Source organism: Lacicoccus kunmingensis DSM 17847 (assembly GCF_059568765.1).
The window spans coordinates 1-57,671 of the sequence record NZ_JCANUC010000015.1 but is presented as its reverse complement, the minus strand read 5'-3'; the positions used below and the strand labels follow the sequence as shown (position 1 = coordinate 57,671).

Annotated in this window: 56 protein-coding genes; 41 read left to right on the top strand and 15 right to left on the bottom strand. The window is 41.9% G+C overall.

The window, feature by feature from the left end:
- The first annotated feature begins 13 nt into the window (after nucleotides 1–13).
- Nucleotides 14–664: a small-conductance mechanosensitive channel gene (locus BO48_RS12890; RefSeq protein ID WP_496367919.1), complete on the top strand. Its 651-nt coding sequence runs from the start codon at nucleotides 14–16 to the stop codon at nucleotides 662–664.
- Between the two features lie 129 nt (nucleotides 665–793).
- Here the strand turns inward: BO48_RS12890 and BO48_RS12885 are convergent, their stop codons facing one another.
- The 4 genes from BO48_RS12885 to BO48_RS12870 form a co-directional block, all read right to left on the bottom strand.
- Nucleotides 794–1,675: a prenyltransferase gene (locus tag BO48_RS12885; RefSeq protein ID WP_496367917.1), complete on the bottom strand. Its 882-nt coding sequence runs from the start codon at nucleotides 1,673–1,675 to the stop codon at nucleotides 794–796.
- 16 nt (nucleotides 1,676–1,691) lie between these two features.
- Nucleotides 1,692–2,189 carry a hypothetical protein gene (locus BO48_RS12880; protein WP_496367915.1) on the bottom strand — a complete coding sequence of 166 codons (498 nt, stop codon included), beginning with the start codon at nucleotides 2,187–2,189 and terminating at the stop codon, nucleotides 1,692–1,694.
- Nucleotides 2,190–2,317: 128 nt separating this feature from the next.
- Complete coding sequence (locus BO48_RS12875; RefSeq protein WP_496367913.1) at nucleotides 2,318–3,034, bottom strand: aspartate dehydrogenase domain-containing protein; 717 nt, start codon at nucleotides 3,032–3,034, stop codon at nucleotides 2,318–2,320.
- Between the two features lie 90 nt (nucleotides 3,035–3,124).
- Complete coding sequence (locus BO48_RS12870; RefSeq protein ID WP_496367911.1) at nucleotides 3,125–3,802, bottom strand: phosphatase PAP2 family protein; 678 nt, start codon at nucleotides 3,800–3,802, stop codon at nucleotides 3,125–3,127.
- 118 nt (nucleotides 3,803–3,920) lie between these two features.
- On the opposite strand from BO48_RS12870, the gene BO48_RS12865 reads away from it, so the two are divergent.
- The 3 genes from BO48_RS12865 (at nucleotide 3,921) to BO48_RS12855 (ending at nucleotide 8,147) form a co-directional block, all read left to right on the top strand.
- Nucleotides 3,921–4,553 carry a helix-turn-helix domain-containing protein gene (locus BO48_RS12865; protein WP_496367909.1) on the top strand — a complete coding sequence of 211 codons (633 nt, stop codon included), beginning with the start codon at nucleotides 3,921–3,923 and terminating at the stop codon, nucleotides 4,551–4,553.
- Nucleotides 4,554–4,618: 65 nt separating this feature from the next.
- Entirely contained in the window at nucleotides 4,619–5,971 is a 1,353-nt protein-coding gene (gene mgtE / locus BO48_RS12860; RefSeq protein WP_496367907.1) for a magnesium transporter, read from the top strand.
- 487 nt (nucleotides 5,972–6,458) lie between these two features.
- Nucleotides 6,459–8,147: a BCCT family transporter gene (locus BO48_RS12855; RefSeq protein ID WP_496367905.1), complete on the top strand. Its 1,689-nt coding sequence runs from the start codon at nucleotides 6,459–6,461 to the stop codon at nucleotides 8,145–8,147.
- A 43-nt stretch (nucleotides 8,148–8,190) separates the two neighbouring features.
- Here BO48_RS12855 and BO48_RS12850 read toward each other — a convergent pair whose 3' ends face one another.
- Nucleotides 8,191–8,643, bottom strand: coding sequence for a 2-thiouracil desulfurase family protein (locus BO48_RS12850; RefSeq protein WP_496367903.1), 453 nt, complete (start codon nucleotides 8,641–8,643; stop codon nucleotides 8,191–8,193).
- Between the two features lie 93 nt (nucleotides 8,644–8,736).
- Here BO48_RS12850 and BO48_RS12845 point away from each other — a divergent pair, with 93 nt between their 5' ends.
- The gene (locus BO48_RS12845) at nucleotides 8,737–9,462 is read left to right on the top strand and encodes a DUF2087 domain-containing protein (protein WP_496367901.1); all 726 of its coding nucleotides are present in this window, start codon (nucleotides 8,737–8,739) and stop codon (nucleotides 9,460–9,462) included.
- Between the two features lie 121 nt (nucleotides 9,463–9,583).
- Here BO48_RS12845 and BO48_RS12840 read toward each other — a convergent pair whose 3' ends face one another.
- Nucleotides 9,584–10,321, bottom strand: a complete 738-nt coding sequence (locus BO48_RS12840; RefSeq protein ID WP_496367899.1) for a YqjF family protein — start codon at nucleotides 10,319–10,321, stop codon at nucleotides 9,584–9,586.
- A gap of 125 nt (nucleotides 10,322–10,446) precedes the next feature.
- Here BO48_RS12840 and BO48_RS12835 point away from each other — a divergent pair, with 125 nt between their 5' ends.
- The 8 genes from BO48_RS12835 to BO48_RS12800 all read left to right on the top strand — a co-directional run bounded on the left by BO48_RS12835 (nucleotide 10,447) and on the right by BO48_RS12800 (nucleotide 17,635).
- Nucleotides 10,447–10,710: a hypothetical protein gene (locus BO48_RS12835; RefSeq protein WP_496367897.1), complete on the top strand. Its 264-nt coding sequence runs from the start codon at nucleotides 10,447–10,449 to the stop codon at nucleotides 10,708–10,710.
- A 109-nt stretch (nucleotides 10,711–10,819) separates the two neighbouring features.
- A complete protein-coding gene (locus BO48_RS12830) occupies nucleotides 10,820–11,446 on the top strand; it encodes a YkyA family protein (RefSeq protein ID WP_496367895.1) in 627 nt (208 codons plus the stop codon).
- Nucleotides 11,446–12,252 carry a polysaccharide deacetylase family protein gene (locus tag BO48_RS12825; protein WP_496367893.1) on the top strand — a complete coding sequence of 269 codons (807 nt, stop codon included), beginning with the start codon at nucleotides 11,446–11,448 and terminating at the stop codon, nucleotides 12,250–12,252. The genes BO48_RS12830 and BO48_RS12825 overlap by 1 nt, the downstream gene beginning before the upstream one ends.
- Nucleotides 12,249–13,433, top strand: a complete 1,185-nt coding sequence (locus tag BO48_RS12820; RefSeq protein WP_496367891.1) for a putative glycoside hydrolase — start codon at nucleotides 12,249–12,251, stop codon at nucleotides 13,431–13,433. The genes BO48_RS12825 and BO48_RS12820 overlap by 4 nt, the downstream gene beginning before the upstream one ends.
- Nucleotides 13,434–13,523: 90 nt before the next feature.
- Nucleotides 13,524–14,108 (top strand): superoxide dismutase family protein, encoded by a 585-nt coding sequence (locus tag BO48_RS12815; protein WP_496367889.1) that lies wholly within the window; start codon nucleotides 13,524–13,526, stop codon nucleotides 14,106–14,108.
- Nucleotides 14,109–14,300: 192 nt separating this feature from the next.
- Nucleotides 14,301–15,485, top strand: a complete 1,185-nt coding sequence (solA, locus tag BO48_RS12810) for an N-methyl-L-tryptophan oxidase (RefSeq protein WP_496367887.1) — start codon at nucleotides 14,301–14,303, stop codon at nucleotides 15,483–15,485.
- Between the two features lie 4 nt (nucleotides 15,486–15,489).
- Nucleotides 15,490–16,620: a M20 family metallopeptidase gene (locus tag BO48_RS12805; protein ID WP_496367885.1), complete on the top strand. Its 1,131-nt coding sequence runs from the start codon at nucleotides 15,490–15,492 to the stop codon at nucleotides 16,618–16,620.
- A 148-nt stretch (nucleotides 16,621–16,768) separates the two neighbouring features.
- Nucleotides 16,769–17,635, top strand: a complete 867-nt coding sequence (locus tag BO48_RS12800) for a LysR family transcriptional regulator (protein ID WP_496367883.1) — start codon at nucleotides 16,769–16,771, stop codon at nucleotides 17,633–17,635.
- Between the two features lie 83 nt (nucleotides 17,636–17,718).
- Here BO48_RS12800 and BO48_RS12795 read toward each other — a convergent pair whose 3' ends face one another.
- Nucleotides 17,719–19,707 (bottom strand): catalase, encoded by a 1,989-nt coding sequence (locus BO48_RS12795; RefSeq protein WP_496367882.1) that lies wholly within the window; start codon nucleotides 19,705–19,707, stop codon nucleotides 17,719–17,721.
- A 202-nt stretch (nucleotides 19,708–19,909) separates the two neighbouring features.
- Here BO48_RS12795 and BO48_RS12790 point away from each other — a divergent pair, with 202 nt between their 5' ends.
- The 11 genes from BO48_RS12790 to BO48_RS12740 all read left to right on the top strand — a co-directional run bounded on the left by BO48_RS12790 (nucleotide 19,910) and on the right by BO48_RS12740 (nucleotide 37,974).
- On the top strand, nucleotides 19,910–21,280 hold the full coding sequence (locus BO48_RS12790; protein ID WP_496367881.1) for a hypothetical protein: 1,371 nt from the start codon (nucleotides 19,910–19,912) through the stop codon (nucleotides 21,278–21,280).
- A complete protein-coding gene (locus BO48_RS12785; RefSeq protein ID WP_496367953.1) occupies nucleotides 21,280–21,756 on the top strand; it encodes a pyrimidine dimer DNA glycosylase/endonuclease V in 477 nt (158 codons plus the stop codon). The genes BO48_RS12790 and BO48_RS12785 overlap by 1 nt, the downstream gene beginning before the upstream one ends.
- 469 nt (nucleotides 21,757–22,225) lie before the next feature.
- Nucleotides 22,226–31,906 carry a Cna B-type domain-containing protein gene (locus BO48_RS12780; RefSeq protein ID WP_496367879.1) on the top strand — a complete coding sequence of 3,227 codons (9,681 nt, stop codon included), beginning with the start codon at nucleotides 22,226–22,228 and terminating at the stop codon, nucleotides 31,904–31,906.
- A gap of 137 nt (nucleotides 31,907–32,043) precedes the next feature.
- Nucleotides 32,044–32,667: a GNAT family N-acetyltransferase gene (locus tag BO48_RS12775; RefSeq protein WP_496367877.1), complete on the top strand. Its 624-nt coding sequence runs from the start codon at nucleotides 32,044–32,046 to the stop codon at nucleotides 32,665–32,667.
- Between the two features lie 19 nt (nucleotides 32,668–32,686).
- Nucleotides 32,687–33,247, top strand: a complete 561-nt coding sequence (locus tag BO48_RS12770) for a group-specific protein (RefSeq protein WP_496367875.1) — start codon at nucleotides 32,687–32,689, stop codon at nucleotides 33,245–33,247.
- Nucleotides 33,248–33,279: 32 nt separating this feature from the next.
- Entirely contained in the window at nucleotides 33,280–33,645 is a 366-nt protein-coding gene (locus BO48_RS12765; protein WP_496367873.1) for a PH domain-containing protein, read from the top strand.
- A 36-nt stretch (nucleotides 33,646–33,681) separates the two neighbouring features.
- A complete protein-coding gene (locus tag BO48_RS12760) occupies nucleotides 33,682–34,071 on the top strand; it encodes a hypothetical protein (RefSeq protein ID WP_496367871.1) in 390 nt (129 codons plus the stop codon).
- A 543-nt stretch (nucleotides 34,072–34,614) separates the two neighbouring features.
- Complete coding sequence (locus tag BO48_RS12755; protein WP_496367869.1) at nucleotides 34,615–35,307, top strand: response regulator transcription factor; 693 nt, start codon at nucleotides 34,615–34,617, stop codon at nucleotides 35,305–35,307.
- A gap of 80 nt (nucleotides 35,308–35,387) precedes the next feature.
- Entirely contained in the window at nucleotides 35,388–36,311 is a 924-nt protein-coding gene (locus tag BO48_RS12750; RefSeq protein WP_496367867.1) for an ABC transporter ATP-binding protein, read from the top strand.
- The gene (locus tag BO48_RS12745) at nucleotides 36,304–37,053 is read left to right on the top strand and encodes an ABC transporter permease (protein ID WP_496367865.1); all 750 of its coding nucleotides are present in this window, start codon (nucleotides 36,304–36,306) and stop codon (nucleotides 37,051–37,053) included. Before BO48_RS12750 ends, BO48_RS12745 begins: the two co-directional genes overlap by 8 nt.
- 18 nt (nucleotides 37,054–37,071) lie before the next feature.
- Nucleotides 37,072–37,974: a sensor histidine kinase gene (locus tag BO48_RS12740; RefSeq protein WP_496367863.1), complete on the top strand. Its 903-nt coding sequence runs from the start codon at nucleotides 37,072–37,074 to the stop codon at nucleotides 37,972–37,974.
- A gap of 55 nt (nucleotides 37,975–38,029) precedes the next feature.
- Here BO48_RS12740 and BO48_RS12735 read toward each other — a convergent pair whose 3' ends face one another.
- Nucleotides 38,030–38,674 (bottom strand): DsbA family oxidoreductase, encoded by a 645-nt coding sequence (locus tag BO48_RS12735; RefSeq protein ID WP_496367861.1) that lies wholly within the window; start codon nucleotides 38,672–38,674, stop codon nucleotides 38,030–38,032.
- A complete protein-coding gene (locus tag BO48_RS12730) occupies nucleotides 38,671–38,844 on the bottom strand; it encodes a hypothetical protein (protein WP_496367859.1) in 174 nt (57 codons plus the stop codon). The genes BO48_RS12735 and BO48_RS12730 overlap by 4 nt, the downstream gene beginning before the upstream one ends.
- Before the next feature lie 95 nt (nucleotides 38,845–38,939).
- On the opposite strand from BO48_RS12730, the gene BO48_RS12725 reads away from it, so the two are divergent.
- The 3 genes from BO48_RS12725 to BO48_RS12715 all read left to right on the top strand — a co-directional run bounded on the left by BO48_RS12725 (nucleotide 38,940) and on the right by BO48_RS12715 (nucleotide 41,687).
- The gene (locus BO48_RS12725; protein WP_496367857.1) at nucleotides 38,940–39,506 is read left to right on the top strand and encodes a GNAT family N-acetyltransferase; all 567 of its coding nucleotides are present in this window, start codon (nucleotides 38,940–38,942) and stop codon (nucleotides 39,504–39,506) included.
- A gap of 11 nt (nucleotides 39,507–39,517) precedes the next feature.
- Nucleotides 39,518–40,045, top strand: a complete 528-nt coding sequence (locus BO48_RS12720; RefSeq protein WP_496367855.1) for a DinB family protein — start codon at nucleotides 39,518–39,520, stop codon at nucleotides 40,043–40,045.
- A 70-nt stretch (nucleotides 40,046–40,115) separates the two neighbouring features.
- On the top strand, nucleotides 40,116–41,687 hold the full coding sequence (locus BO48_RS12715; protein WP_496367853.1) for a glutathione ABC transporter substrate-binding protein: 1,572 nt from the start codon (nucleotides 40,116–40,118) through the stop codon (nucleotides 41,685–41,687).
- Between the two features lie 47 nt (nucleotides 41,688–41,734).
- Here BO48_RS12715 and BO48_RS12710 read toward each other — a convergent pair whose 3' ends face one another.
- The 4 genes from BO48_RS12710 to BO48_RS12695 form a co-directional block, all read right to left on the bottom strand.
- Nucleotides 41,735–42,844 (bottom strand): M24 family metallopeptidase, encoded by a 1,110-nt coding sequence (locus tag BO48_RS12710; protein WP_496367851.1) that lies wholly within the window; start codon nucleotides 42,842–42,844, stop codon nucleotides 41,735–41,737.
- A gap of 162 nt (nucleotides 42,845–43,006) precedes the next feature.
- Nucleotides 43,007–43,579: a hypothetical protein gene (locus tag BO48_RS12705; RefSeq protein ID WP_496367849.1), complete on the bottom strand. Its 573-nt coding sequence runs from the start codon at nucleotides 43,577–43,579 to the stop codon at nucleotides 43,007–43,009.
- Nucleotides 43,580–43,599: 20 nt separating this feature from the next.
- Complete coding sequence (locus tag BO48_RS12700) at nucleotides 43,600–45,039, bottom strand: sodium:solute symporter family protein (RefSeq protein WP_496367847.1); 1,440 nt, start codon at nucleotides 45,037–45,039, stop codon at nucleotides 43,600–43,602.
- Between the two features lie 29 nt (nucleotides 45,040–45,068).
- The gene (locus tag BO48_RS12695; RefSeq protein ID WP_496367845.1) at nucleotides 45,069–45,278 is read right to left on the bottom strand and encodes a hypothetical protein; all 210 of its coding nucleotides are present in this window, start codon (nucleotides 45,276–45,278) and stop codon (nucleotides 45,069–45,071) included.
- Nucleotides 45,279–45,575: 297 nt separating this feature from the next.
- On the opposite strand from BO48_RS12695, the gene BO48_RS12690 reads away from it, so the two are divergent.
- From BO48_RS12690 to BO48_RS12670, 5 genes are all read left to right on the top strand, one after another.
- Nucleotides 45,576–46,742, top strand: a complete 1,167-nt coding sequence (locus tag BO48_RS12690) for a hypothetical protein (RefSeq protein WP_496367843.1) — start codon at nucleotides 45,576–45,578, stop codon at nucleotides 46,740–46,742.
- Nucleotide 46,743: 1 nt separating this feature from the next.
- On the top strand, nucleotides 46,744–47,829 hold the full coding sequence (locus BO48_RS12685; protein WP_496367842.1) for a 5,10-methylene-tetrahydrofolate dehydrogenase: 1,086 nt from the start codon (nucleotides 46,744–46,746) through the stop codon (nucleotides 47,827–47,829).
- A 114-nt stretch (nucleotides 47,830–47,943) separates the two neighbouring features.
- A complete protein-coding gene (locus BO48_RS12680) occupies nucleotides 47,944–48,357 on the top strand; it encodes a GlcG/HbpS family heme-binding protein (RefSeq protein WP_496367840.1) in 414 nt (137 codons plus the stop codon).
- Between the two features lie 82 nt (nucleotides 48,358–48,439).
- Complete coding sequence (locus BO48_RS12675) at nucleotides 48,440–48,898, top strand: GNAT family N-acetyltransferase (protein ID WP_496367838.1); 459 nt, start codon at nucleotides 48,440–48,442, stop codon at nucleotides 48,896–48,898.
- Nucleotides 48,899–49,012: 114 nt separating this feature from the next.
- Nucleotides 49,013–50,434, top strand: coding sequence for a plasmid pRiA4b ORF-3 family protein (locus BO48_RS12670; protein ID WP_496367836.1), 1,422 nt, complete (start codon nucleotides 49,013–49,015; stop codon nucleotides 50,432–50,434).
- Between the two features lie 29 nt (nucleotides 50,435–50,463).
- Here the strand turns inward: BO48_RS12670 and BO48_RS12665 are convergent, their stop codons facing one another.
- Together BO48_RS12665 and BO48_RS12660 are read right to left on the bottom strand one after the other, a co-directional pair.
- On the bottom strand, nucleotides 50,464–50,877 hold the full coding sequence (locus tag BO48_RS12665; RefSeq protein ID WP_496367834.1) for a hypothetical protein: 414 nt from the start codon (nucleotides 50,875–50,877) through the stop codon (nucleotides 50,464–50,466).
- Between the two features lie 87 nt (nucleotides 50,878–50,964).
- Nucleotides 50,965–51,306: an Abi family protein gene (locus tag BO48_RS12660; RefSeq protein ID WP_496367832.1), complete on the bottom strand. Its 342-nt coding sequence runs from the start codon at nucleotides 51,304–51,306 to the stop codon at nucleotides 50,965–50,967.
- A gap of 65 nt (nucleotides 51,307–51,371) precedes the next feature.
- Here BO48_RS12660 and istA point away from each other — a divergent pair, with 65 nt between their 5' ends.
- The 9 genes from istA to BO48_RS12615 all read left to right on the top strand — a co-directional run.
- On the top strand, nucleotides 51,372–52,178 hold the full coding sequence (gene istA, locus BO48_RS12655; protein WP_496367830.1) for an IS21 family transposase: 807 nt from the start codon (nucleotides 51,372–51,374) through the stop codon (nucleotides 52,176–52,178).
- Nucleotides 52,153–52,215 carry a hypothetical protein gene (locus tag BO48_RS12650; protein ID WP_496367951.1) on the top strand — a complete coding sequence of 21 codons (63 nt, stop codon included), beginning with the start codon at nucleotides 52,153–52,155 and terminating at the stop codon, nucleotides 52,213–52,215. Before istA ends, BO48_RS12650 begins: the two co-directional genes overlap by 26 nt.
- A gap of 188 nt (nucleotides 52,216–52,403) precedes the next feature.
- Nucleotides 52,404–52,679, top strand: a complete 276-nt coding sequence (locus tag BO48_RS12645) for a metal-sensitive transcriptional regulator (RefSeq protein WP_496367949.1) — start codon at nucleotides 52,404–52,406, stop codon at nucleotides 52,677–52,679.
- 117 nt (nucleotides 52,680–52,796) lie between these two features.
- Nucleotides 52,797–53,897 (top strand): DsrE/DsrF/DrsH-like family protein, encoded by a 1,101-nt coding sequence (locus BO48_RS12640; protein ID WP_496367828.1) that lies wholly within the window; start codon nucleotides 52,797–52,799, stop codon nucleotides 53,895–53,897.
- 71 nt (nucleotides 53,898–53,968) lie between these two features.
- The gene (locus tag BO48_RS12635; RefSeq protein ID WP_496367826.1) at nucleotides 53,969–55,330 is read left to right on the top strand and encodes an MBL fold metallo-hydrolase; all 1,362 of its coding nucleotides are present in this window, start codon (nucleotides 53,969–53,971) and stop codon (nucleotides 55,328–55,330) included.
- A complete protein-coding gene (locus BO48_RS12630; RefSeq protein ID WP_496367824.1) occupies nucleotides 55,330–56,109 on the top strand; it encodes a sulfite exporter TauE/SafE family protein in 780 nt (259 codons plus the stop codon). The genes BO48_RS12635 and BO48_RS12630 overlap by 1 nt, the downstream gene beginning before the upstream one ends.
- A gap of 274 nt (nucleotides 56,110–56,383) precedes the next feature.
- Nucleotides 56,384–56,986, top strand: coding sequence for a DMT family transporter (locus BO48_RS12625; protein WP_496367822.1), 603 nt, complete (start codon nucleotides 56,384–56,386; stop codon nucleotides 56,984–56,986).
- Nucleotides 56,947–57,255, top strand: a complete 309-nt coding sequence (locus tag BO48_RS12620) for an EamA family transporter (protein ID WP_496367820.1) — start codon at nucleotides 56,947–56,949, stop codon at nucleotides 57,253–57,255. The genes BO48_RS12625 and BO48_RS12620 overlap by 40 nt, the downstream gene beginning before the upstream one ends.
- Nucleotides 57,256–57,404: 149 nt before the next feature.
- Nucleotides 57,405–57,671: transposase (locus BO48_RS12615; RefSeq protein ID WP_496367818.1), on the top strand; the 267-nt coding region annotated here is incomplete at its 3' end.

The following is a 57,671-nucleotide window of genomic DNA, read 5'->3' as shown; positions in this document are numbered from 1 at the left end:
GAGGGTATTAAAAATGGATAGTTATGCTAAATCAACACATTTTTGGGGAAGATTAACCCTCAGTCTGGGTATCTTGATTTCTTTTGCGCTGCCTCTCTATATTTCATTCGTCATGGGATACCATCCAGGTTTTCCTTTAATATTGAATGCATTCTTTGCCTATGCAGCGGTCATAGGTGTTGTATGGTTTCTGGAGCCGATCATGTATTATCCGGTTTTAGGTTCGGCAGGAACATACATCGCCTTCTTTACCGGTAACATTTCCAACATGTGCCTGCCTGCGGTGGCGGCATGTCAGGAAGCGGTAGGCGTGGAACCAAGTTCAGAAAAAGGGGAAGTCGTTGCGACCCTTGGTATAAGCGCAGCCTCATTAGTGAATAAGCTCATACTGGTACCGGTCATTATCGCAGGACTCTGGCTCTTGACAGTCATTCCGGAAAGCATCCAGGAAGTTTTCCCGTATGTATTGCCGGCGATTTTCGGAGCGGTATTTGTACAGTTCGCGGGTAAATTGCCGTGGTACGGTTTACTGGCATTAGGCGTAGGTTTCCTTGTCAACATTTCTCCTGTGCCATTATTTGCTAAAAATTTGATTTGTATCATATTGGTTGTTTCAATCATGATTTATATTGACAGCCGAAGAAATAAAGACGCAATAACTTGATTATGATATAGAAAGGCAGTCACCCAGTTGGTGGAAGTGACTGCTTTTTTCTATGTTTTGAGTAGATATTAAACATGCAAGTGACAATAAAAACCCGCCGGGCTAAAGATATAGTCCGGCGGGTTTCATCTATATGAGTACTGTGAATATGATGGTCAGGCTGTGCAAGAGGTGGTGCTGTCCGGCTATACCCATTGGGTTGGGGCCTTCTGTCCGATAGAAACGACGGATAAGTGCGATGGCTGCAGGGAGTGAGAGTAATACCCAGAATGATGAGTATATTAATATACTGCTGATATATGTCAACGCCAGAATACCGATCAACAAATAAACAGCTTTTTGTTTGCCGATTCTGATTGCCACTGTTTTACGCGTCGAACTGTCTTTTTTAATGTCCCGTATATTATTTGTCAGCACCATTGTGCCCATCAATAATGCGAACGGCAAAGAATACAGCAGCATGTCCCAGCTGACAGGTGCGCCGTGTACAAGCATGGAAATAATCAGTGGCAGGGGACCGAGACATATTGCGCCTGCAATTTCACCGAGACCGAGACTGGCCAGTGAGTTAATGCCAGCCGAATAGTGATATCCTAAAATAAACCCAATGATTCCAAGTGGAATAATCCAATAGCTGCTTTCAGCAGCAAGCCACAATGTCAGTAACGAAACGACCGCAACAATGGATAGCGATACGATTGGGACCTGACTGTAAAGTGGTGTGAACCAGGAATTGGACGAATTGACATCGTGCCATTTGTCCTCTTCCTGGCCTTTCATAAAATCAAAATAATCGTTCAGCATATTGACTGCTGCTTGTATCAAAACACTAGTGATAAGCAGAATGACATACCGTGTAATGTTGAAATCGCTAATTTGTGCTGCAAGAAGGGTTCCGACAGTAACCGGCATGATTGAAGCGGTTAAAGTCACCGGACGGATGATACGGAACCAGTCTGAATGATAATGATAATCCGAGCTCATATCTTTGTAACCGAATAACTGTGTCATGGTAGACATCTCCTTTTTAAAGCATGATCATAAGTGCCAGGAGAACAACGAAACCGATACCTTCGACACTTTCAACCATGATAAGTTTGAACAATGCCTTTCCCAGAGGGAATCCGTTGCCGGCGACGGCACGGTCCCAAATATGATTATTGGAAAGTACTTTCATCGCATATGGATATCCCACAAAAGTCCCCCATAAAAGTGTGATGATGCCGATGATAAGCGCGGTGAACCACAGGTTGCCGTAGGTAGTGTGCCATAATGCTTCCATATTTTTTACCAGGCCCAGCCAAGTGCCAAGTAAAATTCCGGTCAAAATAACACCGGCCCCTGCTAAAGTGAAAAGGTAATGACTGTGTTTCATAACAGCCTTGACCATCCTGCGGCCATCCTGGATACCGAGTAATCTTATTGCAGGAAACACACCCCAGCCGACGAATAAAAGACCACCGACCCAGTTGATCGCAAGAAATATATGAATCCAGAGCACTGTCTGGTGAATTGTCCAACTCAAGATAAACACCCCTCTTTTTCATTATGTGTTTTATTTTTTATAAATTCCTTGACCCAGGTCAATTTTTAAAAGTTAAAAAGAGACTGCAGAATTTTAATCACAATTCTGCAGTCTCTTATTTTAAAGATTTAGCTTCCATATTTAATATTCGACTGGATTCTCTCAAGTGTACCGAGGATGCTGAGAGTGGCAAGAGCGCTTGTTTTCGGGTTTTCAGGCAATGGTTCATTTTTAATTGTTAATTCCGCTTCGCCAAAATCACCGGAAAGTTTTATCTGATGAATATTCTTATCTGCTTCAGGATCTGCAATCAGTCTGACATTCGTCTGATCAATTCCCAAACCTGCGAGAGATAAAATAATGGATACATTCATATTTTTAGGGAATTTTTCAATGGCCTCGAAAGCCTTTCCTTCAAATACAACCTGTTCTTCCTGAATATCTTCATCCACTAATGATGCTGCGGGTTTACGAGTGGTTAGCTCGACACTGCTTAAATTGCCATGTGACTTTGCATTTTGAACTAAATCCAGTCCGCCGATGGCGCCGGACGGCAGTTCCGCCTGTGTGCTGAGCAGCATCGTATCCTTTTTCTTAAGCACTTCCGGCAATACGGACTTCACTACTTCTACGTTTGCCGCTTCAACGACCATATCGATATCTGTCGATAGAAACGCTTCTAAATCAGTATATAATTCAATACCATATTCAGACTCAAGTGACTGATACTTCTCTCTGTTCCTCACCAGTATATTTTTGATATTCAGTTCCGGATGGTTTTCCTTATTGATCTTTTTCAATAAATACTGTCCGATAGCGCCAGACCCGATCAACCCTATGTTCATAATATCTCCTCCGTATATATCCTCATACATAAGTTTAGACGTTAATAATGGTGTTTACAATAAACAGAATTGGTATGTGAAGTTGTGGATTCATTTAAAAAGAATCGGACTTCGGTCGTTTAATTTCCATTGGAACAGTAACTTCTGTAAACAAGGTAAAGAAAGCTGATATACAGAGAGGGAGATGAAAATATTCGCCAATCCAAAGAAAAAACCGCCCAAGACATCTGTCGGGAAATGTGCGCCTAAATAAATTCTTGAAAGCAGCACGAAGCTGATAATCAGTGAAATAATTGTCACAATAATAATTTTTTGCCAAATTTTTTTAATTAGCATTAACAAAGTGAGTCCAAGCAATCCATAGAAGACAGTGGAGAGGGTGGAATGTCCGCTTGGAAAACTTTGTGATTGTTCCGTGGCAATCACCAGGATATCAGGCCGTTCACGTCCAACAAGAATTTTCATAAATGTAAGTATGACGACACAAAGAAGTACTGTGCCGCCCAGCCATAATCCTGCAATATATCTTCTTCTGATCCAAAGCACTATTGTAACAAGAATAGTGACTACAATGATTTCACGAACGCCGCCAATGTCGGTTAATGTTGACGCAACAGCAGTCAGAGAAGGTGTGATATGAGCCTGAATGAAATTGATCAATGTGATATCAAAGGTGTATACCCATTGTTTTTCTGTAATCACTCCAACGGTAATTCCTAAAAATATCAATAAAAATACGGATCCTGTGATGCCAAATGTTCTTTTCATAGATATACTTCTTCCTAAATAATTTTATGAAACAGATTTATCTAATCTATCACAGTGTTGACATATTGTCACCGATATATTACATTCGTTATGTTATAAGGAAAAGAGTGGTGATGATATGAGTGATCAAGAACGATTACGTAAATATTTGAAGAAAGTGATGACAGACAGAAAAGTATCATTAAGAGAACTGGGGCGACTGTCAGATATTGATCATGCAACATTATCTAAAATTATGAATGGCAAAAGAAAAGTTAATTTAAATCATTTACAACGATTATCAGCGGGTACGGGGATAAGCTTATCAGAGCTATTATCATTAGATGATAATCACAACAAAACAGATGAAGATTTGGCAGAAAATTTAAAAGCAGTTCAGAAACTGGTTGAGACAATACATCCTGAAACAGGCCCACTTACAATGGCCGAAATTGATGATGAAATACAAAAATATATAAAAGAAGGTACAACGGTTGAAGGGAAACAACATATTCTTAAAAAAACGGAAGATAAAATCAATAAATCTTCCAATACCGGCACCTTTATGAAAAACATCCACAAGATGTATGGTTATTTTATAGCTGGGGAAGGGAATGCTAAAGATATTGCCCTGATGGGCGGGGCATTGCTGTACTTTATAGTAACAACGGATTTAATACCGGATTACTTGTTGCCGATCGGTCTGCTCGATGATGCACTGATTGTTCAAGCAATTTCGCAAAGGATTGAAAATAAAAATTTATTGATGTAACCAGAATTTTGTCTGCTGATTTAAAACTGCATGTCTGAATGAAAAGTGCAGGGAGACGGGTATGTATGACAAGAAGTATGCAGCATTTACAGCAGAGTATTATAAATACAATTCAATACAAAGATTTTGAAAGATTTAAAGAAATTACGAACGACATACAGGCCTATGATTTAGCCGGGATGTATATGAATTTATCCGTCAGAGAACAAGATGGCTTCATATGGTTGGCTTCTGTGCAGCAAATGGCTGATATACTTGCTGAGTTGAATAAGGATTGCCAATACGCTATTTTGCGACGGATGGATACAGATAAAACTTCAAAAGTAATTCAACACATGAGCAATGATGACTTGATCAATCTGTTGACCTATATGGATGAGGCTGAAGCGGAGCGTCTGCTGAAAAGTACAGATAAGGACTTCGCCCGGGGCATTCTGAATCTAATGAAATATCCGACAGAAACAGCGGGAAGAATAATGACAGACCAGCTTGTGTGGATCAACCAGAAATCCACTGTCCGGGAAGCAGTGGATAAATTGAAACACTTTGCTGAGATTGCAGAATATTTAAACTACCTGCATGTCATTGATAATGAGAGAAGGCTTGTGGGTATTGTCTCTTACCGTGATTTATTGCTTGCTGGAGATGGCCGGCGGATTAACGAAGTGATGAATTCACGCACTGTCACGGTTGACGCGATGATGGACCAGGAAGATGTCGCGCAGGTCATCCAAAGATATAATTTTGTGACGGTTCCGGTAGTGGATGCAGAGAATAAACTTCTCGGAATTGTCACTGTCGATGACATACTGGATGTTGTGTATCTTGAAGCAAATGAGGACATTGAGAAAATATCTGCATCAGGCAAAGCAATAGATTTTAATACAAAACCGTCGGTCGCCGCATACAGACGGTTAACCTGGCTGGTGTTACTACTGTTTATCGGACTTGTGTCGGGGAGTATCATTGCAAGCTTTGAAGAAACATTGGAACAGGTCGTTGCACTTGCATTCTTCATGCCGATGATTGCAGGAATGACCGGCAACACCGGAACGCAGTCGTTGGCAGTAGTTATCAGAGGTCTGGTGGCAAGTGATATTGATACGAGACAAGTATTCAAATTGCTGATAAGAGAGTTATGGGTGGGCGTTATTATTGGCGCCATCTGCGGACTATTGATATTTGCCATTGCATTTATGTGGCAGGGCAATGCCATTTTTGGTTTTGTAGTAGCTTTTTCGTTGCTTTGTACCTTAATTATCGGCACACTTGCGGGTACAATCATACCGCTCGTGCTTTATCGGTTGAATATTGATCCCGCCATAGCCTCAGGACCATTAATAACCACAATAAATGATATTTTATCGCTATTGATATATTTCGGTATCGCAACAACATTTTTATCGTATTTGATGTAAATGGAAATGATTACATATGATATGAATCGAATGGGAACATTTTATAATACAACACTTCCTTCTATACACAAAGGCGGCGGGTGAATTCATGTAGAAATGCAGAGAGAATTATTGAAAATGGAATAAAGTCGAAGAAGCTGTTAAAACTGCCAATGTGGGATTTTAACAGTTTTTTTAATTTAATGAAAGATGCTATCATTGATAAAAGCGTATTCATTCCTGCAGGGCTGTTTGCTTATTACATCATCCATGTTATTATGACTACGGTCGTATCTGGAAATCAGTATGTTCAGTGCATACATCCACATTGAATCGGGTCTGAAGAATGAGTGATCTAATGGATACTCTCTGGCTATGGGTCTTTTTTTATTGTTTATTTTATTATCCACTGACTGGCCCTGATTCTGAAAAAATAACATTCGAATTTTGCCTGGTTAGTAGGGTATGTGTATATGTACAACACTAAATTTATAAGGAGGATCTATTAATGAAAAATAAGTCACAAGTTACTCCCGTCTTTTACATCTCGCTTGCGATTGCGATTGTTTTCATTCTCTGGGGCGTCATTGCGCCTGGAAATGTAGAGACGGTATTAGGTTTTATCAACAGTTTCATATCGAATAGCTTTGGCTGGGTCTATATGCTGGCAATGACAGGGTTCGTCCTGTTCGCATTATTCCTGGTGCTCAGTCCATACGGTAAGATCAGATTGGGTAAACAGAATGAAAAGCCACAGTACAAGTATTTTACATGGTTCTCATTCCTGTTCACTGCAGGTATGGGTGTCGGTCTCGTCTTCTACGGTGTGACGGAGCCGCTGACACATTATCATAATCCGCCGTCTTTAGAAGGTGCAGCGACCGGAGCCGGAAGAGAAGCGCTGCAATATACATTATTCCACTGGGGCTTCCACCCATGGGCAGTATACGCAGTCGTCGGTCTGGCACTTGCGTATTTCAACTTCAGACATAAAGCACCGTTGCTTATGAGTTCATCACTTGTCCCGCTGATCGGTGACCGCCGTGCAAACGGCTGGATGGGTAAAAGTGTGGATGTTCTTGCGGTATTCGGTACAATTTTCGGTATCGCAACCTCACTTGGTCTCGGTGCGACGCAGATTACTGCGGGTTTAAGCTACAGCTTTGACTTCATCGAAAACAACCTGTTTTCTCAGACGATAGTCATCCTGCTGATCACTGTTGCATTCGTCTTATCAGCATCGACAGGTCTGAACGTGGGTATCCGCTACTTGAGTATGGGTAACGTGGTTATTGCCATTTCATTGATGATCTTCGTATTCATATTCGGGTCTACAGTTACTATGTTCGAGACGTTCCTGACTAACGCGGGTAACTATATACAGAACCTGCCGAGTATGACGCTCGGTATGAACTCATTTGAGGGGGACCGAGGCTTCCTCAATGACTGGACATTGTTCTACTGGGCATGGTGGATCGGCTGGTCTGCATTCGTCGGAAGTTTCATCGCCCGTGTTTCACGCGGCAGAACTATCCGTGAATTCATTCTTGGTGTTACCGGTGTACCGGTACTGTTCAGTGCGTTATGGTTCGCAGTATTCGGCGTTGCAGGTATCGAATCAGATAACCTGGTCGGCGGCGGACTGTACAATCTGATAGCAGAAGAAGGTAACGAAGTTGCATTGTTCGCATTCCTGGAAAACTATCCTGCTGCACCGCTCGTCATGGGTATCGCGATCCTGCTGATCGCATCATTCTTCGTGACTTCTGCAGACAGTGGTACTTTCGTACTGGGTATGCTGACAACAGGCGGCTCATTGAACCCGTCACTCAGAGTCAAGCTGATCTGGGGGGCAATCCTTTCAAGTACTGCACTCGTACTTCTGTTCTCAGGTGGACTGAGTGCAATCGAGATGGCAATGCTGATTGCTGCATTCCCGTTCACTCTGGTTGTCATACTGCTCGGGGTCTCGCTCTTTAAAGCGCTGAGAAACGAATTCAAGATTATAGAGCTTGAAAGAAGACAGCTCATTTATGAGCCGGGCTACCGTGAAGAGACGGAAGAAGAACTTGAAGAAAGAATCGAAGCATTCAGAGCATCACTGCCGGATCAGGTTGCACCTGATATAGAGGAAGCAGACGAAGAAGCTGTTGAGGCAGAAGATGAAACGGATGAAGAGAAAAAAGAAGATAAGTAAACAACATAAAAAGTGAGTGCCCGGGTCCGGGCACTCACTTTTTTTATAATGTTTCAAATTCTTTTTCGGAAATGAGCTGGATGCCGTTCTTTTCAAGCAATGCTGTCGTCACACCGACGCCTTGGATTTTATTGCCGCTGAACGTACCGTCGTATATGAAAGAGCTGCCGCAGGACGGGCTGTTTTCTTTCAGTACAACCATTGAAGGCTGAAATTCTTTGAATACATTCAGTGTCTCATAGGCGCCGTTTAAAAATTCCTCCGTGACATCTTTACCGGATGTATCCACAATTTTCGATTTCCCCTCAAGGACATCGTGACCGTCCCCGTTTTCAATTTCTGCAGGCAGCCGCGGGGTCGACAGACCGCCGAACACTTCCGGACAGACAGCGATCGCTTTTCCTTCATCCATCAACTTGCTGATTTTCTCGTCCAGACTGTTGTTGCCGTCATATCTGACATTTTGACCGACCAGGCATGCACTCACCAATATCATATGATCACCTATATTATAAAAGTTATTGTAAGTATAGTATCATAATTTGAAGAAAAGGAAGTTGTATGACTTATTAATGTGCAGGTGAAATGGATGACGAATATTAAAGACAGGTTTTTCAAAGACGGTAAACTGGTGCAGATTCCAAAGAAGGAAAAGATGAAACTTCAGTTATTTGATGAGCTGATTAAGGCATTTGACCGGAATCATGTATATAAAGAAAAAGAAGTGAATGAAATCTTGAAAGAAACTTATCCGGACTATGCTGTTTTAAGAAGATACCTGGTGGATTATCAATACTTTCAGCGTACAGATGATGGCAGTCAGTATCAGGTGAATACGGAAGTGACTTTAAAATTTTATGACGAGTCCCATTATGGAGATTTGGAGAGATATGTGCTGACTGAAGCACATGAATATTATTCAGCAGCACCGCTTGATGCTCTGAAGAGCTGTGAAAAAATTGATGAGAGACGATTGGTCCTGATCATCCAGAGGCGTCAGGTTGCAGGGGTGTTTATTTTACAGAGCGGTGATATCGTTCAGAAGTATACCAGCAATTCTGACGCGCTTGTGATGTTCAGCTACTCGGTCGACTCCACCAAGCAGGAGCGCGGCGTTGCGACATCCTCTTTCCGTGAGCTGGATGCTTTTGTGAATGAGCATTATGATAATGTTGAAGAAGTTGCTCTCGGAGTCAATGTGAAGAATAAAATTGCGCAGCATGTCTACAAAAAAGGTGGTTTTACCGCAACTGGCGATACGTTTATCGGACCTCTCGGCAGGCAGATAATTATGAGTAAGAAAATCAAGGCGTGAATGGTTTGGAATATAACGAGCTTCTTTGGAATTCCGGCCGTCTTACTCGTTTTTCGAAGCCGAATCGTGATTATATTGCTGATTTCGCCGGACTTACTCGCCAGCCACCATTGTCTCACTATCACTCAGATTTCACCAGCGGCCAGAAGATTACATCCAGCACGGGGGAGTAGTGTGCGACGGCGGGCTCTCCCTCTATATCTCCGGGCAGTAATGAATTGATCGAGTCGGGATTATAATCTATGGAGACGTCAGCGAGCTTCCATTTCAAATGATGGATGCCGATATGAAAAACTGTGCTGCGGATGGTTTGATACAGTCTGTACCGCTCAAACAACCAGTGATCCAACGTCGCTTCTTCTGCCGGCGCAGCACTGGAAAGGATTTTATACCTTGCTTCGAAATATGCTTTATCACTGTGCTGGCGCCTGCTTGAATAGTGCACCCAGCCATGCTTCTCCTCTCTTTTCATCTTCGCTTTATAATAAGGGAGTGTAACAGTTCTAGCCCCGAGCACCGGCATGATTTTTTCGGCATCCAGACTGAAGAAATAAACCCCTGGAATCCCTTTGTGTTTAACGTAGGTCCTCACATTCAATTCCAGAAATTTATGAAAGTATGGAAATCTGGGCATGCTTCTGAGTCCTAGGTTCCGTATAAGAAAAGGAAATATGGATATCCAGGCTTTGCCGCCGTATAAATCGAGATCCAGTTCTCGAGGGATATGGGGCAGGAGTTCTCCGGGATCCACCGGTATATGCATGCACACTAAATCTTCCCATCTTTGATACATCATCCACGGATAATCAGGCAAGGGGGCGGTTCTGTGCTCGGTATAATTCAATAGACGATTCTTCATAATGAGCCTCCAATTCTTATTATTCTGTAGCCTCAAATAATGAAGTGTAAACTTCTCCCGTACATTTCAAGTGAAATATTTTTAAGTGTTCGTTCCTGCTTTCAAATGGGGATATATAAGTTGATATGGTGCTATGGAAGTACGCTGTACCAGTGACAGTCGTCCTGTTCAGTGGAATAATATTCAACTTTATACTTTTTTCGGAAATCGGCCTTGCCAGTCCGGAGGGTATCGTTTCAGCTTGGTTCTGGCCGGTTACGGCAGTAATATATTTTATTGATTTAAAGTCATGGAGTAAAAAATATGAAGGATTGATCAGGGCAAAATTTGAAGAGTTGCTGGAAGAAGAACGATATAAAATTCTTTTAAGGCACATTACTTCCCAGTAGTGTGCCATTTACATTTAAAACCCTTTATTTCTAAAAAATTCTAACGATACATTCATTTTACATATAAAAATGTTATAATGTCTCTAAATCAAATATAAGGAGTTTGTATATGAGAGTGGGATTGTTAATGATATCAGGTATGATTTTTGTACTTGCCGGATGCGGAGATACTTCCAGCCAAGTCCAAAGTAATATCGAGACTCTTGAAGAGTCATCACTTCAACATGAACTTCAATCATTAATCGATTATGAGATAGAACTTCAACAGGATTTTGAAACTGCACTGAGCGGGGAGGACTTATCCAATTTCAGCGATGCCTCTGCCGCAGTATTTTCAAACATTGATTCCAGAAGTGGCACACTGGATGCTTTGACGGAAAAAATGGCTACATATGAAGAGGCACAGGAAGAGTTGCAGAATCTCTCCATTTCTGAAGATGAAGCGGAGATGGAAGATGTTGTGGATTCCATGACTGAATCATTGGAATCGGTCAATGGCACGATGCAGTCATTTCTGCCGCAGTATGAAGAGGTTTTGAATCAGGAGCGTGACTATTTTAATTCACTGGGTGAGTCAGGTGCAGGTTATGAAACTTTTAAAGGCGGAATCGAAGAACTGAATGAACAGCATGAGGAAATCAATGATTTTTATCATACATTGGACGAAGCCATCACTGATTTAAACACGAATAAAAACCAACTCAGAGAAATAATCAACGAAGAAGGTGACTCATAATGAAACATTTACTGTTAATTATGGTCGCCTTTTTATTAGTCGGCTGCAGCAACTCTGAAAGTCAGAGTGAAGAAGTTAATGAAGCAGAAACAGAGACAGAAGAAGCTGCTCAGGAAGAACCTGAAACCAAAGAGGAACCGGCAGAGCCTGAAAAGACATTCTCTTATGAAGTGCATCCGGAAACCTTTCAGATCATTCCATTGGATGACGCGGATCCGCAAGTTGCTTTACTGACAATTGATGATGCACCGGATCAGCATGCTGTAGAAATGGCACACATTCTGAATGACATGGATGCCAATGCGATATTTTTTGTGAACGGCATGTTCATACAGGATGAAGCGGGTCAAAATGATTTAAAAGAAATTTATGATATGGGATTTGAAATTGGCAACCATACGATGACGCATCCTAATTTAGAGCAGATTGATGCCGAACAGACAAGAGAAGAAATTATTCCGGTGAATGATCTGGTCGAGGAAATTACCGGTGAAAGGCCCCGGTTTTTCAGAGCACCGTTTGGCGTGAACACGGATGCTTCCATAGAAGTGGTTGCAGAGGAAAACATGACATTGATGAATTGGACTTACGGTTATGACTGGGAGGCGGAATACCAGCAGCCGGAGGCTCTGGCAGATATCATGGTGAACACGGAATTTTTATCTGATGGTGCGAATCTGTTAATGCATGACCGGGAGTGGACAAAAGAAGCGCTGCCTGAAATTGTTGATGGACTGAGAGGGCGGGGTTTTCAATTGGCTGATCCGAAAGAGATCAGCAACGCTGCAGAGGAGATGACTGAATGAGGATTAAATATTTACTGATTTTTATTGCTGTAGTAACCCTTTCGATGTTCAGTAACGGCAAAGTGGGGGCTGAAATGCTGGATATCGATGATGAACCGATTTTAACTTTGCCGGAAAATATACCCGGTCATTTTCTGTATGACAGCGGTGTGGAAATTTCCTATCCGGATGATGGTGTCAAAGGGATATTTGTTTCCGGGTACACTGCAGGCAGCGAACGCATGAATGAATTGATTGATTACGTAAATACATCCGGACTGAATTCGATGGTCGTCGATGTTAAAGAGGACATGGGCGATATCATGATGGAACTGCCGGTCGAAAATGATATCGCAATGGCGAATTCTTATACTTATACGGATTCCGAGACGCTGATGTCACAGATGGAAGAGAATCAGATCTACCCGATTGCTCGTGTCGTCGTATTTAAAGATTCAAGACTCGCAGAGGCGGAACCGGAACTGTCATTTCTGAATCCTGACGGCTCGATTTGGGAAAACGGACGCGGCGAAAACTTTGTGAATCCGTTCTTACAGGAAGTCTGGGATTATAATCTAGAAATTGCGGTGGAAGCGGCTAAGCTTGGCTTCAAAGAAATCCAGTTTGATTATGTCAGGTTCCCGGAAGGATTTGAATTTTACGGAGAAACTTTGGATTTTGATTTAGGGGACTATGTGGATGAAGAAGATGCCGGGACAAGAAGGGTCAATGCTGTCACCGACTTTGTAGAATACGCCGGAGATGCCCTCGAGCCTTACGATGTGGATGTTTCTGTGGATATATTCGGCTACGCGGCAACACACGGCGTAGCTGAAGGCATCGGACAGGACTTCAGTCAGATTTCAGAAAATGTGGATGTAATATCTTCTATGGTTTATCCGAGTCACTGGGGACCGGGTTCTTTCGGTATTGATGCACCGGACACAGAGCCATATCAGGTCATTGATCAATATATCCAGGCTGAGAATGAAGTGCTTGCTGCACTTGATGATCCGCCCGTCAGCCGTCCATGGCTGCAGGATTTTACAGCATCATATCTGGGCGCAGCAAACTATTTGAATTATGATGTGGAAGAAATTGAAACGCAAATTCAAGCGTTAAAAGATAACGGAGTGGATGAATTTCTGCTGTGGGACGCCTCCAATCAATATACAAGGGATGTTGATTACGAATTGGAGTAAAATTTTGTAAAAAATTCTGAAAGTATATGTAATATGCGTTTATACCACTTTAAACAGGGGAACCGTCCCAGTAAAGGATGGAGGGATATCATGAAGCAATGGGCTTTTATTCCAATGTTCATATTGGTTTTAGTACTTGCTGCATGCGGAACCGGAGAAGAAGCCGGGGAGAGTGCGGATGAAGACAACGACGGCGGCGCAATTCAGGTAGAGTCGGAAGAGATTGAAGTGACGATGTACGGCACTGATGAAGAGGAAATCGGTACAGCGACATTTTCTGAAGCGGATGACGGTTTGACGATTGCTCTTGAAGCGGAAGGTCTCGAGCCAGGGACACATGGTATGCATATTCATAATGCCGGCATGTGTGAAGGACCGGATTTCAGTTCTGCCGGAGATCATTATAATCCGACAGATGCATCCCACGGTTTTGACCATGAAGACGGTCCCCACGCAGGTGACCTCGAGAATATAGAAGTGGATGAAGACGGTACTGTATCGACAGAAGTGCCGGCAGAAAATGTCACGATTCTGGATGAAGAAGTGGAAACTTCACTGCATACAGAAGATGGTACAGCTTTAATCATCCATTCTGGTGAAGATGACTATGAATCACAGCCGTCGGGCGATGCCGGTGACCCGGTCGCATGCGGTGTGATCACAGAAGCACAGTAATTCGTACGGACGGAGCAGAATCCCATGGATTTTGCTCCTTTTATATATTCTGGCATCAAAAGAATTCAATCTATCTCTCATACAGATATCCATCATCATTTATAATCATTTTACATGTAGATATGTAAGCGCTTAAAATGAAGTCAAGTACAAATATTACGGCATTATTTCATGCCTCGGGGAGTGATGGAATTGACAAAGCATTATGAAGTGATCGTAGTGGGCGCAGGATCCATGGGAATGGCGGCAGGCTATTACTTGGCGGAGCAGCGGGTCAACACATTGATGATTGATGCATTCGATCCGCCGCATGAAAACGGCAGTCACGCAGGACAGACGCGTCTGATCCGCCACGCATGCGGTGAAGGTCTTGAATATGTACCGCTTGCACTGCACGCTCAGAAATTATGGGATGATCTCCAGGCGAAAACGAATGAACGAATTTTCATGAAAACCGGCGTCGTGACGTATGGTCCGGCCGAATCACTGTTCGTCCAGACGGCAATCGAAGGCGGTCACAAATATAAGCTTAACTATGAAACATTGTCAGCGGATGAAATCAATGCCAGATGGCCGGGCATCAAGGTGCCTGACGGCCAGATCGGCTGTTATGAACCGGAAGCGGGCATGCTTTTCTCCGAGAACAGTATACTCACGTTCAGACGCCTCGCTCTGGCAAAAGGTGCTGAACTGAAAGTCCATTCACCGGTAATGAACATCGATATCCATGACGATTCCGTCAAAGTCGATACCGCGAAAGAATCATTCACAGCAGATAAACTGATCATTTCCGGCGGTGCATGGAATAAAAAGATCCTCGAAGACCTGGATATGAAAATAAACATCCAGCCATCCAGACAGACCATCGCATGGTTTGATTCCGACGATGAACTGTACAAAGCGGACAGCTTCCCGGGTTTCTTTGCGGACGTTCCGTCCGGCGTCTATTACGGTTTTCCATCCATCGACAGCGGCGGTTTTAAAATCGGCCGTTATGATAACGGGGACGATGTCGACCCGGCTTATTACAACAGGGAATTCGGCACTTATGAAAAAGATGAATCGGATATCCGCGGTTTCATGGGTCAATATATGAAGGCGGCAAACGGCAGCCTCAATGTCGGGAAAACATGCCTGTTTACGAATACGCCGGATGAGAACTTCATCATCGATAAACACCCGGAGCATGATCACGTTGCGATTGCTGCAGGCTTTTCCGGCCACGGCTACAAGTTTTCAAGCGCAGTCGGCGAAGTATTGAGTGAACTTGTCACTGTCGGGGAGACGAAGCAGGACATTTCACTGTTCAGCGCGACGCGTCCGAGTCTCCAGCCTGAAAATAAGGATGAAGTTTATTTCAAAGCGAGAGGGAAGTGATTGTTTGCAGACGAACATTGAATTTCTGCAGTCATTAATCAAGATAGACAGTACAAATCCGCCGGGTAATGAGCACCGGGTAGTTGAAAAATTCATCGACAGAAGTAAATCGGCAGGTCTTCCGTATAAAGTGACCGGCCTTTCAGAGAACAGAAGCAATTTCTCTGTGACACTGAAAGGCAGTGATGAAAATAAAGGACGATTGCTGTTGTCCGGTCATACGGATACAGTGAAAATCGGTTCACAAAAGTGGATACATGGCCCGTTTGATGCAGAAATTGATGACGGCAAAATGTACGGCAGAGGAACGACGGATATGAAAAGCGGTCTTGCTGCATTGTATCTGGCTTTGGAATCACTGCATGAAGAAAGATTCGAACCCGCAAGAGATGTGGAGTTTCTTGCCACTGCAGGTGAGGAAGTCGATTCCGTCGGTGCGGCGCATTATGTGAAGACAGAAGGGATGGATGATGTCGATGCGATTGTAATCGCCGAGCCGACGAGCGGAAAAGTCGTTGCCGGACACAAAGGGGCCCTGTGGATTGAAGTTTCACTGACCGGCAAAACTGCACACGGTGCGATGCCGGAACAGGGCATCAACGCTGTCGAGGCAATGGGCAAAGTGATCAGCCTGATCGAAGAACTGAAGGAAGAATGGCTGGAAGAAAAGGCGCCACTCGGCAAAAGCAGTGTATCCGCCAATATGATTTCCGGCGGTATCCAGACCAATGTCATCCCGGACGAGTGCACGCTGAACATCGATATACGGACAGTCACCCCGAATGTCCATGATGATCTGTACGAGGCATTTAATAAAAGACTGAGCAGTTTATTTTCAGGGGATGCCCAGCCGGAAGTAGAGACGAAAGTGCTGCTTGACCGGGCGACGGTGGTGACCGAAGATGATGCGGCCATCATTCAGGATGCACTCGGAGTTGCCGAACAGGAGACGGTCGGTGGCGTATCCTACTATACAGACGGATCCGTGTTGAATCCGGACAGTAAAATTCCGACATTGATATACGGTCCGGGCCTCGAGACGCTGGCACATCAGCCGAATGAATATGTGGCAGTCGAAGCATTTGAGGCGTCTATAAAATTTTATAAAGACTTGATAAAAAAATACGCAGGTTAAGATGAAAATGAAGACAGACTCCAACATGGATCTGCCTTCATTTTTTTGCCGTAAACTGCTATAAGCACTGTTCTGTACAGCTTTGCACAACAAAACCAAATAAATTTTGTGTATAATACGGTTCAAATAACAGGAACGGGGCGATTTTATGGAATTCAAAGACTTGAGGATTTTCCTGAGTGTCAGTGAACTTGGGAGTATCAGCCGCGCTGCCAAATCATTAAACTACGTCCAGTCACATGTCACTTCCCGCATCAAGTCGCTTGAAGCAGAGCTCAATACACAGCTTTTCCTGCGTCACAGGAAAGGTACCACTCTGACGTCCGAAGGCAGGAAACTGCAGAGTTATGCAGAACAGATACAGAAAACGATGAACGATATAGATAAAGCGTTCCACGATACCGACCATCCGTCGGGCAGACTGGATATCGGCACGGTTGAAACAATCAACAGACTGCCGGCGATCCTTTCGATGTTCGGAAACTTCTATCCGGCCGTATCATTATCCATCGACAGCAGTGTTACTGACACAATCATAAAAAAAGTGGCGGATAAAAAGCTGGACTGCGCGTTTGTTGCAGGTTTCGTGCAGCATCCGTCCCTCAGCAGAGCCGAGCTGTTCAAAGAAAAGCTGGTGCTCGTACATGGTGATAAGAATGCGACACTGGAAGATTTGAAAAACATGCCGATGCTCGTCTTCAAGCCGGGCTGCAACTACAGAAGAAATCTTGAGAGATGGTTGAATGATGAAGAAGTGGAAGATGCAGCGATTGTTGAATTCGGTACACTGGAGACGATTCTCGGCAGTATAAAATCAGGGCTCGGCATCAGTCTTGTACCCGAGTCCACCGTGAAGGAGGCTCTTGATAGAGAAGAGCTGTTCGGCTATGAACTGTCTCCGACATACAGCGAAATCTCCACGGACTTCATCTGGCATAAGGATACGTATATGACGACGGCAATGAACAAGTTCATCCAGACCGTCCAGGAATACAGGGATGCCATCGTTTCGTGACCATATTTACCGGAATTAGGATTTATAAAATTCACGGCAAATAAAAAGCGCTCCTGAAAAGGAGCGCTTTTACTTCATACTGGTTATCTGTCCCATACTCTGTGGTTTTTAACATCTTCCAAGAACTTGTCCAGTTCCGTTTCTATATTTGATACGCCTTTATCTTCTTCTGAAAATGAAAGTTTACTGAAAGATGGATTGCCGCCAAAGCCGATGGCTTTTTTATGCTTGAAAGCAATTTCAAGCTGTTCGATTACCGGCGGCTGAAGGTCTTCTTCGCCGCTGATGACAATCATTGAGTCGAAAAGGACTGAGTGGACTGTATCCAATGTTTCATCAATTGTTGTATCTCCGATCGTGTAAATCTTATCAGAGATGAATTTGACCTGCAGACCCTTTTCTTCAAGCTTGGTTCTTGTCTCGTTTAGTGTATCTTCTGTCACGTCCGGAGTGATGATGACACCGACAGTACGTGTGTTCAGTGAGAAATTGGTATTCATCATACTGAGTGCCGGTGAACTTTTTTCATAAGTCGATTCTTCGTTTTCAGCCGGCAGTTCTGCACCGGTATGGTCTGCGACATATTCCGCAAGATTACGGTCGATCTTATTGATCAATTCTCTCACTACGATATTTCTGATTTCCATATCACATTTTCCAAGTTCGAAGCTGAATGCATCATAGAGATGCTGCTGCTCCGTTTTGGAAAGGGAGTTCAGGAACATTTTAGCCTGACTGAAATGGTCTTTGAAGCTGTCGTGTCTAGCCTGTATCTTTCTGCCTTCGACTTTTTCCTGATAGTGTTCATAGCCACCCTCTTCAGGACTTGCCGGTTCGGGCTGGTTATCATTCATATAGTTTTTATGATGTGCGGTCTTACCTTTATGAATGGACATCTGGCCATAACCGTCACGCTGGTTGTTGGTGAATTCAGCTAATGGCCGGTTGATTGGCAGCTGATGGAAATTCGGTCCGCCGAGACGGATCAGCTGTGTATCGGTGTATGAGAATAATCTGCCCTGCAGAAGCGGGTCATTTGAGAAATCGATGCCCGGCACGACACTGCCCGGGTGGAAAGCGACCTGCTCTGTTTCTGCAAAGTAGTTATCCACGTTTTGGTTCAATGTCATTTTACCGACAATCTGTACAGGTACGTCTTCTTCCGGCCACAATTTCGTCGGATCAAGAATATCGAAATCCATATTGAACTCATCTTCTTCAGGGATAATCTGAAGCCCCAGTTCGAATTCCGCAGGATGGCCGTTTTCTATATTTTCCCAAAGTGTCTGTCGGTTGAAGTCGATATTTTTACCATTGATGATCTGGGCTTCGTCCCATAATACCTGGTGCATGCCGTCTACAGGCTTCCAGTGGAATTTGACGAAGTGGCTCTTGCCTTCTGCGTTAACCAGTCTGAAAGTGTGGACCCCGAAACCTTCCATCATGCTGAAACTTCTCGGAATCGCACGGTCACTCATCAGCCACATGACCATATGCGCGCTTTCGGTGTTCTGAGAGACCCAGTCCCAAAATGTATTGTGCGCTGAAGCAGCCTGAGGTATTTCATTATGAGGTTCAGGCTTCACCGCATGGACCATGTCGGGGAACTTGATTGCATCCTGCATAAAGAACACTGGCATATTGTTGGCTACAAGGTCGTAATTACCTTCATCTGTATAAAATTTCGTAGCAAAACCGCGGACGTCACGCGGAATATCCATGGAGCCCCGGCTTCCCGCTACAGTAGAGAACCGTGTGAAAACAGGTGTTTTCTTTCCGGGTTCGGTCAGGAATTTTGCCTTTGTATATTTTTCCAAAGATTCATAAACTTCAAATTCACCATGTACGCCGAAGCCTCTGGCATGGACGACACGTTCAGGAATTCTTTCGTGGTCAAAATGTGTTATTTTCTCACGTAAATGAAAGTCCTCCATTAGCGTCGGACCTCTTTCTCCAGCTTTCAGAGAAAATTCGTCTTCACTGACAGGAAGTCCCTGGTTCGTAGTGAGCGGTGCTTTCTTCGTATTATCTATCGTATCCCGCTTATTCAGTTCGTCTTTTTTCTTGGACATTAAAAAATCCCTCCTGAAAATTGAGTTATAAATTACTTACCCTTTAATATATGGATTCAACCTGTAATTATATGTAAAAAACATAGAAAATTAATTTATCTGCATAAATTAATTCGTCAGGAAAAATAGTGCGGGAGATTCTGCTTATCTCGGTATGCTGATGTATAATTAAATCAATAAGAATTTAAAAGCAGGTGAGATAATGACGAACCTTAACGAAATAAGAGAGATTGTAGAAAATACTGATCACGACACCCTTCAAAATTTTGTCGTGAATCTGCTCAGTGAAGATGAAAATCTGGTGATGCGTCTGCGTCTCCTCAGTAATAACGAACTGACAAAAGAGGACTTTGAGCAGTATAAAAAAAGATATCAGGAAATCGTCAATCCAAATGTGGAAATAGGCAGTTTTGTACCTTACAGAAAAGCGATGAGAATGGAAAGAGGTTTGAATGATTTCCTGACCGAAGAAGTGACAGGTCTCGTGAATAATAAATATTTCGATGAAGCCTTCGACATCACCAAATTGATTTTCCTCAGACTGAATAAATTAAATATTGATGATTCCGGCGGCGTGGTGCACGATATCATGCGTGAAATTTTCAGGGTCTGGCAGGCCATTTTAAATCAAGCGCCGAAAACAATCGCAGCGACAATGTTCAGATGGATCATTTCAAGACGTGACCATCTGGGGGACACGACAGATCCCGACCAGTATCTGGAATTTCTTTTGGATAATTTCAGAGAACCCAACCAGATGGAAAGAAAACTTCAGATTGCGGGCCAGCAGGTGGAAGAACTGCAAGGGGCAATAAATCCGGGAGCATACCCTGTGGAAGAAGAGAGATGGGCGAAGTTTTATTTGGAATTGTCGGACCAGATGGATGATGACTATAAAATCGAACAGTTTATCGGAAGTCACCTATATCTGTTTGAAGTGAGAAACTTTGCGATAGAGCGGCATATTTCAAAAGGAGAGTATAGCAAGGCGATAGAATTGTTAAAAGAAGGCAGAGCAATTGAATTTAAAGGGCCTGAACTGAACAGGCAGTATACCATTCAGCTGAAAGAACTGTATAAAACAAAGAAAAACCATGAAGCCTATTTGAAGGAACTTTGGCTGCTTACCACCATGTATGATTTCCATAGTCTTGAATCCTTCAATGAATTAAAAGCGCAATACAGTGAGAAGGAATGGCCGGAAATACGAGAAGATGTTTTTCAGGCACTCCCTGAAAATGCACGGCTGGCTGACTATTACAGAAATGAAGGTCTGGAAGAACGCATTCTTGAATATGTACAGAATTCAACATATTCCGGAGATGTACTCACTTATGAAGATGATTTAAAAGACAAATATCCGGATGAAATGCTGGATATATATGAAAAATTCGCAAGAGGTAGGATGAGGATGGCCAATGAGCGCAGACTGTACAAAGAAGTGGTGGAGTTCACCAAAGGTATGCTGAAATATACGGGCGGAAGAGAACGTGTCGATCAATTGATTGAAGAATGGATAGTAGAATATAAACACCGTCCGGCGATGTTTGATGAGCTGGAGAAACTGAAGTGATGCAGATATTCAGAGTGAGCGAAGATCACCAGATCAGCGCACAGTTTCTCGATAACAGAAGACTGTCGAAGCAGGTACTGGAGTTATACCAGATTATCAGAGTGTGTCTGGGAGCACTCGGACTGGCAGAAGTGAACACCCGCTATCTCCACCATCCGGTGGTAAAATCCGTATATAATGAAGGGCGGCCATTCGTGTTTGACACTTTGTCATTGCTGGAGGCCATGGATGCAGAACACTTGAGAAGAGGCGGTAAACGTTCAAAAGAATTTCGGGAAGATTTAGAAGAATTAAGTTTACTGATAAAAGATCATTCGCCTGAAGATAGTTTCAGTAACGAAAAACTGCCGCCGTTTTATATTTATGGTACAGAACGGTGTTTTACAAATGAAGCTTATAAAAAATATGAAGAATTATTATTTCAAAAATGGAGTGCAGATAAAATTCCTGCGCGATGTAATTTGAAAAGCCTTTAACCTATTCGGGATTAAAGGCTATTTTTTATGTCTGTTTCTAACATACATGTAATGCACATAGTAATATTACAAATATTTGCAGAATATACGCACATAACTTTAAAATGTAATAAATAATCTTTAGATTTCTAGATTTTTATATTGCAAAAGTTTTAATTTGAGGTACACTGTTCCATGATACATATTATGTAATGAGATACATATCCAGAAAATCATTACTTAAAAATACAAAAAAAGTGTATCTAAACTCTTTTTGTAACAACTTTATGAAATTTAATATCAGATAAAATTCATTTAATATAAAATTCATATGCTGATGAATAGGATGCCCTCCTTTGGAAACAGTGGAGGCATAAAATTGTATGCATATTTTATACAATGTAATTCTGATATTAAACCTGTCTGTCCCCCTGATGTTCCCCTGCATTTACGCAATTTTTTACAAATGTAAGTAAAGGAGAATGGCTAGATGAAGAAAATAACAATCACGTCTCTCTCTCTTCTGCTTATTCTTACTTCTTTATTTTCAACTCCAATATCAGTATTAGCGAATACTGAAGCTGAGCCGGAAGATGGAAATATAGAAGTAGAGACAACTGAAGAAGCAGAGGCGGAAGACAGTAATACTGAAGAGGCTGAACCTCCTGGTGATGAAGAATCTGGCACAGAGCCGGAAGAAGCAGCAACTGATGAGGAAGTAACGGAGGAAACCTCGGAAGAAACGACAGAAGATGAGGCAGTATCTGAGCAAAATTCTGAAGAAACAACAGAAGAAGCTCCTGAAGAAGAAGAGATTGATGAAGAAAGACACGGTTTTTATTTAGAAATTGCAGAAGCGCTGAATGCAGACGGAAACCACTTCACTGAAGAAGAGGGCTTGGATTCTGAAGAAGCATTTACTTTAAGACTTGAAAGTAAATTGGATGCAGATCAGAACTATCAGACAGATGATGTTGAAACAGTTCAGCTGCCAGCATCTGTAGTTGTTGCTGAAGCAGAACAGGGCACAGTAAATTCAAATGGTAAAGATATTGCTACATATACTATACATACAAACGGGAAAGTGGAATTTACTTTCTTAGAAGCCGTTGAATCAGCTGGTGCAGTAGATGAGCTGGTTGATGTCAGCGTTTATATTAACGAAAATTCTGTAGATGAAGAGTTTGCTTACATAACTCCTATCGAAGCAGAAGAACAAGTTGTTATTCCATTATTTGTTGAGGAAGAAGTAGTTGAAGAAGCTGCAGAGGAATCTGAAGAATCTGTGGAAGAAGATGAAGCGGCAGAAGAGGAATCCGAAGAGTCGACGGAAGAAGACGAAACAACAGAAGAGGAGTCCGAAGAGTCGACAGAGGAAGACGAAACAGCAGAAGAGAAATTTGAAGAGTCGAAAGAAGAAGACGAAGAAAAACAAGGGTTTTCTTTAGCAATAGAAGAAGCACTTAACGAAGATGGCGAAGTGTTTACTGAAGAAGAAGGTCTTGATCCTGAAGAAACTTTAACTTTGAGAGTTCAAAGTAACCTGGAGGAAAATCAGAACTATCAGGCAGATGATGTAGAAGTAGTAGAACTGCCATCATCAGTTGAAGTTGCAGAAGCGACACAAGGTACTTTGGAATCAGATGGTACTGAAATAGCGACTTATAACGTAAGTGAAGATGGCATAACTGAATTTACATTTTTAGAATCGGTAGAATCAGTTGGAGCTGCAAATTCAACGGTTGAGGTAGAAGTTTATGTTAATGAAGATTCTATGGACGAAGAATTTGCATATATTGATCCGATTGATGAAGAAGAACAGTTAGTGGTGCCTCTGGCTGTTGAAGAAGAGATTGCAGAAATTGCACCTTTAGCTGAATTAACACAGAATATCTTTGAGTTCAGAAGTTTAACTCATAATGGTGAAGAGATTGAAGATGGTGCGACCATTGATCTTAGCGACGGTACTCAAGTAGAACTCGTTTTTGACTGGCATACTGAAGGATTGAATGCACAAAGTGGAGACACTGCAACGATTCAATTGCCGGATGCTTTTGATCAAATCACTACACCGGCTACACCTCTTGTTACAAGCGGCATAACTGTAGGAACTTATCAAATTCAAAATGGTGAGCTTCAAATAATCTTCAATGATAATATTGAAGAGGGCGATGTTTCCAATGGAGAAATCGGTTTAAACTTAGACTTCAATTTGCAAAAATTTGAAGAGAATATTGAACAGGTAATTAACTTTAATGATACGACAGGCAAAGAATTAAATGTGATTGCCAGACCGAACAATTTAGCCAGCGGTATTACAAAAGAAGGACATCCTGATCAGGCTCATAACGCAAGTGAGATTACTTGGACAATTGATGTGATGAACAACAGCAGTGAAGCAGTTACTACAGCTACATTGGCAGATATTTTACCAGAAGGATTGGGTGAACCTGAGGATTTTGTCATAACAGAATTATCTACAAATTTAAGTGGTGACAAAGTAACAGGTGAAACAGTTGACGATGTTACACCAATTCCAAATGATAGTGGATTTGAATTAGCTTTCGACAACCTGGAACCTTATCAGGGGTATCGCGTACAGTACACAACGCCTATTACGGATAGAACTCTAACAGAATTCACAAATGATGCGACATTCCATGATGGAGAATCTGATTTACCGGCAGAAGCAACAGTTTCTGGACTTACAGCAAGTAATCCAATTGAAAAGTCTGGTTCATATAATGAAGAAACGGGACAAATTGATTGGACAATTGTAGCAAACGAAAATGGGTCTGCTATAGAAAATACAATTATAGATGATATTTTACCAGAGGGACTATCAGTAGATGAAGAAAAATTTGCAGTAGAAAAATTTGTTGATGGAGTTAGCGACGGGAATGTAACAATTGAAACCAATAATTTCCCAGTTAACTTAGGTCCGACAGCTGCAAACGAACACTACGAAATTAACTTTAGTACAAATATAGATTATGGATCTGATTATCAAACTGAAAATGATTTTGAAAACGTAGCAACTCTAAATAATGGAGAAGAAGAAATTGGCAGAGACGAAGCTGTTGTGGAATTTGACAGACAGCCTCTTTTAGAAAAAGGAGTCACTTCCGGCGGAATTGACTATGACAATAAAAAGATAAGCTGGACTGTTGATTTAAACAGAGCTCAACATGAACTTAATGGTGTAATTGTAACTGACACACTCCCTGAAGGGCTTACTTTAACAGCAGATGATATTATCATTACTAACAGTGACGGTGAAACTGTAGAAGCAAATGTTACTATAGCTCAGGGTGTTACAGACAGTGAAGGCGGCGATATCACATTTGATTTTGGAGATATCAGCACACAGCACATCACTATAAAATACAACACAGAGATTACAAGTTTTGACGTAGACAGTTTTGCTAACACTGTAGGATTAGTAGGTGACGGTATTGGCGAGGAAGAGCACACGACAACTATCCCTGCTAGCCCTCCTGCAAACAGTTTTGAGAAAAACCATACTGCTATTGATTATAATGAAAAAACAATGGATTGGAACTTAACAGTCAACCCAATCAGAGAAGGTATTGAATCACTTGTTATAGAGGATACTTTCCCGAACAAAGGTATGATTTTACTTCCGGATACAGTAACGGTTAAACATTCTGCGAATGATGAATTAACATTGGGTACAGATTATACTTTAGAACCTAGAACAGAAGATGGAGAAACAGGTTATCAAAAAGGTTTTATCATCAATCTGATTGGTGATTATGCGACTCTGGATGGCGGTACTTTAGAAGTTGAATACCAAACGTCTTATGATCCACAGTTGGAAGTTGAAGGCAATACTTTAGATGCTCATCCTGATGAAGATGGCCAGGCCCAGATCTATTTAAACAATGCTCACTTCACAGGTACTACAACAAGCGGTCATGATGTTGATGCGGATAGAGGAGCCAGCACTACTGTCAGAGAAGATTCATGGAACAGCGGTTACAAAGAAGGCCAGCTTGTTCACGAAGACAGCGAAGGTAATATAGTAAATGGCTGGCAAGGCGGTACGGAAAGAAAAATTGCATGGCAGCTGTATACCAACTACCAGCAGCAAGATCTCGGTAGTGATGTAGTCATCACAGATACACTTCAATATGAAGGTTCTATCGAGGAGGACAGTATCAGAGTGTCAACTTATACAGTTGCAGCTAATGGTGATACATCCATTACAGAAGAAGTGTTAGATCCTGGTGCTTATAGTGTCAATGTAGATGGTGATACATTTACACTGACATTTAACCAGGAAGTATCAGAAAGATATGCTGTAGAATTTTTAACAACAGTACCAAATACTTCCGAGGAAAATTATACTAATGAAGCAACAGTTTCAGTAGACGGTAATGACTCTCCATACAGCGGTACTGTGAGCTATGAAAACTATGATAATTTCTTAGATAAGTCATCAGTTGGGCAAGAAGGTTCAGATGTTTATATTGGTGATGAAGTTAATTGGGAAGTTCAAGTGAATGATAGCTTGTCTATTATAGATAATGCAGAAATAACAGATATCTTAAGCGCTGGATTAGAGTATGTACAAGGTACGCTTGAAATAACAACACTGGATGGTAATGCATTAAGTGAGGGTGAAGATTATGTTCTATCTAATACAAAAACTGAAGACGATAGAACAAGACTGAACATTGAACTTAATGAATCATTAAATCAAATATTAGTTTTAAACTACACAACAGTGGTAACAGCAGAAGATGGAGCGACAGTAAACAATGAGGTGACTTTAAGCGGTGACAACATTGAAAATAGAACTGTAACAACTGAAGAATTGACAGCGGAACAATTCAGCTGGGCATCTGGTGATTTTAATCCAAATCGTGGAGCACTGCAGATTGTTAAGTCTGACTCTGCATCAGGAGATGCAATTGCAGACAACCCGGCAATATTCGAATTGTATTATGATTTGAATGGTGAGCGAGTACAATTTGGAGAACAACTTCAAACTGATGACAATGGTGAAATTTTAATTGGGAACTTGCCACTCAGGACATATTACTTAGTAGAAGTTGAAGCACCTACTGGATATGTTATTGATGAAACAGAACAAGTCATTGAAATAACTGAACCATATGGAACTGGGGAAGGAACATATGAGACAGAGTTTACAAATACTAAAGAGAAAACAGATGTTTCAGTAACAAAAGAATGGCTCGATGAAGAGAATCAGGATGGATTACGTCCAGGTTCCATAGAAGTTCAACTGCTTGCCGATGGTGAAGCTTCAGAAAGCATTGTGACATTGTCAGAGAATAATGAATGGACGAATACTTGGACTGATTTAGATGAATACAAATCTAATGGGGAGTTAATTAACTATACAGTTGAGGAAGTTAATGTTCCTGATGGTTATGAATCAGAAACGAATAGTGATGACGATAACAATATTACTATTACAAACACTCATGTTCCTGAAGTAACTGAAGTAACTGTATCCAAGAGTTGGGATGATGCTGATAACCAGGATGGTGTCAGACCAAACAATGTGACAGTTAATCTCTTAAACGGCAGTGAAATTGAAACATCAGCCGTATTAAATGAAGACAATAATTGGCAACATACTTTCGATGATTTACCGAAATTTGCCAACGGTGAAGAGATTCAATACAGTGTGACTGAGAATGTTGTCGCAGATTATTCAACTGAAATAGATACGACAGAAACAGATACAGGTCTTAACAGTGTTGTAACAAACACCTATACTCCTGAAGAAACAACAGCTACTGTTACAAAATTCTGGAATGATGGTGACAACCAAGATGGTAACCGTCCGGAAACAGTTACAGTACAGCTGTTAGCAGACAGAGAGCCTGAAGGTGAACCGGTAACATTAACAGCATCTGATAACTGGACTTATACATGGGAAGGTCTAGATCTGAATGCCTCTGGTTCATCAATTGAATACACAGTTGAAGAAATTGAAGCACCAGAAGGCTATGAAGTAAACATAAATAATGAAGATCATGGAAATCTCATGATTACAAACACTTATGAACCAGAAATGACTGAAATTCCAGTAAATAAAGTATGGGACGATGAAAATGACCAAGATGGTGTTCGTCCTGATAACATCAGAGTTAACTTGCTTGCTGATGGAGAAATTTTAAAACCAGCTGTACTTGATGCTGATGAGAATGGTGACTGGGGCCATACATTTACGGAACTTCCTGTAAATGATGACGGTGAACCGATCAATTATACAGTTACAGAAAATGCAGTTGAAGATTATTCAACTTCCATCCAGGAGACTGGAGAAGGATTTACTGTAACTAATACACATACCCCAGGCCAGACGAGTGCGACAGTTACAAAAGACTGGGATGATGAAAATAACCAGGATGGTAACCGTCCTGCAAGCATCGAAGTTCAGTTAACAGCTAATGGTGAGCCAGAAGGTGAACCGATGACGCTTTCAACAACTAATGATTGGACATACACATGGCTGGAGTTGGATACTCATGCTGATGGAGAAGAAATCAATTATTCAGTTGAAGAATTGAATACTCCGGAAGAATACGAAGTATCTATTAATGATAATGACCATGGTAATATGATTATCACTAACAGCTATACACCAGCAGAAATTGAAGTGCCTGTTTCAAAAGTTTGGGACGATGAAGAAAATCAAGACGATATTCGTCCGAACAATATAACAGTGAACTTGATAGCCGATGACGGCGGTATTGTTACTACAGCAATCTTAGATGAAGAAAATGACTGGCAGTACACTTTCACTGAGCTGCCGCAGTTCGATGATGGTGAAGAAATAAGTTACAGAGTGACAGAGAACTCTGTATCGGAATATTCAACATCTATTAGTCAAAATGAAGAAGAAGAATTTGTTATCACAAACAGTTATACCCCTGAAGAAACGAGCGTAACAGTAACTAAAGGCTGGGATGACGCAAGTGATCAGGATGGTGCACGTCCGGAAAGCATTGAAGTTCAATTGCTTCAAGAAGGTGAACCGGTTGGAGATGTAGTGGAAATTACTGCTGAAGAAAACTGGACATACACTTGGCAAGGGTTGGATGTTAATGCTGATGGTGAAGCAATTGATTATTCAGTTGAAGAGGTAAATGTACCGGAAGGATACAGTGTTGGTGTCAACGATACTGACCACGGCAATATTATTCTTACAAACAGTTACACACCTGCTGAAACTGAAATACCTGTAGAAAAAATATGGGATGATTCAGATGATCAAGATCGTGTTCGCCCAGGCGAAGTGATTGTGAATCTGAATGATCATAAAGGTGAACTCGCAGCGCGTGTTCTATTGAATGAAGATAATGACTGGCAGCATACTTTCACTGACTTGCCTGAATACGCAAATGGTGAAACGATCAATTACACAGTTACTGAAAATGCTGTAAATGATTATTCAACATCTATAGAAGAAAATGAAGATGGGGTGCAAGTCATTACGAACAGCTACACTCCTGAAGAAACAAGTGTAACGGTCACAAAAGGTTGGGATGACGGGAATAACCAGGACGGCAATCGTCCGGAGAGCATCGAAGTTCAGCTGTATGCCAACGGTGAACCCGAAGGAGAAGCAGTAGAGCTTACTTCAGAAGATGACTGGACTTACACATGGCAGGGTCTTGCTTTAAATGAGGAAGGCGAAGCGATTGAATACTCAGTGGAAGAATTGAATGTTCCTGAAGAATATGAAGCGGCTTATAATAATGAAGATCGTGGAAATATTATAATCTCGAATAGCTATTCAACACAGGTTACTGAAATTTCTGGCACGAAAACATGGAATGACGCAGATAACCAGGATGGCAAACGTCCGGAATCCATCACAGTAAATCTCTTGGCAGATGGTGAGGAAGTCGATTCACGTACAGTGACTGAAGCTGAAGACTGGACGTATACTTTCACAGACTTGCCAGTATTTGAAGAGGGTAATGAAATAGAATATACAATTGAAGAAGTTTCAGTTGAAGAGTACGAAACGGAGATAAATGGTTTTGATATAACAAACAGTTATACTCCGGAAACAACTGAAGTGACTGGAACGAAAACTTGGAATGATGAAGAGAATCAGGATGGTAATCGTCCGGCTTCAATTACAGTCAACTTACTCGCTAACGGTAACCAGGCGGATTCAGTTGAAGTGACAGAGGAAGACGAATGGAATTATTCATTCACTGATTTGCCTGTATATGAGGCTGGAGAAGTGATCACTTATACAGTAACAGAAGATACTGTAGCTGATTATTCTTATGAACAAACCGGTGAAGAATTTGACATTACAAACAATTACACACCGGAAGAAACAAGTGTAACAGTGACAAAAGGCTGGAATGACGGCAGTAACCAGGATGGTAAACGTCCTGAAACAATTGAAGTCCAGTTGACAGGAGACGGTGAGGCGATTGAGGAACCAGTCACTTTATCGGAAGAGAATGACTGGATGAATACTTGGAATGGACTTGACTTAAATGCTGATGGAGAAGCAATTCATTACTCAGTTGAGGAGTTAAATGTTCCTGAAGGTTATACGTCAAATATCAATGACAGCAATCATGGCAATATCATTGTAACGAATAGCTACACACCTGAAATGATAGAGATTCCGGTTGTAAAAGTATGGGATGATCTTGGCAATCAGGATGGCGAACGCCCGTCTCAGATTGAATTGAATCTCTTGAATGACAGAGGAGAAATCGTCAGAACGGCTGTTGTGTCTGATCAGGAAGGCGACCAGTGGCAGTATACTTTCTCAGAAATTCCAAAATATGAGAACGGTTCTGAAATCAATTATACTGTGACTGAAGACTTCGTCTCAGATTATTCGACAAGTATTGAACAAAATGAAAATGGAGACCCTATTATAATCAATAGTTATACACCGGAAGAGACGAGTGTGACTGTTACAAAAGGGTGGGATGACTTTAACGATCAGGATGGTAATCGTCCGGAAAGTATTGAAGTGCAATTGACTGCTGATGGTGAAGAGACAGGTGAATCATTCACTTTATCAGAAGAAAATAATTGGACAAATACTTGGACTGGGCTTGATGTGAATACTGATGGGGAAGCAATTGACTATTCGGTTGAAGAGCTGAATGTCCCTGAAGGCTATACATCAAGTATCAATGATGAGAATCATGGCAATATCATCATCACCAACAGTTATACACCGGAAACAGTAGATATCCCTGTTATGAAAGTATGGGATGACTCCGACAATCAGGATGAAGTACGCCCGGATAATATCACTGCGAATCTATTGAATGATGAAGGCAAAGTTATTGAACAAGCTATTTTAAGTGAAGATAATGACTGGAACTACACATTCGCTGATCTGCCAAAGTTCGCAGAAGGTGAAGAAATCAATTATTCAGTGACAGAGAATTCCGTAGCGAATTACTCAGCGTCCATTGAATCGGACGACGACGGTTTTGTTATCACAAACAGCCATACACCTGAAGAAACAAGTGCAACAGTGACAAAAGGCTGGAAGGATAAGAAAGACAAGTATGATAGCCGTCCGGACAGCATCGAAGTTCAACTTCTTGCTGATGGAGAAATTCACGGTGATTCTGTAACACTATCTGATGATAATAATTGGACGCATACGTGGAATGGATTGGCTGTAAACGACAATGGTGAACCGATCACATATTCAGTTGAAGAGCTGGATATACCAGAAGGTTATAAATCGATTGTCAAAGACAAAGATCACGGTAATATTATTGTGATCAACGATTATACACCTGAAGATCCAGAGACACCTGGAACAGAAGATCCAGGCACGCCTGAAACTGAGGATGGTGAAGATCCACCAACTGACTCACCAGATAAAGAAACACCTGGTACTGACGAAAAGGATGACAAGCCAACCGATTCATCAGATGAAGGCACACCAAGTACTGAAGAAGATGAAACACCAACTGGTTCAACAGATGAGGGGACACCTGAAACCGAAGAGGGAGAAGGTACACCTGGTTCTGGAGAAGACGAAGGCTCAGACACTTCATTACCGCTTACTGGTGTAGCACTCGGCAGTACAATTGCAATCATTGCAACAGTATTGCTCGCTATCGGTGCAGCATTACTATTCTTTGCAAGAAGAAGAAACAATTAATTTAACGGAAACATTGGAGCCCTGGGAGATAATATATCTCTCGGGGTTCTTTTTATTTCCTGTTAGAGGTAAAATTTTCATGGTATTTGCTGTATAATAAAAGTAAATAAACCAAGATAACCTTTAAGGAGTCTGTTATGAGTTCAGTACAAATCGTCCCTCTGGAAAATAAACATCTTGATGAGGCAGCACGCGTCATTGCGAAAAGTTTTCAAACTGAAGAGTTTGCTGTAAATACTTTTGATTTCAGCGATCCGAAAACGGAAGCGTTGTTTGCCGAAGTATTGAAAATAGAACTGGAAGTATTTAAAAAGCATAATGAAAAAATAGACATTGTGTTACATGAAGGCAATGTCGCAGGGGTGGCCACTGTGAAGATCAGTGGTGACAGACATGGCTTTTCACACTTCAAACAAACATTGAAAAGGCTCAGGAAAGTCGTCCCCGTAGCAAAGCGGGTCAAGTATAAAAAGCTTCTCAGATTATATAAAGCGATGCAGCAGCCTAAAAGTATACCTAAAGATGCGATCACACTGGAAATGCTTGCGGTGAGCCCGGATTATCAGGGCAAGGGCATCGGAAAAACGGTATTGAATGCACTTGACGACTATTCTGAAGCAGTCAATCGTCCAATATATTTGTATACAGGCAATGCCGAAAACGTGAGTTACTATGAAAAAGTAGGCTTTAAAATGATGGATGCCATCCAAAAAAGAGATTTCACAGCTTTCCATATGTTAAAAGATTTCAGGGAAAATTAATGCAAATGGGGGAAAAGTTATGAACTTCGTTTATCACATGGTACCTAAAAATATGACGGGAAACTACCTTATTCCTTTGAACAGAATGAAAAATATCGATGAGAATATGTATGCGAGATACAACAGCAAGTACGACGACCACCCGGAAAGAGCTTTCCTGATGGAAAGGGAGGTGCCGATGCTCGACTGTCTGTGGAATGATGTTGTTCATTTTTCCACTTTGCACCCGCACCATATATATAAAGAGCTTAAGAAGCTGAATTTAAACCTGAAAGAAAACTTGACCTTTTATAAAATACCTATTGAACACCTGAAAGATAATGAAAATGTACTGTATCACTATAAAAAGGAACATTACAGTGGTCCGGAAGCACCCATTGCACCGGAAAATATGGACTATTTGAATATCGAAGAATACAAAGAACTTGAGAAACTGCCTACAGACACCTTAAAATACTTTGTCGATGAGAGTGAAAAAGATGAACGGGTAGGAATGTTTCATTATGTGCCACATGTGTTAAGTAAAGGGAAAGTGCAAATTGATAATGTGGAGATTATCAAGTGGAATGATAAGGCATAACTTTAAATAAACTTAAAGAGGAGAATGTACCCATGGCGAATGCAAATATCCCGGAATATACATTAGTCAGTGAATGTGATTTGCCTAAAGAAGTAGAGGAGATCATGCTTGAAGGTGAGACATTCATCAAGGCATATAAAACCTTCAGAGACAGCGTTACATTTACAAATAAAAGAATTGTCTTTAGGGATTCTCAAGGTTTTTCAGGTAAGAAAGTAGAGGTGTATTCACTGCCATATAACATGATTAATATGTGGTCCAGCGAAAATGCGAAAGGTTTGTTTGATGTTAATGCTGAACTCGAATTATGGACAAGAGCCGGGCATTTCAAACTCAACTTATCAAAAGGTGTAGATATTCGGGAGCTTGATCGCTTAGTGGCGAGCGTAGTACTGTAATAATTACCTGGGAAATATCATAAAGAAGGAGATAACATGGGACTATTTAATTTGAGACAATTTTTCCAATCGGATCAGCCGGTTGAAGATAAAGAAGAACAGCCTTACACAAGGCTGACCATCTCTCAGGGTCATAATGACTATCCTACGATTGATGATGTATTACACGCACTTGAACTGCTGAATGAGGGTCAGACGGATTTTGTTTCTCTCGCACACTTTAATTACGGTCTGGAGATAGATGTCGTCCAGGCAATCGGATCAATGGATCAATTTGTAGTTGAGGCATTGGCGTCCAAAACTTCATCAGAATATGGAAAGATTTTTTATAAGGACCATCTGGATCGTTATTCACTTGAGTATTATTTCCAGGATTTCTTTGAATCACAAAGAGTTGCAGGAGTGGAAAACTTCGAACAAAGATAAATATGAAATGAGGCTGAAAAATTCAGCCTCATTTTTTTCTGATTTCCTTGATGATATTGTCGGTTGCTTCAATATCTTTTGCAGGGGCAGGTTTTCTATACATACTTTGTCGGTTTTGCCGACATCAGGAATTGGAAAGGAAGTGATTATAATATCGTATGGAGAGTTCTCGATACTATCAAAATTGATGTTCAATTCCTCATTGACTGTAAGCGTCAGCTGGTTGGTGAATTCATAACAGAGGAAGTCTTTGAACAAATGTGCATGAAGGTGATCCGTATTGCTTATGATCAGTGCACTAATTTTTTCTTTTTGGTTTTCGAGCTTCAGAAAAAGACCTTGCAGTGGGAGGGGGTGTCAAAGTGTTTTACTCTCTGGGAGTGTTTCTGACGGATTCATTGTCTGCAGACGCCTAGTGTGATTTAATTTTTCCCTCCTCTCAACAAGTGCCTGGAAAATTTCAGTGAAATATAATACCGTTTAAACAAAGAAAGATATCCTGTTTTTCTATATACTTGAGGAAAAAGAAAGGGGCAGGTAAAAATGACGGATCAACCGCGTGTATTGGTTGTTGAAGATGATGAAGACATCAACCAGCTGCTCAGTAATATATTGGAATCGAGCGGTTACATCTGGCAGCCTGCATACTCCGGAACAGAAGCGATGCTTCATCTGGATCAGAGTGAATGGGACCTGGTGCTTCTTGATCTGATGCTGCCGGGACTGACGGGAGAAGAGTTGATGACGGAGATACGTGAAAAATATCAGATGCCGGTCATCATCATTTCAGCTAAGCTGGAAACAGAATCCAAAGTGAAAATGCTCAGGGCGGGAGCGGATGATTATATTACCAAACCATTTGATATTGATGAGGTATCTGCACGAATTGATAATTGTTTGCTGAGGCACCAGTCATCGGTACAGCCTTCCGTGGCTGAAATGATCACATTTAAAGATTTAGAATTGGATGTTGATGCGTTCAGGCTGCTTGTGGATGGCAGGGAAGTGAAACTGACTTCCACCGAGTTTAAGATGCTTCATACGTTGATGGCTTCTCCGAAAAAAGTGTTCAGCAAAGCGAACTTATTTGAAAGTGTGTGGGAGGACCAATACTACGGGGATGATAATACAATCAATGTCCATTTGAGCAAGCTGCGTTACAAACTCAACCGGATGGGTGCCGGTGATGAATATATAGAAACAGTGTGGGGCATGGGTTATAAAATGAAAACTTAAGACTTTTTTAAGAATTGGATTAAGACTTATTTATGATTTGCTTCGTATGATGAATGCATATCATAAAGGAGTGATGAAGAATGGCTGAATATATTTTGGAAACACGTGCCTTGTCTAAACAGTATAAAGATAAACGCGTGCTGGATAATATTGATATGTCTATAAAGAAAGGCAGTATATATGGTTTTATCGGCCAGAATGGTGCAGGTAAATCAACACTGATCCGTCTGATTACCGGACTTGCTTTCCCGACTGAAGGAGAATTCAGACTGTTCGGCAGCTCGGATAAAAAGGAATTTATCGATGCAAAATCCAGAATTGGTGTCATGATTGAAGCCCCGGCTTTATATATGAATATGACGGCAAGAGAAAATCTTGAAGTCCACCGGCTGTTAAAAGGGGTGCCTGGGAAACAATCGATTGAAAAGACTCTGGAACTGGTTGACCTGCTTGATGTTGACAAAAAGAAAGTCAAAAACTTTTCTTTAGGTATGAAGCAGAGACTGGGAATTGCGATTGCCCTGCTTGGGAATCCTGAGTTTTTAATACTGGACGAACCGATAAACGGTCTGGACCCGATGGGCGTCGTTGCAGTCAGAAAACTATTAAAGAAACTGAATGAGGATTACGATATCACGATACTGATTTCGAGCCATATTTTAAGTGAACTCCATCTGTTGGCAACAGAATACGGCATTATCCATCAGGGAAAATTGGTGGAACAGCTGACCGCAAAAGAACTCGATGAAAAATCTCAGAAGCATATTCACATCAAAGTGGACGATGCATCAAAAGCCTCGACTGTACTGCAGGATGTGCTTGGGACCAATAATTTTGAAGTGAAGGAAGATTACAGCATCCGACTGATGGATTATGTAGACGAACCGAAGAAAGTTTCGAAAGCTTTGACAGAAAACGGCCTGTTGATCGAGGCGTTCATGCCAATGGGTGAAAACCTGGAGTCATACTTCAGCCAGCTGATCGGAAGTGCCGTCAATGAATAATCTGATCAGAAGTGAATTCAGTAAATTAAATAAAGACCGTTCAGTCAGATTTATTGTCATTATGCTGCTCGTTATTTCAGTGGTGGCACCTTTATTCTTTGGCGATGTCAGCAGTTTTGAAGGCAACGAATTTTACCGGACGTTTATTTTACTGGGGAACTATCAAATTGTCATTTATCTGCCGTTGATACTTGCAGGGTTCTTTATAGCCAATGAGTATCAGACCGGGACGATGAAAATATTTGCAGCTTCAGGAAATAGCAGAATGAATATATATTTATCAAAATTGATAGTATATGGCTTTGGATCGATTGTAATCATGACAATCTTACCGGTTGTCATGATATTCTCCAGCTGTATCATTCATGGGTTTTCAATGTTTCCGTATATAGAATTTTTCCTGAAGACTTTAGCGCTGAACGGCTTATATACCGCAGCTTTTTCAGCCTTTGCCATGATTGCTGCGACTCTGCTGAATGAAAGCGGGAAAGTCATTGGTGTCCTGCTGCTATTTTTCGCACTGGCAGATCAGATACTTGGAGTGATCGGCGGGGTCATTCCGTGGCTGAATCCTTTTATCCAAAACTCTATTTTTGTGAAATATGATGAATTGCCGTTTATCGATCAGCTGAATCAGTTCGGCAGCGGTGAAATCGTGAGCTTCATCGTTTATCCATTGGGTTCAATTATAGTTTTAAGTGTGATTGGTGTCATGATTTTCAGCAGAAAAGAAATAAAGTAAGGAAGGGCGGGAACGAAAATGGTTTATATTTTCATACTGCTGGGCATTATATTAGTCATCGTTTCGTACCGTCTTTTTTTCTTAAAAAAAGAGATCAGCAGAACGACAAAAATCCTGTCATCAATCAACAGGAATGAAACGGACAGGAAAGTGAAGCTTCATTTATATGATGGAGAGCTGGAAAGGCTGACCGAAGAAATTAATATTCATATAGACATGAGAAAAGACAGCGTTGCACTGAAGCGGCAATCTGAAAATATGATGAAACGGTCCATTTCCTATATTTCTCATGATCTGCGGACACCTCTCACGTCGATCAACGGTTATATTCAATTATTGGAATCGAAGAACCTGAGTGCTGAACAAAAAGAAGAGTATCTGCAAATAATAAAGAACAGCTCAATGCGTCTGAATATATTGCTCGAAGATTTTTATGAACTGTCGCTTATCGATCAGAATGACTATCCGGTCGTCAAAGAGCAGGTGGACATCAAAGAAACTATTCTGGAAGTGCTGTTCAGTTTCTATAATGAATTTGAACAAAAAGGGATGGCGCCTGACATCGATATGCCGGAAAATCCTGTTTACCTTGATGCCGATCCATCAATTCTCAGACGTGTCGTTGAGAATCTTATCATCAATACAATCAGACACTCTGCCGGGAATATAAATATCCGTCTTGCAGAAGAGACGGCAGGTATCGAGTTCACAATTGAAAATCCTGCACGTGAATTGAATGAAGTAGACGTGATTCATATGTTCGATCCTTTTTATAAAGCCAATCAGACGAGAAAAGGCGAAGGGACCGGCCTTGGACTGCCAATCACTAAAAGTTTAATGGAGAAGATGGGCGGGACTATCGGTGCAGAGGCAGAGGAAAACAATTTGAGAATTATTTGCCGATGGATGGAAGGGCCATAAAAAATGTCATGCCGCTGAAATAAGCGGCATGACATTTTTATTTTAAAAGAGATTTTTATGCATTTTGTTCTTCTTCCCAGATCTGGTTCAGTGCCTGCTGGAAAAGCTCAACCGGCTGTGCACCTGAGATGGAGTATTTATCATTGACGAGGAAGAACGGCACGCCCTGCACACCGAGCTGCTGTGCCTGACTGATGTCCTGCTGGACTTTGTCAGTGTTCAGTCCATTTTCAACGACGCCGCGGACTTCTTCGCCGTTCAATCCGATTTCTTCAGAGATGCGTACAATCGTATCTGTGTCACTCAACACTTCGCCGTCTGTAAAGTGTGCGGCGTAGAAACGTTTGAAGAATTCGGTGCCTTTGCCGTTTTCCTTAGCATATTGGAATGCGCGGTGGCCGCTGAAAGTATTTGCGATTTTAGCGATATCATGATTCATCGTGACGCCGGAATCCTCAGCCGTCTCTGCCTGCTGCTTAAGCTGTTCTTTCGCTTTTTCAACCGGTACGCCGAATTTGTCTGCGAAAAATTCATAATAGCTGACACCTGGCTGATATTCCGCATCCGGCATCAGCAGGTAGCTTTTATATTCAATTTCAACGTCATCTTTATGCTCAAAACCTTCAAGTGCTGTATCTAAATGGGCCTGCCCGATAAAACAGAATGGGCATACAAAATCTGACCAAATTGTTATTTTCATTTTTTATCCTCTTTCTTTTCATCGACTGGTCCGCAAATACCCGTGTCGGCATCACACATCATGCCTTCCGAGCTGTCCAGACTGAAAGATTTCAGCTCTATCACTTCACTCTGAGTATCATTGGATTCATTGTTATTTCCTGAAACAGCTTCATCTTGTTTCTTATTCATAGATTTACCCCTTCCGTTAAATACAAGGTTACTAATAGTAATAATTGTAACATTTGAAATTCACAGCGACGATTAAACTGCTTGAGTAAGGGTATTTGAATGCTGAATTGAAAATAGAAAATGTCTGTGCAAAGGAGAAAGAGATGGAAGTCAGAGGGATTAATGTAACTGAATTCAATGAAGTGGAATTATTACTCAGGGACAGCTTTACGGAAACTGAGCACGGCTATCAGGGTGAAGCGGAGCTGGTCAAGAAAATAAGGGCAGAGAAGACTTATAATCCGGAGCTTGAGCTGGTTGCTGTGGAAGAATACCAGGTAATCGGTCACACTCTGCTCAGTGAAGTGGCAGTCGGTGAAACAGAAAATAACACAGGACTTGCACTCGCCCCGATTGCTGTCAGACCGGGTCTGCAAAATAAAGGGATTGGCACCACTCTGATCAGAGAAGCTGAAGTGAGGGCAAAAAATCTTGGGTACTACTATATCAGCATTTTGGGATCCCCGGAATATTACGGGAAATTCGGGTACCAGCCGGCCAGTGCATTCGGTATCACAGCACCGTTTGAAGTGCCGGATGAAGCTTTTTTGGTAAAGGCGCTTGAATTGGATGCGCTTGAAAATGTAAGCGGGGTACTCAGATATACTAAAGCTTTTGGATAGAGGGTGATGGTATGAATGAAGAAATCAGACAGGCATTTGATGAGCTTGAAGCGTTAAGGAATGAGTATTTTAAAACGGATGAATTCAACGGTGCCATATACAGAAGGGTACAGGATGATAAATGGAGTATCGGCGAAGTCGTTTATCACTGCTACTTATTGGTGAAGCTGACAAGACAGCTATCAGAAGTTTATTTGCCCGTGAGCAGGTTGTTTATGAAAGTCAGCAGATTTAAAGCCGGAGAATATAATGGCGGGATGGAGAATATATATGCCGGACCGACGATGAAAGCGCCGAAATTTTTGGAGCCGGATATGGAGAAGGAATATTCCAAAGGTGAACTCAGGTTGATGCTGGAAGAAGAGACCGGAAAATTGGAAAATCTGGTGAAGGATTTAAGTGATGATGAAGCGTATACCATCAGATATCCGGACCCGGTGCCCGATTACCCAAACGTTGTACAGACCGTGAAATTACTGATGATTCATGAAAAACACCATTATAATGTGCTGATGGCACGTGAAAAAATGAATAAGTAGACGAAAGCCTCTTTAATCCTAGTCGATTACTAGGTATAATTGATTTAATCAACGATCAGGAGGCTGTCAAATGAAGAGATATTTAGCATTGATTTTATCTTTGGTTTTCGTTCTCGGTGCTTGTACCGACGACACCGGAGTGGAAGAGAAGACCGAGGAAGAGACAACAGAAACAGTTGGTCAGGAGGAGAGCGGCGGAGAAATTAATATGAGTCAGCTGGCAACACCGAATTCATTAGATCCCCACGCTGCGAATGACCAGCCGTCCAACCATGTGAATGTAAACATTTATGAAAGACTGGTGGAATTTACACCTGATCTGGAATTGGAACCGGGACTCACAGAGAGTTATGAACAGATTGAAGATACGATTTGGGAATTCAACATAAGAGAAAATGTTCAATTTCATGATGGTGAAGCATTGAATGCAGAGGCTGTAAAAGCTAATCTGGATAGAGTGACGGATGAAGACGTCGGTTCACCGGTTGCATTTTTATTTGAATTGATAGAAGAAGTTGAAGTGATTGATGAATATACTGTACATATAAAAACTGAAAGTCCGTTTGCAGCGCTGCCATCACATCTGGCGCATCCCGCAGGTGGAATGATCAGCCCGGCTGTCATCGAGGAGGATTATGCACAGGATGAGCCGCTTACGGCAGTGCATCAAAACCCGGTCGGCACAGGACCATACCAGTTTGACGAAATTTCAGAAGGTGACTATGTCACGTTAGTTAAAAATGAAGATTACTGGGGTGAAGCGGCACAATCAGATACATTCACATTTAATGCCGTACCTGAAGACTCGACTCGTATTGCCGAGTTGCAGACGGGACACGCTGATCTGATATTTCCATTGGACCCTAATGATTTTGAACAGATAAATACAGGTGAAGGTACGACAGTCAATGAAACTGAGAGTGTCCGTATGGAATATGTCGGCTTTAATACGGAACAGGAACCTTTTGATGACCCGGTAGTCCGTCAGGCGATCGCACAGGCGATTGATAAAGAAGATATCATCGATATCATGCTGGAAGGAAAAGCGGTGGCAGCAGATACTTTATTGAGTCCGGCAGTGTTTGGACACAGCGAAGATATAGAGGGCATCGAATATGATGTGGAAGAATCCAAAACACTTTTGGAAGAGAATGGTTATGAGGACGGTTTCTCAGCTGAAATCACAGTTCAGGACAGAACAGCTGCAGATATTGCGACATATATTCAGGAGCAGTTACAGGAACTGAATATAGAACTTGAAATTTATCAAATTGACCCAGGTGCCTATACTGACTATGTCGGTTCCGGAAATCATGATATGTTCATCGGCGGCTGGGGGACAGTGACGATGGATGCAGATTATGGCCTATATCCATTGTTCCATTCTTCGAGTGTGGGAGATTCAGGAAACAGATCACGTTATGTGAATGAAGAGGTGGATACGCTGCTGGAAGATGCAAGAACAGAGATAGATGAAGAACAGCGACTTGAGTTGTATGAAGAAGCGCAGGAAATCATTTTGGAAGAAGCGCCGATTATACCGATTTATCATCCTTATCTGCTCACAGGAATGAGTGATGAGATTGAAGGGTACGCGCAGCATCCTGCCAGCTTCCACTTTTTGAGTGAGGTCACTAAATAATAATAAGCAACCCCGGGACTGAAATTCTCAGCCCCGGGGTTGAATTTTTATAAAGAGATTTCCCTTAAATCCCTCGGGAAGCTTGTCAGTACTTCAGCATCTCCGTCTTCATTAATATAAACTTCTTCTTCGATTCTGACACCGCCGTAACCCGGAATGTAAATACCGGGCTCGATAGTGAAGACCATGCCTTTTTGTGCAACATCATCGTTCAGGTGATGGATTGATGGCGCTTCGTGAACCTCGATACCAAGCCCATGGCCGACTCTGTTGTTGAAATATTCACCGTAGCCGCTTTCCTGTATGACACTTCTGGCAGCGATATCGAATTCTTTTAACGGGACGCCTGCTTTGACTGCATCGACACCCGCCTGAGTGGAGCGTTTAACAATATCATAAATTTCTTTCTGCTTATCATCTGCTTCCCCGATGATAAATGTACGGGTGATGTCGGAACAGTACTTGTCATAAGTGATGACACCGAAATCAATCAGTAGAAAGTCTCCATTCTTTAACTCTCTGTCACCGGGCTTCCCGTGAGGCAGTGCCGCTTTTTCACCGGCAAGCACCATTGTTGAAAATGAGGGACCGGCTGCACCGTGTATCTTCATTAAATACTCAAATTCCGCAACAAGTTCTGCTTCAGTCATCCCTTTTTTGATTGTTTTCAGGCCGTCTTCAAGTACCTTTTCAATGATATTGACTGCTTTTTTCAAACCGTCGACTTCTGCCCTGGACTTATATATTCTGAGTGCATCGATACCTGTCTGAATATCCAGGAAGTCTGGATCACGGAATATGGTCTTCAGCCCATTTTGATGTGCCACAGTCATCACGTTCATTTCAATACCCACACTTTTAATGTCTTTCGGTAAATTCAATGACAGAATTTCAAAAGGGATTTCCTCGTCGGAAATAGGAAGGATATGGTTGACCTGTGCTGTTTTTGCAGCATCCTTATCCAGTGCCGGAACGAATAAATAACTCTCTTTCTTTTCGATATCCAAAACCAGTGACATATACCTTTCATGAGGATCGGCGTAAAAGCCTGTGAAGTAAAATATATTGATGGGATCGGTGATTACAAGCAAATCCAACGGCTTGCCTTCATAAGATGATGTCAGTTTTTCTACTCTCAAACTATAATCGATTGTCATGGTACTCCTCCTTATTATCTCTTACTGTCCATAGTACATGAAATAATCATGGCTCATAAAGATTTTTTGACAAGTTGGTCATATCATTAAAAGGAGCTCCCGGAAAACCACCCGTATTCCAGGAACTCTCAATTCATATATTCAACTTAAATATTAATGATATTATTTTAATATGTCTTTTTGTTCAGCCCATCTTTCACTCATGAATTGTTCAGATTCACCGGTATTAGCGTTTATATAAAGAGTTTCTTCTCCGTCATTGTTCCGGATTACCATCTTATAGATGGGTAGGTGAACCAGTGAGGTCTCTATTACTTCATGTGTGGGTTTCTTTAGTACGTACTGGCGGTTAATCTGTTTCTCCTGGACATCTTTCACATAGGGTGTGACATCCTCATCCTTAAGAAAAGGTTTCACGACTTGATTGCTGCTTGCATTTACTTCTCTCAGCGGCGGCACATGTGAAAAGATGCCTCTGTAACCGGAGACGGCGTCGACAAAAATCATTCTGGGTATTTTCTTTGGTTTAAGTGGCGGCCTTGCTGCAATGATCAAACTTTTTACCAGCCAAACAGGATGGTATATCAGTGTTTTTTCTATAAGGTTTTCTTTTATATAGGAACGATTGATGTTGTTGCTGAATCTTCGTCTGAACCCCATGGCTTTATAAACTGCTTTATACAGTTTTTCATCGGAAATATTATGTTCTCCTATAGCTTTAATGCTCTCTGTCATTGTTTATCCCTTTTCTTCAATTATTTATCCAGGTGAGAATGATATAGATCCACTCTGGCTTGCTGAGATTCAGAAGGCGGTACGGTCAACAGGCTGACAACAATAACTAAAATGAGTGAGACCGGTGCTGCGATAATCGGCTCTGCATTGGTCGGTAAAAATTGCAGATAGGCAAGCAGGCCGAAAAGCAGACCGCCGCCAAGCATCCCTGTAAAGGCGCCGATTTTATTAGCACGTTTCCACCAGATTCCAAGGACGAAAGGAAATGCGAATGCGGATAATAAAAAACCTCCGACCCAGCCGACCATTACTGCAATGATTCCCGGTGGGTTAATGGCGATAATGATACCAATAATCACAGCAACAAACATGGTAATTAAGCCGATAAGTGTGACGCGGCGTTCACTTGCGTCCTTATTAATGTGCTGTTTATATATGTCATGTGCAACACCTGCTGAAATTGCGAGCAGCATCGCATCGGCAGACGACATGACAGCAGCAAGGAGACCTGCTAATATGACGCCTCCTAAAATAGGCGGCAGATATTCCTGAACCACATTGACGAATATCATATCGGTATTCTCAAGAGAGCCTACCGTGCCGAGTGTCACCCCTGCTACTGTAATGAAGAAACCGGCTAAAAATAAAATGATGTATATGAGTGTGCCCCACATTGAAGAACGGCGGGAGGTTCTGGCATCGCGTGAAGCAAAGTTACGCATCACTACTGAAGGTGAGATTATAGCGAACCAGATGAATGCAATGAAAATACCGAAATAAGACATCCAGGGTTGAGTGACATCCCCAAATTCCGGGTCAACTGACAACGCCCTGTCAAGCATGTTTCCGATAGAGCCGAAGTCAGCAAAAATAACGGCTGCAAGCACGACTGTACCTATTAACATAATCAGGCCTTGAAAAAGGTCGGTATAAGTAATCGCCCACATACCGCCGAGGGCTGCATAAACAGTAAAGCCGACTCCAAGTACAATAGTAGCTGTAGCATAATCAATGCCTAAAACATACGAACCTATTAACCCAGCAGCTGTTAATTGTGGAACCATGTAAAATGTCATTGCAAATACTACAAAAATTGCTGCCAGAATTTGTACCGGGGTACCAAATCTCTGGTGGAAAAAATCCGGCATACTTTTCGCACCGGACCGGCGTACCTGACCAGAAATTAAAAACATTGCGAGTGGCAGGGCTGCGAGCACCCCGAATGCATAAGTGAAATAATAAGGAAGTCCAAGCGTTACACCGGAACCGACAGCGCCCATCAATGAACTGGAGCTTGCTATTGCGGCAAAAATGGCAAAAGCGCCGACAAATGTGTTAATGCTCTGACCTGCAGTAAAATAATCACTTTCACTTTTTCTTGCTCTTCGATAAAAATATATACCTATGATTGTCATGAAAATTAAATAGATTAATAAAATAATCCCTTCAGTTACCTGCATCGTACATACTCCCTCCTTTATCAGTCTCTTTAGTTCTTTTCAATTCGTTCAATCCAAATAACGTATATGAGTGTCAGTGCAAACCATATAAACAGACCAAAAAACATCAACCAGGCAACCAATGAGATTCCAGCGATAAAAATATCAGTCGGCCACCATGCCCATACAAACGCAGAGTAAATAATGATGAATACCGTCATAATCAGACCGGGATCCTTGAACTTTGATCTTTGAGCCATCGCAAACTCTCCTCTCCAGATTAATCAGAATACACAGTTAGTTTGAATATATTATATAGTATATAAATACAGCTTTCAAACCATTTTTCACGAATGAAAAATAGCACTTGTAAGTGCTTTCTGTCCGGTTATCAACCTTTACATGCGGGTATCAATATAATGATGCTAAAGAATTTTTATATTTGATATGACAGATATATTGAGGTCTGAATCCATTTAATATATGATTTCAGCATATAATATTATCTCTTACGTACGAAAAATCCAAATACAGAAAGAACAGCAAGGAGGGAAATAATGAAAGAAGTGGTCGTCGGAATAATTACAACGCCGGGTCTGCCAAAGAAATTGCTCGAAGATATTCTGGAAAGATTAAAGGAGACGGCCGGCAATTCAATTGATGACGAAATCGATTGGCAGATCGAGTACCGGACTGACATATTGACAGGCTCAGCAGAGTTCGTTAATGAAATTTTCAAAAAGGTGGAAACGATTAAAGATAATAACGATTGGGACATGGCGATCGCAATCAGTGACCTGCCCAGTATATCGGATAGAAAAGCCGTTCTTTCGGATTTTGACTATGGAGAAAAAAATTCCCTGATTTCAGTGCCCGCACTTGGTATCTTCGGAAATAAAAAGAAGCTCGAAATGCTTTTACTGCACCATATAGAAGTTTTATATGGAGAATACAGTCCTGAAGAAACAGAAAAGATACAGCCGAACTTAATAAGCAAGCTTGTCGAAGTGACGCCGCAGGAAGAAGGCGAGAGCAAGCACCGTCACATCATCAAATCTACTTTGGGCGGCTGGCTCAGAATTGTGGGCGGCATGACTTATCTTAACGAGCCATGGAAAGAATTCGGCAACTTTAAAACAATTGTTGCACTGGCATTCGCTACAGGTACTTATATTTCAATATTCCGTACCCCGTGGGAACTGAGTCTCGACTATTCCATGTGGCGTTTTATACTGCTGATGGTAATTGCGGTTTTCGGCATGGTGGGCTGGCTGATATATGCCCATGATCTGTGGGAAAGGCGTACCACAAAAAACCAGCCGGCATACAGGCGGCTATATAATTTCTCGACAATTCTCACTCTGCTTAGCCTGACACTTGTGAATTATCTTGTCGTCAGTCTGCTGCTCACGATATCGATTCTGATCTTTGTGCCCATGGGACTGTTTGAAACATGGACAAATGTCGAAGCAAATGTGACATGGCCGGATTATTTGACTTTGATATGGTTTACTTCTTCTCTCGGCGTTTTGGCCGGCGCCTTTGGGTCAACAGTCGAGGAGGAAGAGAAAATCCGCAATATAACTTACTCATACCGTCAGTTGTTCAGATACAGACAGCTTGAAGAAGAGAAAGATGATGATAAAGACACGCCTGAAGATGAAAAAGATGAAGAGTATTCAGGTGAGAAGCAGAGCCATGATGATGAAGAGGAGGGTAAATGATATGGTGAAAAAATATGTAGGTATCGTTGCCGCTCCAGGCGCGCCGGATCTCCTCGCCAGACAGATCACAAAAAATCTGCCGGAAGTGTTAAATGAACGGGTGGACCCGGATATTGAGTGGGAAGTCGGTATATTTGTCGACCCCCTGACAGGCTATGCAGAATTGATGAAAGAACTTTATGAGAAGACAGATGAGTATTACGGTGAATACGACTGGGATTATACGATATTTATTACCGACCTGCCGGTCCACCGTGATGATAATATCATTGCAATCGATATAAACAATGGTACCGATGTTGGTCTGATTTCTCTCCCGGCATTCGGATGGCCGCCAATTAAAAAGAGTACGCTCAATACAATCGTCTCCATCATCAAAAATGTGAGGGCAGAGGAAGACAAAGAGGAGCTGACCGGTGACTTCAACAGTTATTTGAAAACCAGCAAGGTACATTATACTGAGAGCTATTTTGAGGAAACCGAATCGGAGCATGCAGTGTATTATATGAAGGATAATTGGCGTGGACGTCTTCGCCTGATCAGTGGCATGTCATGGGCAAATAACCCGTTCAATATGATGCGAAGTCTGAGTCGTGTCATAGCACTGGCTTTCGCCACAGGGAGCTTCAGTATGATATTTTCAACGATGTGGAACTTGAGTAACGTGTTTCCGACACTTAGGCTGGTCGCCGTATCACTTCTTGCAGTCATTGCGATGACAATCTGGATAATTATCTCTCATAATTTATGGGAGCCGGTGAAAGGCAGGAAGCATCGTGAGGTTCTGAAGCTTTATAACGGTGCAACGCTTTTGACACTTTTCATCTCCGTGATGTTTTATTTTGCAGTGCTGTTCCTGATGTTCCTGACCGGTGCACTGGTACTGCTGCCGCCGGATTATGTTCTCAGCAATATTGAGGCAGACCATATCAATTTCCTCTTTTACATTCAGGTAGCATGGTTTGCGACATCGCTGTCAACAGTAGTCGGTGCAATCGGAGCAGGTGTCCAGGATAAGAGCCTGATCAGAGAGAGCACATACGGCTACCGTCAGCGCTACCGTGAACAGCACCGAAAGCCGAGTTGATGACAGGCGTAATTCTGTTACACGAATAGTCAGTATGATACGATGAAGAGAACATCATGACTGGGCATATTCACATGACACTGGCATTTCCGAATATATTTAGGAGGTATTATAGTGAGTGAAATGAACCTGGAATTAGCAAAGAAATTGATTGACAGCGCGGAGAAAGAAGCGGCAAATATTGACGTTCAAATGGTAATCTCAATTGTCGATGCAGGTGGAAACCTGATTGCGACACACCGTATGGATGATGCATGGATCGCAAGCCTTGATGTTGCACAGAATAAGGCGTGGACTTCTGTTGCATTGAAGATGCCGACAGCGGACCTTGCAGAAGCAACAGTGCCGAACGGTGAACTGTACGGATTGAATACGACGAACGACGGCCGTATTGTAGTATTCGGCGGCGGTTATCCGCTTGAGAAAGACGGCAAAGTTGTCGGGGCAGTAGGTGTCAGCGGCGGTGCAGTCGATCAGGATATGCAGGTCGCACAGGCAGCTGTAAAAGCATTTGATGAGAGTAAGTAATTTAAAATAGAAATAGACAAACTTTAGCTGTCGCTATAACATTTATAGCGACAGCTTTTTTTATTCTAAAAGGGGAATTTTTATGATTGAATTGAAAGAGATAACAGAAGACAATTTTTATGAAGTCATTCAATTAAAAGTGAGTGATGCACAGGAAAAGTCGAAATACGCCGCTCCGAATGTCAGGTCGATTGCAGAATGCTGGCTGTACCGCAAAAATGAAGATGTCTTTCCATACGCAGTGTACAGTGGTGATGATCTCATCGGCTTCCTGCTCCTTGATCTGGACGAAGAAGAAAGAGAATACATGATCTGGCGGATGATGGTGGATGTACATCATCAGGGAAACGGCTACGGCAGACAAATTGTGGAGAAGGTCATTGAAATGGGACGGAACGATAAAAACTATGACGTACTGATTGCCGATTATGTTGAAGGGAATGTACAGATGAAGTACTTGTTGGAGTCACTCGGTTTTAAAAGAACGGGTTTTGATGAAGAGTATAATGAAGTGTTGATGAGGTTGAACATCAATGGTTAAATAACAGCTTATAAAAGGTATAATAGGGTAATTAATAGTGGAGTTTAAAACGGATATTGAAATAAGATAATAACTTAATGGAATAAAATTAATAACTAAAATGAGGATGATGATATGGAACCTTTACAGTTCTACCAGAAATATTTGTCGAATAACGATTTAATCCGTGCAAATATAGGTCTTGAAGGAATGGAGACAATTGATGATCTTGCAGAATTGGCTGAAGTCTTAACTTTCAGAAGTACGGATGATTACTTTTTGGAAATCATTGCAGAAGAAATGACAGACAGAGAAGTCAATCTGATCAAGCGTTTAAACAGAACAACCACTTTGACTCAGTATTATACAGTGGATTATAAACCTGAGAAGTATCCGATATTGACAGGCTTCGTATTATTGATAGAAGACAAAGATGTTAAAGGTGTCATCCACCAGTCTGTTGTTGAAGGACTGATGAAGTTTATTTTTGATGAGAAAGAGCTGGAACCTCAATCTGACTCTAAATATTTAAACAAACTTTCTAAACAGGAAAGGGAACTTATACTCGGGGTTGTTGGAGATACAACTCTGAAAAATGAGCTGGAAATGTATCCGGCCGGCGGAATACGTACGATTGTCGGTAATTTGAATTTTGCAGTGAATTATGAGATGGGCCAGACGGAAGAAGAAGTCATCCACGGCGTTCTTACAGACCCGGAGGATATGAACAGGGGGCTCGTCAATTTACCGTATGAAGCGGTAGTCTCTTTGCAACATGCCGTAGAAAATAATGATCGTTATTTTAAAGTGAATAACCAAAATGAAGCATTGTTTCATTTTGCCGTTGCAGGCAACTTTAGTAATCATGGCTATATTTTCCCTGAGGTATTCAAAACTCTAAAAAAGATTAGTCTGAAACGGTTGGCGGCAATTGCGAGAAGTGGCGTGAGTCTCATTGAATACAATGCCATGCGTGTAAAAGTGACATTGAAAGATGTACATGTGCCTATCGAACGTGAATTGATAATCCCGGCAAGGCTGAATTTCTTTGAACTGCATTTAGTGATTCAAAGAACGATGGGCTGGTGGACATCGCATCTGGCACAATTCAATGTGGGGGATAAATATATTCATATGTATGGAACTTATGAAGATAATACAGAATTTGCACCGCCAGGAACTATACATTTGAATGGAATTGAAACGATGGTTGATGGTATTTTACTTGAACATGGTGAACTGACGTATCTTTATGATTACGGAGACAATTGGAAACATGAAGTTGAACTTGTGGAGTTACTAAAAGAACCTTCTCCTGTATATCCGTCAGTAGGTAAGCGGAAAGGACCGATTCCAATAGAAGATTCAGGCGGTATCCGAGGTTTTGAAGAAACTATGGCGATACTGAATGATGAAAACCACCCTGAACATGAGGAAACCACTTGGTGGGCACGTTCTACAAATTATAAAAAAACGTATCAAAAAAAGCAGATCAATAAGAAGCTGAAGGAATTGTTTTCAGAAGCTGCACCGATTATGAATGAAGATATGTACTAAGGAATTATTAATAAAGATGACAAAAAGTTCTATTCTGAAAAAATCCTATTTAGACTTTTCAACTTCTCAATATGGGATTGATTTAAAGCAATTAATTTAAGTAGGTTTACATTATTTTCATCCTCCATAGATAAATAAATACTCTCTAATTCATTGATAAAACTCAACCTTATCGATTCATTTTTTGTGAAAAGCAGGATAGATATTGATAATGCAAAAAGCTCATTTTTACCTATATTATTTTTATAATCGTTTACTTCTAAAAATTCTACCCCAATTAAATTATTAAAATGGGTACGTGACACAATAGCTTCATCATCTGTTGTACGGAAGGAATAGAATCTTTGTCCGTGAGCAATTACGTTTCTAAACTCCCTTAACAAATTCATGATATTGACACTGAGTAAATTAAATTTGTCTTGGTTCTTTGAATGGGCACTCATATTGGAGGTAGTCAACAACTTTTGCTTAGGATTGAGAATACTAAACCATTTAATTGTTATACCAAAATTATGAGGAAGAATGATAATCTACGGAGGAACATGATTATGATTATTTTTGTAGTGTTTGATAGAATCATGCTTTTTCCAGTCTAAAGATTTACTAATATCATTTAATATACCTGCTCTATTTCTTTTATGAGAATCATAATGTTTCGTATCAAGATATGTACCAGATCGCTCGCACTGTAATCTTTTATTTCTTGGATTTTCTTTTTTTAACTTTGGTTCGTTTACTCCATAGAACTTTGCAACTGTTGTAGTAAGGTTAGTTTTGAGGGTTTGTTCTATTAATAATATGTATTTAAAGAATAAATATCGTAGCTTGTTATCATATGTAAATGGCAGTATTAAAATGTAGGAAATCGGCAATTTAAAATTGTTGGTTTACCTACATTTTTTGTATGCTTTTCTTATGACATCTAAGGAGGATATTCATGAGGAAAGACGTACGTGAAGGAGTCAGAAAATTTATGATTGATGGCATCAAGCCCAACTTTGCCGCATTAGCCCGGCAGTATGGTTGTGACTATCGCACGGTGAAAGCAGCTTATGCGTCAGAAAGCCAAAACACAGAGGAGAAAAGAATGAGTAGACCGAGTAAATTGGATGAATTTAAACCGATCATCCATGACAAACTGGAGATTCAATGCAGCGCGTATAGTATATTTAAATTCTTACAAAAGAAAGGATATGACGGGAGTTACAGTCTGGTGAAACAGTACTGTCGAAAAGAGAAAGGAACCCGTCAGAAACAGGCCACCGTGCGAGTGACCCACACCCCCGGTTTAGCGGGACAAGTGGACTGGAAAGAAGACATGACCTTAATCAGCCGACACGGCGAGATTTTTCGTTTTAACATATTTTTATATGTGCTGTCTTTTTCCAGAAAGAAATATATCACATTGACCTTTGACCGGAACCAGGATACGTTGTTTGAGTGTTTGGATGATGCCTTTCACCACACCGGTGGCGTCCCCAGAGAGATTTGGTTTGATAATATGCGCACCGTCGTGGACCAGCCCGGAACTCAATATAATAAGGTAATATTTAATCAGCGATTTTATGCGTTTAGTAAAGATACCGCCTTCCAACCGATTGCTTACCGGCCGTATCGACCCCAAACCAAAGGGATTGTCGAAGCCCTGGCACGAACGATGGACCGGCTTAAGGTAAATATTCAAAAGTCCGGAAACAGCTGCAGCGATTCTGGATCGAATGGTCCACCATGTAAAGATTTATAAAATCAAAGGTAAATCATACCGGATGAAACAAACTTAGGGGTTCATCCACAAATTGTATTGCCGAAAACCAACATTTTTAGATTGCCATAAACCTACAATTTTAAGTTGCCCTTGACAGAAGAGAAATGTCTCACACTTATATCCCCTATTGGGTATTTGAAAAATTCAATTTTAATACCTATAATATGAACATATCAAAAAAAGAAGGTGATGTTATTGGATACACTGGAAGAACAGACAGTTTACGATAAAGCAATAATTAACCGCATCCATCGCCTACAAGGACAGATCAACGGTGCCCTGAAGATGATTGAAGAAGGCAAAAGTTGCAAAGATGTCGTCACCCAATTAAGTGCAGCAAAGAGCGCACTCAACCGGACGATGAATGTTATCGTCAGCGAAAACCTTGTACAGTGCGTCAAAGAGACCATGAATAACCCGGACGAGGATACGGATGAACTGGTCAAAGAAGCAGTTGAATTGCTTAATAAGAGCAGATGATGAGATCATCTGTTTTTATTTAAACCTAATTTATACCCGGGTGGGTATTTGACAGATTATAATGAGAGTGTTAATATACCCCTGCAGGTATTTAAAACAGGAGGATGATTCAATACTATGAGTAAAACGCAAACAAACTATCACATCAATGATGCAGACCAGCTGGTCAAAGAAAACGAATATCTGCTTGATGTCAGAGAGCCCTTTGAATATGAAATGGGCCACATTGGCGAGGCAGACAATATATCCGTAAATGAAATTGAAACACGTCTTGAAGCACTGCCCAAAGAGAGAAGAATCCACGTATACTGTCAACGCGGAAAGCGCGGAGCAAATGCTGTGGAAATTTTGAAGCGCAACGGCTTCGATGCAGTAAATCTTGAAGAAGGCTACTCTGCCTATACTGGTAATAACGATAATGCAGATGAAATGTCGAGTGAGACTTCAGCTGTACAGAATCCACGCATTGAAATCGATCCAAATCGGGTAAAGGTCGAAGCGAGTGGGCTGCAATGTCCAGGTCCTCTCCTTAAGGTCAATGAAGTGATGGGAGAACTTGAGCCGGGACAGCAGATGGAAATCACGGTTACAGACTTCGGCTTCTGTACAGATGTCGAAGCATGGGCACGCAAGACTGGAAATACCATTCTGAAAAATGAAAAATCAGAAGATAAGGTTGTAGTAGTGATGCAGAAGAATGCACCACAGACCAAGGCTGACGGCGAAGGCCATCAGATGGTCGAAACAAAAGATGGTGCAACAATGGTCGTATTCAGTGGAGATATGGATAAGGCACTGGCTTCATTCATCATCGCTACCGGCGCAAAAAGCATGGGCAAAGATGTCACTATGTTCTTCACTTTCTGGGGACTCAATGTCATCAAGGACCCGAATGCACCGAAAAAGAATAAATCCGGTCTGGATAAGGCGTTCAGCATGATGATGCCAAAATCTGCCTCCAAACTTCCGATTTCCAACATGAACATGTTCGGCCTGGGATCCAAAATGATCCAATATGTAATGAAAAAGAAAAAAGTAGACGCGCTTACTGAAATGATTGAAAAGGCAGATAAACTCGGCATTAAAATGGTCGCCTGCACAATGAGCATGGATATCATGGCCATTGACGAAGATGAGCTTCTCCCTAGCGTCAATTTCGGCGGCGTAGGCACCTACCTCGGCGATGCGGAAAACGGCAACCTGAACCTGTTCATATAATTGGACAGGTTGTCCTAAACATCCGCCATTAATCAATTTAACACCAACAAAATTTCAAGGAGTGTATTTAAATGTTCTTTAAACAATTCTTCGATAAAAAACTTGCACAGACTTCTTATATGGTAGCTTGTCAGAAGACACAGGAAGCAATCATCATCGATCCAAAAAGAGTAATTGATGAGTATGAAGAAGTGGCTAAAGCAGAAGGTTTCAACATCACCCAAGTGACGGAAACGCATATCCACGCGGACTTCGCTTCCGGCCTTCGTGATGCTGCGAAACGCTTCAATGCGACAGCTTATGTCTCTGACGAAGGCGACGAAGACTGGAAATACGAAAACATGCCGGAAGATACCGTCTACCTCAAAGATGGCGACATTATCAATGTCGGCAATGTCGAGCTGAAAGTCATCCACACACCAGGCCATACCCCGGAAAGCATCTCTTTCGTGCTGACAGACCGTGGAGGCGGCAGTGATGAACCTATGGGCATATTCACCGGCGACTTCATCTTCGTTGGGGACATCGGCCGTCCAGACCTGCTTGAAGAAGCTGCAAAAATGGAAGGCACAACTGAAGAAGGTGCCAACGCAATGTTCAATTCCCTCAAGAAGATGAATGACTATCCTGACTTCATGCAAGTATGGCCAGGCCATGGCGCAGGCAGCGCATGCGGTAAATCTCTGGGTGCAGTGCCATTGTCCACTCTTGGATATGAGCGCAAAAGCAACTGGGTGTTTGAATATGAAGACAAAGACTCCTTCATCAAAGAACTGACAAGTGACCAGCCGGAGCCACCAAGCTACTTTGCACAAATGAAGAAGGTCAATAAAGAGGGCCTGCCTGAATTCAAGGTGAAGGAAGTCGAAGTCGGTACACCTGATACGCTTTCGGGTCAGCTGTTCGATCTCAGAAGCAAGGAAGAATTCAAAAAAGGCTTCAAAAAAGGTGCCATCAACATCCCATACAATGACAAATTCCTTCAGTTTGCAGGATGGTATTTGGATTATGATCAGCCGATGACAGTGATTGCAAACCCTGAATACAGCAAAACGCTTCAGGAAGACTTTGCATCCATCGGTTTCGACAACCTTAAGCTGATCGTCCCTGAAGATAAAGCAGACAAGTACTTCGATGATTCCTACGAAAATGTAACACCTGAAGAGCTGGTCGAGAACCATGAAGATAAGCATATCCTGGACGTCCGTTCCACTTCCGAGTATAAGGAAGGCAACCTTGATAATGCACATCATGTCCACTTTGGTCACCTCGATGAAAAAGAAGTGCCATTCAACACAGACGACACAATTTATGTCCACTGTCAATCCGGTGTACGTTCAGCCATCGCAATGAGTGCACTTAAAGCACGCGGCTTCGATAATGTCGTCAATATTGAAAAAGGCTATGCCGGAATTAAAGAAGCGATGAACTAATGGATATTACTTTTATAATCGTCATATTTCTGATCGGATTCATCGGTTCCTTCATCTCTGGGATGGTAGGAATCGGTGGCTCCATCATAAAGTATCCGATGCTGCTTTATATTCCACCCATGCTTGGAATCGCTGCATTCACCTCCCATGAAGTGGCAGGCATCAGTGCCGTACAGGTTTTCTTTGCAACGATTGCTGGTGTATGGGCATATAAGAGCAGTGGCTATTTGAACATGAGATTGATTGTCTATATGGGTGGAGCCATCCTCATCGGCAGTCTTCTCGGCGGATACGGATCAGAATTCCTCACCGAGACCCAGATAGACATCGTATATGCAGTACTTGCAACGATTGCTGTCGTCATGATGTTCATGCCTAAAAAGGAGATCCCTTTCACTCCCGGCGATGCACTCGATTTCAACGCGCCTCTGGCAGCCGCACTTGCTTTCATCACCGGGGCAGCCGCAGGCATCGTCGGTGCCGCCGGGGCATTCATTCTCGTACCGATCATGCTTGTCGTCCTTAAAATACCCACCCGGGTAACAATCGCCACCAGCCTTGCCGTCACCTTCATTTCGTCCATCGGCACCACCATCGGCAAAGTTGCCACAGACCAGGTGCTCTATGGTCCTACAGCCATCATGATCATAGCAAGCCTGATCGCCGCACCGCTTGGAGCAAAAGTGGGACAGAAAATGAATGTTAAAATACTCCAGTGGGTTCTTGCCCTGCTCATTCTGGGAACTTCCTTAAAAATATGGGGAGAAATCTTTTTCTAAATGTTTCCTGTATCAAAATAAGCAAGATAGCTTACCTCGATTCTTGTAACTCAAGAAAATATTTCAACGGGATGCTGAACTTTAAAGACCTTCACTCGATGTGGCGGTCTTTAAATGTTTTCAATGCATAAAGGTGTAAGGCCCATCTCCTGTGGGAATACTGGAGATAAAGCTGTAGAGTCGGGTACATTCGATGAATTTTCCAACGGCTTCAACGAATGGTCGGGGCTGAGTAAAGGACCTGTCTCGTCTCACACTGAATCCAGGGGGAGACATGAAATATACTGGCATCGTGCTCGTCATGCTGGCTGCCATGTTCTGGGGCATCAGCGGTGGCATCACGGATATACTGATGGACAAAGGGTGGGATCCCCTTATCATATCATTCTACCGCGGGGCCGTCGGGTTCCTATTCTTTTTCGTATGGTTCATCATCCATTTCAAACAGAACTTGGTCTCTTCATCACGCTTCCATCTCTGGTCGCTGCTGGGCGGCATCGGTGTGGCAGGAAATTTCACTTTCTACTTTCTGAGCATACAGGAATCGAGGGTGGCTGTTGCAGCGACTTTGATGTATACGGCGCCGATATTCGTTCTTCTGATTTCCTTCCTGTTCAGGATAGAGCAGTCGATCTGGTTCAAATGGGTCTGTGTATTCTCTGTAATTGTCGGCATCGTCCTGATTACCGGCGCCTATGATCCGGAATCCCTATCGACGGGCGTATACGGTGTAGTTGCAGGTCTCGCTGCCGGCCTGTCATATGCACTGTTCATTTTCGGCTTCAAAAATGCCCCGTCGCCATCGGCAGGCCGCAGACGGTGCTCTCTGTCGCCTTTTTGGCATTCTGTTTCATTCTTATATGGTTCATCGATCTGAATGAAGCCTTTAGTATATTGTCATCCGGGGGCCTATGGTGGTTCCTGCTGCTCGGAGCAGTGGGTACGGGGGTATCATTCATCATCTATGTCATTGGTGTCCGGCGGACCGCGCCCACAACTGCTTCAATGGTCGCGATGATTGAGCCAGTGATCGCCTCCCTCTTTGGGTTCATCATTCTGGGCGATGGTTTCGGCTTCATACAGGTACTCGGCATGACCATTATCCTTGTGACCATCACTGTGCTCAGTGTCAAACAAGAGGGGTAAACACTGGATCTAGGCAAATAAAGATGCCCTCTTCGTAATTCCGGCGAGACATCTTTGGTTGTTTAACTTGAAGTTAGACTAGAAATTGGACACAGTAAATGAAGACAAATAGTATATGGGAAGATATCAATTTACGGAGGGTGTCCATTATGTCAAGAGGCAGTAATTATGATAAACACGTCAAAGCAGAGGCAGTGAGTCTAGTAATTGATTCAGGGAAATCGATTGCTTCTGTATCCCGAGAACTGGATATTGCGAAAAGTACAGTGGGTAATTGGGTCAGAGACTATAAGGATGATGGGACTGAATCGTTTGTTGGCAGCGGTAATTTGAGTCAAGACAAACAGGCCGATAAAGATGTCCAGAAAAGACTGAGAGATCTTGAAGAAGAGAACAAGATATTAAAAAAGGCGATG

Bases quoted from the DNA above. Each gene is read 5' to 3' on its own strand.
- BO48_RS12890 (WP_496367919.1), top strand. From the start codon at position 14: ATGGATAGTTATGCTAAATCAACACATTTTTGGGGAAGATTAACCCTC.
- BO48_RS12885 (WP_496367917.1), bottom strand. From the start codon at position 1,675: ATGACACAGTTATTCGGTTACAAAGATATGAGCTCGGATTATCATTAT.
- BO48_RS12875 (WP_496367913.1), bottom strand. From the start codon at position 3,034: ATGAACATAGGGTTGATCGGGTCTGGCGCTATCGGACAGTATTTATTG.
- BO48_RS12870 (WP_496367911.1), bottom strand. From the start codon at position 3,802: ATGAAAAGAACATTTGGCATCACAGGATCCGTATTTTTATTGATATTT.
- BO48_RS12865 (WP_496367909.1), top strand. From the start codon at position 3,921: ATGAGTGATCAAGAACGATTACGTAAATATTTGAAGAAAGTGATGACA.
- mgtE (WP_496367907.1), top strand. From the start codon at position 4,619: ATGACAAGAAGTATGCAGCATTTACAGCAGAGTATTATAAATACAATT.
- BO48_RS12855 (WP_496367905.1), top strand. From the start codon at position 6,459: ATGAAAAATAAGTCACAAGTTACTCCCGTCTTTTACATCTCGCTTGCG.
- BO48_RS12850 (WP_496367903.1), bottom strand. From the start codon at position 8,643: ATGATATTGGTGAGTGCATGCCTGGTCGGTCAAAATGTCAGATATGAC.
- BO48_RS12845 (WP_496367901.1), top strand. From the start codon at position 8,737: ATGACGAATATTAAAGACAGGTTTTTCAAAGACGGTAAACTGGTGCAG.
- BO48_RS12840 (WP_496367899.1), bottom strand. From the start codon at position 10,321: ATGAAGAATCGTCTATTGAATTATACCGAGCACAGAACCGCCCCCTTG.
- BO48_RS12835 (WP_496367897.1), top strand. From the start codon at position 10,447: ATGGTGCTATGGAAGTACGCTGTACCAGTGACAGTCGTCCTGTTCAGT.
- BO48_RS12830 (WP_496367895.1), top strand. From the start codon at position 10,820: ATGAGAGTGGGATTGTTAATGATATCAGGTATGATTTTTGTACTTGCC.
- BO48_RS12825 (WP_496367893.1), top strand. From the start codon at position 11,446: ATGAAACATTTACTGTTAATTATGGTCGCCTTTTTATTAGTCGGCTGC.
- BO48_RS12820 (WP_496367891.1), top strand. From the start codon at position 12,249: ATGAGGATTAAATATTTACTGATTTTTATTGCTGTAGTAACCCTTTCG.
- BO48_RS12815 (WP_496367889.1), top strand. From the start codon at position 13,524: ATGAAGCAATGGGCTTTTATTCCAATGTTCATATTGGTTTTAGTACTT.
- BO48_RS12800 (WP_496367883.1), top strand. From the start codon at position 16,769: ATGGAATTCAAAGACTTGAGGATTTTCCTGAGTGTCAGTGAACTTGGG.
- BO48_RS12795 (WP_496367882.1), bottom strand. From the start codon at position 19,707: ATGTCCAAGAAAAAAGACGAACTGAATAAGCGGGATACGATAGATAAT.
- BO48_RS12790 (WP_496367881.1), top strand. From the start codon at position 19,910: ATGACGAACCTTAACGAAATAAGAGAGATTGTAGAAAATACTGATCAC.
- BO48_RS12785 (WP_496367953.1), top strand. From the start codon at position 21,280: ATGCAGATATTCAGAGTGAGCGAAGATCACCAGATCAGCGCACAGTTT.
- BO48_RS12780 (WP_496367879.1), top strand. From the start codon at position 22,226: ATGAAGAAAATAACAATCACGTCTCTCTCTCTTCTGCTTATTCTTACT.
- BO48_RS12775 (WP_496367877.1), top strand. From the start codon at position 32,044: ATGAGTTCAGTACAAATCGTCCCTCTGGAAAATAAACATCTTGATGAG.
- BO48_RS12770 (WP_496367875.1), top strand. From the start codon at position 32,687: ATGAACTTCGTTTATCACATGGTACCTAAAAATATGACGGGAAACTAC.
- BO48_RS12765 (WP_496367873.1), top strand. From the start codon at position 33,280: ATGGCGAATGCAAATATCCCGGAATATACATTAGTCAGTGAATGTGAT.
- BO48_RS12760 (WP_496367871.1), top strand. From the start codon at position 33,682: ATGGGACTATTTAATTTGAGACAATTTTTCCAATCGGATCAGCCGGTT.
- BO48_RS12755 (WP_496367869.1), top strand. From the start codon at position 34,615: ATGACGGATCAACCGCGTGTATTGGTTGTTGAAGATGATGAAGACATC.
- BO48_RS12750 (WP_496367867.1), top strand. From the start codon at position 35,388: ATGGCTGAATATATTTTGGAAACACGTGCCTTGTCTAAACAGTATAAA.
- BO48_RS12745 (WP_496367865.1), top strand. From the start codon at position 36,304: ATGAATAATCTGATCAGAAGTGAATTCAGTAAATTAAATAAAGACCGT.
- BO48_RS12740 (WP_496367863.1), top strand. From the start codon at position 37,072: ATGGTTTATATTTTCATACTGCTGGGCATTATATTAGTCATCGTTTCG.
- BO48_RS12735 (WP_496367861.1), bottom strand. From the start codon at position 38,674: ATGAAAATAACAATTTGGTCAGATTTTGTATGCCCATTCTGTTTTATC.
- BO48_RS12730 (WP_496367859.1), bottom strand. From the start codon at position 38,844: ATGAATAAGAAACAAGATGAAGCTGTTTCAGGAAATAACAATGAATCC.
- BO48_RS12720 (WP_496367855.1), top strand. From the start codon at position 39,518: ATGAATGAAGAAATCAGACAGGCATTTGATGAGCTTGAAGCGTTAAGG.
- BO48_RS12715 (WP_496367853.1), top strand. From the start codon at position 40,116: ATGAAGAGATATTTAGCATTGATTTTATCTTTGGTTTTCGTTCTCGGT.
- BO48_RS12710 (WP_496367851.1), bottom strand. From the start codon at position 42,844: ATGACAATCGATTATAGTTTGAGAGTAGAAAAACTGACATCATCTTAT.
- BO48_RS12705 (WP_496367849.1), bottom strand. From the start codon at position 43,579: ATGACAGAGAGCATTAAAGCTATAGGAGAACATAATATTTCCGATGAA.
- BO48_RS12700 (WP_496367847.1), bottom strand. From the start codon at position 45,039: ATGCAGGTAACTGAAGGGATTATTTTATTAATCTATTTAATTTTCATG.
- BO48_RS12695 (WP_496367845.1), bottom strand. From the start codon at position 45,278: ATGGCTCAAAGATCAAAGTTCAAGGATCCCGGTCTGATTATGACGGTA.
- BO48_RS12690 (WP_496367843.1), top strand. From the start codon at position 45,576: ATGAAAGAAGTGGTCGTCGGAATAATTACAACGCCGGGTCTGCCAAAG.
- BO48_RS12685 (WP_496367842.1), top strand. From the start codon at position 46,744: ATGGTGAAAAAATATGTAGGTATCGTTGCCGCTCCAGGCGCGCCGGAT.
- BO48_RS12675 (WP_496367838.1), top strand. From the start codon at position 48,440: ATGATTGAATTGAAAGAGATAACAGAAGACAATTTTTATGAAGTCATT.
- BO48_RS12670 (WP_496367836.1), top strand. From the start codon at position 49,013: ATGGAACCTTTACAGTTCTACCAGAAATATTTGTCGAATAACGATTTA.
- BO48_RS12665 (WP_496367834.1), bottom strand. From the start codon at position 50,877: ATGAGTGCCCATTCAAAGAACCAAGACAAATTTAATTTACTCAGTGTC.
- istA (WP_496367830.1), top strand. From the start codon at position 51,372: ATGAGGAAAGACGTACGTGAAGGAGTCAGAAAATTTATGATTGATGGC.
- BO48_RS12640 (WP_496367828.1), top strand. From the start codon at position 52,797: ATGAGTAAAACGCAAACAAACTATCACATCAATGATGCAGACCAGCTG.
- BO48_RS12635 (WP_496367826.1), top strand. From the start codon at position 53,969: ATGTTCTTTAAACAATTCTTCGATAAAAAACTTGCACAGACTTCTTAT.
- BO48_RS12630 (WP_496367824.1), top strand. From the start codon at position 55,330: ATGGATATTACTTTTATAATCGTCATATTTCTGATCGGATTCATCGGT.
- BO48_RS12625 (WP_496367822.1), top strand. From the start codon at position 56,384: ATGAAATATACTGGCATCGTGCTCGTCATGCTGGCTGCCATGTTCTGG.